Here is a 56,020-nt window from a genome sequence, read left to right as displayed (position 1 = left end):
GCCGTCGCCGCCGCCGCGATGGGCGCCACCGACTGGCGCTTCGCCGCGGCCCTGCACGGCCGCCCCGCGCCGGTGGCCGGCTGGCTGCCGGAACCCTCGGCGCCGCCCGGGATCCGGGTGTACGGGCCGTCCGACCTCGGCGGGCAGGCCCCGCCCGCCTACGGCACCGCGCTGCTGACCCGGCTGCCGGTGCTGCACTGGCGGGCCCGCCGGTTCGCCCCGGCGCCGTTCGGGCTCCCGCTGCGGGTGGCCGGACGGCGCGGGCTGACGCCCGTTCCGGACGAGCCGCGGGCGGCGCTGGCGGCGGTGCTGGAGGGCGGGCAGGGGCCGTTCACGGTGGTCGCGGCGCACCTGTCGTTCGTCCCGGGCTGGAACATGGCGCAGCTGGCGGCGATCCGCCGGTGGATCGCCGACCTGCCGCAGCCGTACCTGGTACTGGGGGACTTCAACCTGGTCGGCGCGGTGCCGCGCACGGTCCTGGGCGGGGCGAGCGCGCTGGAGCGGTCGGCGCCCCGGGCCCGGGTGCGGGAGCTGCGGGCGGCCCGGCGGGCCCGCCCGGCGCTGGTGGAGCCGCGCCGGCGGCGGGTGCGGGAACCGCGGGCGCGGCTCCAGGGCTGGTACGACCTGGCGCGGACGCCCACCTACCCCTCGCACCGGCCGACGGTGCAGTTCGACCACGTGCTGGCGGTGGGGGTGCCGCGGACGGCGGTGGGCCCGGCGACGGCGCCGCGCGCGGCGGTGTCGGACCACCGCCCGCTGGTGGTCCCGGTGACGCTGTAGGGAGGGGCCGGCCGGGCGGCCGGCTCACTGCCGGGTGAGGTGCGCGTTCTGCTGCGGGACGGACGGGGCGCGCGGAGCCGGCGGGGCGGGCTGCCCACCGGAGTCGGCCGGGACCGGCGCGGTCGCGGCGGCGGTGACGGTGGCCGGCCGGTCGGCGACCGGCGGCGGGTCGTACTGGAGCAGCAGCATGGCGGCGTCGTCGCCGAGCTGGCGCCCGACGTGGCGCACGACGTCCTCGTGCAGGCGGCGCAGCACCTCGACCGGTCCGCCGTCGGCGTGCCGGGGGAAGCGTTCGGCGAGCGGGTAGAAGACGCCGGCCCGGTCGCGGGCCTCGATGACGCCGTCCGTGAAGAGCAGGACCCGGTCGCCGGGGCGGAGCGGGACCCGGTGGACCGGGGGCCGGACGTCGACGGGGTCGAGGACACCGAGCGGGGGCACCGTCTCGGTGAGTTCGAGCGGGCGGACGGCCTCGCCGCCCCGCAGCAGCAGCGGGGCGGGGTGGCCGCAGTTGACGATCTCGGCGGTGCCGTCGGGGCCGACGCCGATCAGGACGAGGGTGACGAACTCCTCCTCGACGCCGGGGTGGTCGTTCTCGTGCAGGGCGCGGTCGAGGCTGTCGGCGAGCCAGCCGGCGACCTTGTCGAGGGCCGCCTCCTGGTGGGCGGCCTCGCGGAAGGCGCCGAGCACGGCGGCGGCGGTCTCGACCGCGCCGAGGCCCTTGCCGCGCACGTCGCCGACGACGGCGCGCACGCCGTGCCGGGTGTTGACGACTTCGTAGAGGTCGCCGCCGATCCGGGCGTGGGCGGCGGCGGCGGCGTAGTGGACGGCGGCGCGGACGGTGCCGACCCGGTCGGGGACCGGACGCAGCAGGACCCGCCGGGCGATGGAGGCGACGAGCTGGGCGTCGGCGAGGAGGCGCTCCTGGCGCAGCCTCAGGGTGGCGCTGACCCAGCTGATCACGGCGACGAGGACGATGGCGAAGACGGTGGCGCTGTGCACGGACTCGCCCAGGACGTCGTTGTGGACGGCCATGACGAAGGCGGCGACCTCGGTGCAGGCGCCGATGGCGAGGGGGTACCAGGTGCGCCGGCTGACCACGGCGGCCAGCGCGGGGACGGCGGTGAGCGCCGGTTCGACGGTCACCGCGGCGTCGGTGAAGTAGTCGAGGACGACGACCAGCGCCATGCCGATGAACGGCAGCGACAGTGCCGTCCTCGGCCAGGTGCCGGTCGCGCCGGGTGCGGTTCCCGGGGTCGGCCCGGCGAACCGTTCTCTGATCCATCCGGTCGCGCTCAACTTCGGTTCTCCAGCAGAAGACGCGGATGCCCGAGGACACCTGCGGTGATGACTGAGGGTTAGGGAATACGGGCCTCGCTGGCGGCCGGAGCACGGGGGTTGACCGGTTACCGACCCCACAATAGGCGCGAAACGTGCACTACGCACAGGTTTCGCCCGATGCCGTGATGACTTGAATGCTCTCTGTGACTCATTCTTCACTGTTCCCGATCAGGAGCCGTTCCAACTCTTTTCGGTCGGGAAGTCCTGCGGGTTGTTCGACCCGGCCGCTCCGGACGTACAGGAACGAGGCCGTGACCTGCTCCGGCGGAACGCCGGCCTGTTCGGCCCACGCCAGCCGGTACACCGCGAGTTGGAGCGGGTCGGCGGTCTCCTCGCGGTGCGTCTTCCAGTCCACCACTTCGTAGCGTGACGCGCCGCCCATTTCTGACCCGCCGTCACCGTCACGGTAGACCGCGTCGATCCGGCCGCGCACCACCCGGCCCGCCAGCACCAGCTGGAACGGCGCCTCCACCCGCAGCGGGGCGCGGTCGGCGTACGGGCTGCGCAGGAACGCCTCCTTGAGCCGCTCCAGGTCCTGCTCGTCCTCGATGCCGTCGTCGTCGGCGCCGGGCAGCGCTCCCGGGCCGATCAGCATCAGCGGCTCGATCCGCGACTGCACCCAGGCGTGGAAACGGGTGCCGCGCCGGGCGGCGGGCTGCGGCGGGCGGGGCATCGGCCGGGCGAGGTCGTGCGCGAAGCCGTCCGGGTCGGCGGCCAGCCGCAGCAGCTGGGTCGCGGAGAGCGAGGCCGGCAGCGGCACCTCCCGCACCCGGCCCCGGGAGCGCTCCAACTCGCCGACCAGCGCGGTGAGGTCGCGGTCCCAGGACTCGACCAGCCGGCGGTCCTCGGGGGCCATCGGCCCGGCCTCGGGGGCGGGCTGCCCGGCCAGGCGCCGGTGCACGACCTCGGCGACCCGGCGGCGGGCGTGCTGGGCCGCCGGGTCCAGCGGCAGCGGCCAGGGGCGTTCGACCGGCGCGGCGAGGGCCGGGTTCTCGGCGCCCTCCGCGGGCGGCTCGGCCCAGATCTCGATCTCGCCGTTGCCGGGGAGTTCGGCGTGCTCGCGCAGCTGCTCCAGGAAGTCGGAGGGGCCGCGCGGGGTCTTCTGGCTCGGCCCCCACCAGTGGCCGGAGGCGAGCAGCAGCGCCCGGGGGCGGGTGAAGGCGACGTAACCGAGGCGCAGTTCCTCGGTGGCGGAGTGCTCGGCCAGGGCCGCCCTGAACTCCTTCATGGCCTTCGCGTTCCAGCCGCCCCGCGGATCGGGCAGGGTGGCGGCGTCGCCGCGCAGGACGTGCGGCAGGACCCGCTTGGCGCTGGTCCAGCGCTCGCGCGGGGTCGAGGACGGGAAGGCTCCCTTGACCAGGCCGGGGACGGCGACGACGTCCCACTCCAGGCCCTTGGACTTGTGCGCGGTGAGGACCTTGACGGTGTCCTCGCCGCCGGGCAGACCGGCGTCCAGGCCCCGGTCGTGCTCCTGGGCGGCGCGCAGGAAGCCGAGGAAGGCGGCGAGGCCCGGGTCGCCGTCGAGGTCGGAGAAGGAGGCGGCGACGTCGAGGAAGGCGTGCAGGGTCTCCCGGCGGCGGGCCGCGAGCGCGTGCGGCGAGGCGGCGAGTTCGACCTCCAGACCGGTGACGGCGAGCACCCGGTGCAGCACGTCCATCAGCGGTTCGGCGAGCGAGCGGCGCAGCTCCCGCAGTTCGCGGGCGAGCCGGGCGAAGCGGATCCGGGCCTCGGCGGAGAACGCCGGGGCGTCCGGGTCCTCCGGTTCGTCGCCGTCGAGGAAGCTCTCCAGGGCGTCGGCGAGCGAGACCACCTCGGTGGGGTCGGTCTCGGCGACGGCGGCGGCGAGCGGCTCCACCCCCTCGGGGCGCGCGGTGCGGACGAGTTCGGCGGCGCGCCGGCCGAGCAGGGCGAGGTCGCGCGGGCCGATCCGCCAGCGCGGGCCGATCAGCAGCCGGACCAGCGCGGCGTTGGCGGTCGGGTCCTGGAGCACCTCGCACACCGCGACCAGGTCGGCGACCTCGGGCAGGTGCAGCAGCCCGCCGAGGCCGACCACCTCGACCGGCACCTCGCGGGCGACCAGCGCGGCGTGCACGTCGGGGAAGGCCGCGCCGCCCCGGCACAGCACGGCGATCCGGCCGGGCGCGGTGCCGGTGCGCACCAGGTGGGCGATCCCGTCGGCGAGCCAGTCGATCTCCTCGGCGTGGGTGGGCAGCAGCGCGGCCCGCACCCGGCCGTCGAGTTCGGCGCCGGGGGCGGGGCGGAGCGCCTCGACGCCCTCGTGCATGGCGCGCAGCGGCGCGGCGAGCCCGTTGGCGAGCGCGAGCAGCCGGCCGCCGCTGCGGCGGTTCTCGCTGAGCGCGTACCGGTCGGCCGGGGTGCCGTCGACGGCGGGGAAGTGGCGCGGGAAGTCGTCGAGGTTGGCGACGGAGGCGCCGCGCCAGCCGTAGATGGCCTGGCAGGGGTCGCCGACGGCGGTGACGGGGTGGCCGGGGGCGGGGCCGTCCGGGCCGGCGCCGAACAGACCGGCCAGCATCAGCCGCTGGGCGACGGAGGTGTCCTGGTACTCGTCCAGCAGGACCACCCGGTACTGGTCCCGCAGCAGGGCGCCGACCTCCGGACGCTGCTGGGCGAGCCGGGCGGCGGCGGCGATCTGGTCGCCGAAGTCCATCAGCCCGGCGGCGCTCTTGCGGCGCCGGTAGTCCTCGACCAGGCGCAGCAGTTCCAGCCGGGCCCGGGCGGTGGTGGGCACCGCCCGCAGGTCCTCGTTGCTGAGCCGGACGCCGGCCAGGGCGTCGAGCAGGTCCTCGTCGTGGGCGCGCAGCCGCTCGGGCGTGACGAGGTGCTCGGCGAGTTCGCCGTCGAGGGCGGTGAGGTCGGCGACCAGGCCGGTGAAGGTGCCGGTGAGGGCGGGGAACGGGCCCCGGGCGGTGCGCAGCACCTTGGCGGCGAGCTGGAAGCGGGTGGCGTCGGCGAGCAGCCGCACGTCGGGCTCGATGCCGATGCGCAGGCCGTGCTCCTTGAGGAGGCGGCCGGCGAAGGCGTGGTAGGTGGAGATCTCGGGTTCACCGAGGTCCTCGTCCTCGGGGCCGACGCCCCGGTCCCCGTCCGCCGGGGGCTGCCCGACCCCGGCCAGGCGCAGGGCGGCGCGGACGCGCTCGGCGAGCTCGCCGGCGGCCTTGTTGGTGAAGGTGAGGCCGAGGACCTGCTCGGGGCGGACGGCGCCGGAGCCGACCAGCCAGACCACCCGGGCGGCCATCACGGTGGTCTTGCCGGAACCGGCGCCGGCGACGATGACGGCGGGCCGCAGCGGGGCGCCGATGGCCGCGGTCTGCTCCCGGTTGAAGGGGATGCCCAGCAGCTCCTTGAGCTGGTCGGGATGGCTGAGCACGGCGGTCACCACGCAACGGTAACGGGGGCCGCCGACAGCCCGGGCCCCGCTGTGGCGACGGCCACGTGTTGCGCGGGACACCCCGCGCCGCCGCCGCCCGGGCCCGGGGCCTCCCGGCCGGGGCGGCGGGACGGTCCGGTCGGCCGGGCGCGGGGCTACTCGACCAGCTGGGCGCCGTCGCGCTGGGCGGAGCAGCTGCGCCGGAAGGTGCAGCGGTCGCAGCCGCCGCCGGTCTGCGGGACGAAGCGTTCGGCGAGGATCCGCCCGGCGGCGTCGGCGAGCAGGTTCTCGATCCACGGCTCGCCGTCGGGGGGGTCCTGCCGCTGCACCTTGGGCGCCTCGGGCACGGCCTTGTCGGGCTTGCGGAGCTGGACCAACTCGGCGCCACCGGACTCGGCGGCGGCCGCGTCGAAGCCGGGCAGCCCGTTGAGCGCGCCGGAGCGGACGGCGAGCTGGTAGACGGCGAGCTGCTTGTGGTCGGGCATGGACCTGTCGGTGGGCGTCTGCTTGCCGGTCTTGAAGTCGACCACGTAGGCGCGGCCGGCCTCGTCCTTCTCGACCCGGTCCATCGAGCCGCGGATCCGCACCTGGACACCGCCGGCGTCCAGGGTGACGTCGAAGCCGTGCTCGGTGGCGACGACGTCACGGCCGCGGGACATCACGTGCCAGGTGAGGAAGCGCTCCAGGGCGTCGCGGGCCTCGGACTTCTCCTGCTGGGACTTCCACGGCGCGTCGAAGGCGAGCGCGTCCCACACCGTGTCCAGGCGTTCCATCAGGACGGCGAGGTCGGCGGGGGTGCGGCCGGAGCCGACCTCGTCGGCGAGCGCGTGCACGACGTTGCCGAAGCCCTGCGCGGCGGATGAGGTGCCGTGGGCCTTGACCTCCTTGTCGAGGAACCACTGCAGCGAGCAGCTCTCCAACTGCTCCAGGCCGCTGCCGGACAGCCGCACCGGCAGCGCGGCGTCGCGCAGCGGGCCGGGAGCGGCGGTGGGGTCGTCCAGGCCCCACCAGCTCTCGGGGCGGGCGGCGGGGACGAGCGGGCGGCCCTCCTCGTCGGTGGCGAGGGCGAGGGTGGCGAGCCGCTCGGCGGCTGCGCGGCGCAGCTCGGGCGAGCGGGCGGGGTCGACGGTGACCGCGCGCAGCTCGGCGACCAGGGCGGGCACGGCGAGCGGGCGGCGCGGGCGGTGGGTGACGTCCTCGACGGTGACGGCCGGGGTGCGGCGCAGCACCCGGCCGGTCCGGGGGTCGACCTCCTCGCGGTAGAGCTCGCGCAGGAAACGGGACGGCTGGTCGCCGTCGTCGGCGGGGGCCTTGACGGCGGTGACGACCAGCCGGTCCTTGGCCCGGGTGGCGGCGACGTAGAAGAGGCGGCGTTCCTCGGCGAGCAGAGCGGCCGGGGTGAGGGGTTCGGCGAGGCCGTCGCGGCCGATCCGGTCGGCCTCCAGGAGGGAGCCGCGGCGGCGCAGGTCGGGCCAGAGGCCGTCCTGGACACCGGCCACGACGACGAGCCGCCACTCCAGGCCCTTGGCGCGGTGGGCGGTCATCAGCCGGACCGCCTCCGGGCGCACGGCCCGCACGGTGAGGGTGTCCGCCGCGATGTCCTGGGCCTCCAGCTCGGCGAGCAGGTCGAGCGCGCCGCGGTGGCCGGTGACCTGCTCCTCGGCGCGGGCGGCGGTCTCGAAGAGGGCGCAGACGGCGTCGAGGTCCCGGTCGGCGTTGCGGCCGCCGGCGCCGCCGCGCAGGGCGGCGCGTTCCAGGCGTTCGCGCCAGCGGCGGGAGCCCTCCCACAGCTGCCAGAGGGCGTCCTCGGCGGTGCAGCCGCCGGCGAGGGCCTCCCGGACCTTGCGCAGCAGGGTGCCGAGGGCGTGGGCGCGGCGGGCGTAGGGGGTGTCCAGGACGACGAGGCGCTCGGGTTCGGCGAGGGCCTCGCGGACCAGCTCGTCGGCCGGGCGGGGGACGGCGGCGGGCGGCACGGCGGCGTCCCCGGCGTCCGGGGCATCGCTCCCGGCGGCGGCGCGGGCCCGCTCGGCGTCCCGGGCCCGCCGTGCGGCCTCGGCGCGCAACGCGGCGCGCTCCTCCTCGCGCAGGGTGCGGCCGAGGCGGCGCAGGTCGGCGCCGTCCAGGCCACCGAGCGGCCCGGTGAGCAGGGCGTGCGCGAGCTCGGTGGTGAGCGGGTCGGGCGTACCGGGGCCGGCCGCGTCGTCCTCGGCGCCGTCCCGCCGGTCGCGGACGGCCTGCTCGGCGCAGACCCGCAGCGCCAGCAGCAGCTGGGCGACGGCCGGCTCCTCGCGCAGCGGCAGGTCGTCACCGTCGATCTCCAGCGGCACCCCGGCCGCGCCGAGCGCCCGCCGCACCCCGGGGATGGACCGGGCACCGGCCCGGACCAGCACCGCCATCTCGCCCCACGGCACGCCGTCCTCCAGATGGGCCCGGCGCAGCAGGTCGGCGACCGAGTCCAGTTCGGCGCCGGGGGTCGGATAGGTGCGGACCTCGACCCGGCCGCCCTCCCGCGCGGGCAGCGGGGCGCGGTGCTGGGCCAGCTTGTCGCTGGGCAGCCGGCCCATCGGCATCCGCCGGGCGAGCTCGCGGGCGGCGGCGAGCAGCACCGCGCCGGAACGGCGGGACACCCGCAGCACCTTGACCTCGGCCGGGCGGCCGTCGGCGTGCCGGAAGGTCTGCGGGAACTCCAGGATGCCGTTGATGTCGGCGCCGCGGAACGCGTAGATGGACTGGTCCGGGTCCCCGACGGCGATCAGCTCGCGCCCGCCGCCGGCCAGCCGCCGCAGCAGCCGGACCTGGGCCGGGTCGGTGTCCTGGTACTCGTCGACGAAGACCGCGTCGTAGCGCTCGCGCAGGCTCCGCTCGACCTCGGGGCGCTCGGCGAGCAGCACGGCGCGGTGCACCAGCTCGGCGTAGTCGAGCACACCGCGCAGGTCGAGCACGTCGAGGTAGTCGGCGAGGAAGTGCGCGGCGGCGGCCCAGTCGGGGCGCCGCACGCCCTCGGCGAAACGGGCCAGCTCGGCCTCGCCCAGCCCGAGCTCGCGGCTGCGGGCGAGGACGGCGCGGACCTCGTCGGCGAAGCCGCGGGTGGTGAGGCAGGCCCGCAGGTCGAGCGGCCAGGCGATCCGGGACCGGCCGCGCCGGGCGTCCTCGGCACCTCCCGCGAGCAGCTCGCGGACCATGACGTCCTGCTCGGGGCCGGAGAGCAGCCGCAGCGGCTCGGCGTAGTCGGCCGGGTCCTGGTGGGCGCGGAGCAGGGCGTAGCAGAAGGAGTGGAAGGTGGTGGCCTGCGGGGCGGCGGCCCGGGCGCCGGCGACGGTGGCGGAGAGCCGGCCGGCCATCCGGTCGCGGAGCTCCACGGCGGCCTTGCGGCTGAAGGTGAGGACGAGGATCCGCTCGGGGTCGGTGCCGCTCTCGATCCGCCGGGCGACGGCCTCGACCAGCGTCGTGGTCTTGCCCGTGCCCGGTCCCGCGAGCACCAGCAGCGGACCGCCGGTGTGCTCGACCACGGCGCGCTGGTAGGCGTCGAGTTCGGGCGGGACGGGCGGTACGAGGGGGCTGCGCACCAGACGGTAGGGGGAGCTCACGGACGTCCTGGGGGTCGTGCTCGGGCAAGTGCGGGCGGGTCCCGCCGAGGGGCCCGCCGTACATCGAGCCTACGATCCTGCCCCGTCATTCCCGTCCGCGCACGTGATTCCGCCCGATCCGGGACCGCCCCCGCCGCACCGGAGCGCCTACGCCCCGCCGTCCCAGCGGGCCCGCCGCAGGTCGACCCGGGGCGGGTCGGCGAGCTCCCGCAGCGGGGTGCCCTCGTCGCCGTAGTGGCCCAGGGCGCGGTGCTCGTGGCCGGGCAGCAGCCGGCCGTCGGCGCGGACCACCCGCCACCAGGGCACGGCGCCGCCGTACAGGGCCATCACCCGGCCGACCTGCCGGGGCCCGCCCTGGCCGAGGTACTCGGCGATGTCCCCGTAGGTCATCACCCGGCCGGGTGGAATCCGCTCGGTCAGGTCGAGCACGAGTTCGGCGAAGGGAGGCAGCTCGCCGTGGCCGGCCTCGTCGGGGGCGTCCGTCACCTGCGGCATTCTTCCGCATCCGGCCGGACGGCGGGGCCCGTGCGAACGATCCGCCGCGCCCGATCCGGCCCCTGTCCAGCGCGGGGCGCCGAGGCATGCCACCATCTTCGGGGCGGTGAGTGGTGATACGAGGACAAGACCAGATGACCGGGACGGCTGACGTGGGTGTGGACGAGGGCTCCGACGAGTCCTCCGACAGCATGCCCGCAGGTCGCGGCGGACAGCCCGCCGCCGCGCCGTCGCCGGACGTCTCCCTGACCAAGGACCGGACGATCAAGAGCCCCCAGTCGGCCGGCCCCGCGACCGGGGCGCCCGCCGCCGTACCCAGCCGGCAGCCCGCGACCGACCCCGGACCGGACGCCGTGACCGACGGCACACCGGCCCCGGAACCCGGGCCCGACCAGCTGGACGACACCCCGCACCTGGACGTCGACGAACCGCTGCTCGCCGCCCGCGCGCACCGCCCCTCGGACCTCATCCGCTTCCTGGCCGGCGTCTTCGGCATCGTCGCGCTGTTCGTGCTCGCCGGCGTGGCGACCTCGACCACCACCGGCATCGAGATCGACATCGCCGAGAACGCGCCCCGCTTCTCCCCGGTGCTGTCCACCATCACCGGCCTGGTCTCCAACGTCGCGGTGCTGGCCGTGCCGCTCGCCTTCGCGGTCGAGCGGCTGATCAAGCGCGACGGGCTGCGGGTCGCCGACGGCGTGCTCGCCTCGGTCCTGGCCTACGGGGTCTCGCTGGGCATCGACTGGTGGGTCGCCGAGGGCGCCTCCGACCACATCCGGGACGCCCTCACCCGCTTCCCGCTGGACTCCGTCGGCACCCTCACCGATCCGGTGCACGGCTACCTCGCCCCGGTGATCGCCTACATGACGGCGGTCGGCATGTCGAGCAGACCGCGCTGGCGGGTCGCCCTGTGGGTGGTGGTCGTCTTCAGCGGCATCACCGAGCTGCTCGGCGGCTACACCACCCCGCTGTCCCTGCTGCTCACCGTGCTGATCGGCTGGTCCGTCGCCTACGGCACCCTCTACGCGATCGGCTCGCCGAACATCCGGCCGACCGGGCAGCACCTGATGATCGGCCTGCGCAAGGTCGGCTTCACCCCGGCCAGCGCCCACCGCGCCCCCGACGCCCCCGGCGGCACCCGCCGCTACCTGGTCGCCCAGCAGAGCGGCCCGCCGCTGGACGTCCACATCGTCGACCGCGAGCAGCAGGCTTCCGGCTTCTTCTACCGGGCCTGGCGCCGGCTGCGGCTGCGTTCGGTGGCCGTGCGGCGCAGCCCGCAGTCGCTGCGCCAGGCGCTGGAGCAGGAGGCACTGATCGCCTACGCGGCCGCCGCCTCCGGTGCCCGCGCCCCGCAACTGGTCGCCACCTCCGAGCTCGGCCCGGACGCCGCGATCCTGGTCTACGAGAACGTCGAGGGCCGCACCCTGGACGACCTCACCGACGAGGAGGTGACCGACCGGGTGATGGCCTCGCTGTGGGAGTCGGTCGCGGCCCTGCACGAGCGCCGGATCGCCCACCGCCGACTGACCGGCGAGTCGCTGCTGGTCGTCGACGGGAAGACGGCCTGCCTGGTCAACCTCTCCGGCGGCGACATCGCGGCCACCGACCTCACCCTGCGCATCGACGTCGCCCAACTGCTCACCACCTTCGCGCTGCGGATCGGCCCGGAACGCACGGTCGCCACCGCCAACGCGGTGCTCGGCGCCGAGCGGGTGGCCCAGGCGCTGCCGCTGCTCCAGCCGGTCGGGATGAGCCGCTCGACCCGGGTCGACCTGAAGAAGCTCAGCAAGGAGCGCAAGACCGCGGCCCAGGCCAAGGCGCTGGAGCAGGTCGCCGCCGGCGAGCGCACCCAGGAACAGGCCGAGGAGGACATCGCGGTCGCCGGGGAGGACCTGCTCAGCCGGATCCGCGGTCAGATCCTGCAGATCGCGCCCGAGGCCCCGATGGAGCCGGCCAGGCTGGAGCGGCTCAAGCCGAAGAGCCTGATCATGGTGATCGCGCTCACCTTCGCCGCCTACCTGACGCTGACCACCGTCAAGCCGGCCCAGCTCAAGCTCTCCCAGATGGACTGGGCCTGGGCGACGGTGGCGCTCGCCGCGGCGAGCTTCTCCTACGTGGCCGCGGCGATGAGCCTGACCGGCTTCGTCCCGGAGAAGCTGCCGTTCCGGCGGACCGTGGCCGCCCAGATCGCCGGCTCCTTCGTGAAGCTGGTCGCCCCGGCCGCGATCGGCGGCATCGCGCTGAACACCCGTTACCTGCAGAAGGCGGGCATCCGTCCCGGCCAGGCGGTCGCCTCGGTCGGCGCCTCCCAGCTGGCCGGCCTGACCGGGCACCTGCTGCTGCTGTTCAGCTTCGGTCTGATCACCGGCAGCCAGACCAACGGCGACCTCTCCGCCTCCCGCGCGGTGATCATCGGCGTGCTGGGCGCGGCCGTGCTGGCGCTGGTGGTGGCGGCGGTCGCCCCGCTGCGGCGGTTCGTGCTGAACCGGCTGCGCTCGCTGTTCTTCGGCGTGGTGCCGCGGATGCTCGACCTGATGCAGACACCCAGCAAGCTGGTCACCGGCTTCGGCGGCATCCTGCTGCTGACCCTGTCGTTCACCGCCTGCCTGGACGCCTCGGTGCAGGCTTTCGGCGGCTCGATCTCCTTCTCGGCGGTCGCCGTGGTCTTCCTGACCGCCAACGCGGCCGGCTCCGCCATCCCCACCCCGGGCGGCATCGGCCCGGTCGAGGTCGCCCTGATCGGCGCGCTCACCTTCGCCGACGTACCGGCCACCGTCGCCACCCCGGCGGTCTTCCTCTACCGGGCACTCACCTTCTGGCTGCCGGTGATGCCGGGCTGGATCTCGTACAACGTGCTCCAGCGCCGGGGCGCGCTCTAGCCCTTCCGGAACAGAGCCCCGGAAAGGGGCTCCGGAAGGAACTCCGAACGCGCGGAAGGGCCCGCCGGAGCGGGCCCTTCGCGGTGCTCGGTGGTGCGCGGTGCGGTCAGTACACCGGCTTGTGCGGCTCGATCTGGTTCACCCAGCCGAGCACGCCGCCGCCCAGGTGGACGGCGTTGGAGAAGCCCGCAGACTTCACCACGGCCAGCACCTCGGCCGAGCGGACGCCCGACTTGCAGTGCAGCACGATCTTCCGGTCCTGCGGAAGCTGCTCCAGCGCGTTGCCCATCAGGAACTCGTTCTTCGGGATCAGCACCGCGCCGGGGATGCTGACGATCTCGTACTCGCCGGGCTCGCGGACGTCGATCAGGAAGATGTCCTCCTCGTCGTCCTGCCACTGCTTGAGCTGCTTCGAGGTGATCGTCGAACCGGCGGCCGCGGCCTGCGCCTCCTCGGACACGACGCCGCAGAACGCCTCGTAGTCGATGAGCTCGGTGACGGTCGGGTTCTCGCCGCAGAGCGCGCAGTTCGGGTCCTTGCGGACCTTCACCTGGCGGTAGTTCATCTCCAGGGCGTCGTAGATCATCAGTCGGCCGACCAGCGGGTCGCCGACCCCGGCCAGCAGCTTGATCGCCTCGGTGACCTGGATCGAGCCGATCGACGCGCACAGCACGCCCAGCACGCCGCCCTCGGCGCAGGACGGGACCATGCCCGGCGGCGGCGCCTCCGGGTAGAGGCAGCGGTAGCAGGGGCCGTGCTCGGCCCAGAACACGCTCGCCTGGCCGTCGAAGCGGTAGATCGAGCCCCACACGTACGGCTTGCCGAGCAGCACCGCGGCGTCGTTGACCAGGTAGCGGGTGGCGAAGTTGTCGGTGCCGTCCACGATCAGGTCGTAGCCGGAGAAGATCTCCATGACATTGGAGTTGTCGAGGCGCTCGTCGTGCAGGATCACCTCGACGTAGGGGTTGATCTCCTTGACCGAGTCACGCGCCGACTCGCCCTTCGAGCGGCCGATGTCCGACTGGCCGTGGATGATCTGCCGCTGCAGGTTCGACTCGTCGACGACGTCGAACTCGACGATCCCCAGCGTCCCGACGCCGGCCGCGGCCAGGTACATCAGCGCGGGCGAGCCCAGACCGCCGGCGCCGACACACAGCACCTTGGCGTTCTTCAGCCGCTTCTGCCCGGCCATGCCCACGTCCGGGATGATCAGGTGGCGGGAGTACCTGCGGACCTCGTCGACGGTGAGCTCGTCGGCCGGCTCGACCAGGGGTGGCAGCGACACGGGGTCTCCGTTGCTCGTCGGTTCGGGTGGCCGGGGCCAACCTCTAGGGGGCTCTGCTCCGCCACCGCGGTGGCTCTGCTAGGCCAACAGTGTCATGCCGCCCCGGTATTCCGAGACAGCCCGTCCGAAGGACGAGACGGCCCGCACCGGATGGTGGGACCACGCACGGGGCCCCGGAACGCTCCGCGAGGACCGTTCCGGGGCCCGGAAGCAGCGGATTCCCGGTGCCGGCGCGGCCCGACCGGGCCGGGGCGCGCCGGCACCGCCGACTCAGACCCGGCAGGCCGTCTCCAGCCAGACGTCCCCCAGCGACTCCTCCAGCGGCACCTGTGTCCGCCAGCCGAGACGGTCCCGGGCGGTCCGCACATCGGCCTGCCGCCACGGCACCGGCTCCCCCGCGGGCGCCCGCCCCTCGCCCGGCCGGGGCTCCGCCGGCCGGTGGCCCGGCAGATGGTGCGCGGGCACGTGCCCCGGTACGTGCTCGACCGGCCCGCCGGCCTGCGCGGGCAGCACGACCTGCCGGTTCTCCTCGACCACCGACCCCTCGAAGCCGGACGCCCGGACCAGCAGCTGGGCCGCCTCCCGGGCCCGGACGGCGTGCCCGCTGCCGATGTTGATCACCCCGGTCGCGGCCGAGACCGCGGCCGCCTGGATCGCCCGCGCGACATCCCTGACATCGACGAAATCCCGGTATCCGGACAGGTCCGGCATCCGCACCTGGGACTCCTCCCGCTCCAGCGCCCGCCGCAGCCCCTCCGCCAGCCGCCCGAACAGCGAGGCGGTCGGCGCGCCCGGCCCGACCACGTCGAACACCCGCAGCACGGCGGCGTCCAGCCCGGAGGCCAGCACCAGTTCCGTCCCGGCCAGCTTCGACACCCCGTACGGACCCACCGGCCGGGGCTCGGCGCTCTCCGACACCGGCACCCCGCCCGGGACCGGCCCGTACTCGGCCGCCGAACCGACGTGCACCAGCCGGGCCGGCTCCCGGCTGCGCCGGATCCCCTCGCAGACCGTCGCCACGGCGAGCGTGTTGGCCCGGATCAGCGTGCGCGAACTGCCGTAGGTGGCACCCGCGCAGTTGATCACCACCTGCGGCGCGACCGCGTCCAGGAACCGGGCCAGCGCCCCCGGACTGCCGGTGGTCAGGTCGAAACGGATGTCGGCGGAGTCACGCCGGCCGAGTACCGTCACCTGCAGTTCCGGATCCACGAGCAGGCGGTCGGTGACCCGACGGCCGATGAAGCCGTCGGCGCCCAGCAGCAGCACCCTCATCGGGGGCGTCCTTCCACGAAGCCAGACCGGGCACGGTCTGGCAGGTCCGAGTGAACAACGGGAAAGCGGGAGTTCGAGGGGCCGTCCGGCCCGGTCGGCGGTCAGCGGTGCGCATCGGGACGGCCCAGCACCGGCCACGCGCGGAGCAGCAGGGCCAGGGCCACCGCGCCGCCGCCGAGCAGTCCGGCGGCCGGCCCGGGCGCCGCCGCCGTGCCCGCCGCCCCGGCCAGCGCGCCCAGCGCGGCCACCGCGGGCCGACCGCAGTGGGCCAGCAGCAGCGGCAGCACCAGCAGCAGGCCGAGCACGCCCTGCGCCGCCCACTGCGCGGGCCCGGCGCGCTCCGCCGCCAGGTGCAGCAGCCCGCCGCCGTGCGCCGGGCCGGGGCGCGGCGCGAGCGCGGTCAGCACGGCCAGCGCCGCGAAACTCAGGACGGCCAGCACCGCCAGGTGCAGTGCCAGCGCCACCGGGAGCACCGGCCGCATCCGGGACCGGAACTCGGCCAGCGTCGCCGCCGCCCCCAGATGCCCCCGGCCGACCTGCCGGTACCACCGGGCCGCCCACTCCGCGGACCCGGTGGACAGCGCCGCCGCCAGCACCAGCGCGGCCGTCACCCGCCGCTCCTCCGGCCCGTCGGCCGCCATCGCCAGCGGCACCAGCAGCAGGGCGGCCAGCCCGGCCCCGCGCGCGGCCGGGTCCCACCACGGGCGGGCCCGCCCGCCGGGGCCCGCCCGTTCCCGCTCCGGTCCGGCCGGGCCCAGTTCCGCCTCCGGCCCGTCGCCGGGCCCCGGGCCGGCCCACGGCGCGGCCGCCGCACCGCCCGCTCCGGCGGTCCCGGCGGCGGCCGGGACCAGCGCCAGCGGAACGGCCGCCGCCAGCAGCACCGGACGGCCGCCGCCCAGCGCGGCCGCCGCCGCGCACGGGAGCACGGCCAGCCCCGCCGTCCGCAGCGCCGCCCCGCACCGTCGCTGCCAGCCCCCGGCGGGCGCGGACGGCTCCACCGAGGGCGGCCGGCGCGGCACCCGGGCGTACAGCTCGTCGGCGAGCGAGAACAGGTCGGCGTGCCGGCACCGGGCGGCGGCGGCCGGTCCCAGCCCGGCCTCCGCCAGCCCGGCGGCGATCTCCAGCGGGTCCACGGCCCGTTCGCAGAGCACCCGGTGCTCGGCCATCACCTCCCGGACCGGATCACCGGACCCGTCCGCGAGCCCGACCACCGCCGCTCCCCCGCCGCCGCCCGCCATCAGACCGCCTCCGCGAACGATCCGGCCCGGTCCGGCACCTCGCCGGCCGCCGGTCTCCGACCCCGCGGCAGCGCCACCACGGCGCCGTCCCCGGAGCCGCCGACCGGGGCGGCCGGGCCCTCGCGGTCGGCGCGGACGTCGGTACCGCTGTCGCCGGTGGGACCGGCGTCGCCAGCGTCGCCGGTGCCGCCGGTGCCGTCGGTGCCGCCACCGTCCGCCGTGACGGGCTCCCCAGGACCGGTGCGAAGGCCGTCGGTGATCCAGAACTCGGCGGGCCGGGCGAACGGCCGGGGCCGCGGCCCGGCGCCCGCGTCGGGGGCCGCGGCCGGGAAGGCCGGCCACTGCGAGACCAGCTCCAGGTAGATCTCCCGGAAGGCACCGGTCACCGGCTCGACGGCGAAGCGTTCCTGCGCCCGCAGGCGGCCGGCCAGCCCGAGCCGGGCCCGGCGCTCGTCGTCGCGCAGCAGGGCGAGGCAGGCCCCGGCCAGGGCCTGCGGATCGCGCGGCGGTACCAGCAGCCCGGTCGGGCCGACCACCTCGCGGGCCACCCCGACATCGGTGGTGACGACCGCGCGGCCGCTCAGCATCGCGTCGGCCAGCAGACGGGGCCGGCGCTGGGAGAGGGCGGAGAAGACCACGACGGTGCCGTCCGCCCAGGCGTCGGCGGCCGAGCGGGGCCGCCCGGCGAACTCGACCGCGTCGGCCACCCCGAGCCGTTCGGCGACGGCCGCGCAGTGCGCCCGGTAGCCGGGGACGGCCTCCGCCCCGTGCAGGACCAGTCGGGCGGCGGGCAGTTCGGCGCGGACCCGGGCGAAGGCGTGCAGCGCGAGTTCGGGGTCGCGGCCCGGCTCCAGGGCCCCGGCCCAGACCAGGGTGGGGACGGCCGGTTCGGCGCCGGCCGCGGGCCGCTCGACGGCCGGGGTGCCCTCGTACACGACCCGGGTGCGCGCCGGATCGGCCCCGCAGCGACGCTGCCACTGCTGGTCGTGGGCGCTGCCCGGGGTCAGTATCGCGGCCTGCCGGTAGGTCTCCTCGGTGAGCGCCCGGAAGAAGGCGAGCAGCAGGGCCCGGACCGGCCAGCGGTAGGGGGCCTCGCGGTAGCCGAGGTACTGCTCGCGCAGGTGCAGTCCGTGCTCGGTGACCACGAACGGCACGCCGTGCAGTTGCTTGGCGACCAGCGCGGGCAGCGCGGCCGGGCCGCCGCCGACGACGTGGCAGAGGTCGGCGGCGCCGAGGCCGCCGGGCCCGGTGCCGTACCAGGGGGCGGTGAGCGGCCGCAGGCACTGTTCGAGCAGGTCGGCGGCGACCAGGACGTCGCAGACCAGGGGCTGTCCGGCGGAGGTGTCGGCGCCGGGCGAGCGCCAGGCCCGCTCCAGGACGCGCCGGGCCCGGTCGGAGACCAGGAAGGCGGGGAGCCCGCCGTCGGCGCGGGTGAGCTCGGCGAGCCGGTAGAGACCGGGGCCGAAGCCGGACCGGTCACCGGGACGCAGCAGGGCCCGGACCAGCCGGTCGTAGGCGGCGGCGTACTGGCGGCCGCGCAGGGCGCCGGGCGCGCGGCCGGCCGGGCGGCGCCCCCAGAGGGCGAGTTCGTGGATCGCGGGGCGGGCCGGGCCCTCCGCGTCGGCGCCGTCCGCCGCCCCGGCCGTCCGCGACGTCCCGGCGGCCTCGGCCGTCCCGGCGAGGACGTACCACGCGAAGTCGTGCTCGCGCAGGCCGTCCACCAGCCGGTCGCACCAGCCGCCGGCGCCACGCGGGGCGCGTGGGCGCACACCCTCGGTGAGCAGTGCTACGCGCACGGGAGACCTCCAGGACAGAACGGGATCGACGGATGGCCGGGCCGAGCGGGCGGTGCCGGCCGCGCGGGCCGGTCGGCGCCCGGCCGCCCCACGACGACGCGTGCGGCGCGAACGACGTGGGGGCGGCCCGGGGCGGAGGAGGCGGCCCGCCGCAGACACGGCGGCCCGGACCGGTGGCCGCCCTCGGCCGCCACCGGCCGTCGGCGTTCCTCGCGCGGCCGCCCGCCGGGTTCTCCGGCGGCCGCGGCTCCCCCACACCTGTTCGGTCCGACAGCAGAAAGGTAGGACCGGCCCGGGGCAATCCATCGGTCACATGCCTGGTTGCCACCTGAACGAGTGAACCGGAGTGACCTCTTCCCGATCATGGCGTTAACGGCGGCCCCTTACGGGGTATCCCCCGCCGCACCGCGGCGGGGGCGGGGCTCAGGACCGGCCCAGCAGCTCCCGGACCGCCCTGGCGACGGCGTCGGGGTGCTCCATCATCGCGACGTGGCCCGAGTCGGGCAGCACCAGCAGCCGGGAGTCCGCGAACGCCGTGCAGGCCCGGCGGGCGGAGCGGTAGGAGACGAGCTTGTCCCGCAGCCCGTACACCAGCAGCACGGGTGCGCTCACCCGGGCGGCCTGCCGCCACAGCGCCTGGTCGCCGCGCTCGGTGTAGGCGGAGACGATCCCGCGCGCCGAACCCACCAGCGCTCCCGTCGACCAGGGCAGCTCGGTCCGGCGCCGGTACTGGGCCACCGCCGCGGCCCGGTCGGCCGGGCTCAGGCTGTCCGGATCGCCGTAGACGAGCCGGAGCAGTCCGTCGGCGGCCCGCTCGGGGTCGCGCCGACCGGCCGGCAGCCGGCGCAGCAGCGCGGGGACGCCGGGGACGGCGAGCAGCCCGGTCGGCCAGGCCGAGCGCTGCGGGGGCAGTTCGGGCAGGGCGGGCGAGACCAGGGTGAGGCTGCGGACCAGGTCGGGGCGGAGGGCCGCGAGCCGGACCGAGACCGCTCCGCCGAGCGAGTTGCCGAAGAGGTGGACGGGCCCCCGGCCCGCGGCCTCCAGATAGCCCACGACCGCCCGGACGTGCCCGGAGACGCCGAGGTCGCCGTCGGCGGGCGGGGCGGACTCACCGAAGCCGGGGAGGTCCACGGCCTCGCCGTCCAGCTCTCCGCCGAGCCGGGCCATCAGCGCGGTCCAGTTGGCGGCGGAGCCCCCGAGCCCGTGCACGAACAGTGCCGGGGCCCGTCCGCCGGCCGGGACGGGGGCGGTGGGAAGGGCACCGGATCCGGTCGCGGGCCGGTGCACGGCCAGGACCGCTCCGGGCACCTCGACGGTGCGGAATGGCCCCGGGGAGGCCGGTTCCGGGAGTATCCGCTGCTCAACACCGCTCATGGTGGACGATGGTAGTGAGCCGGTGCCGCCACGGCCCCTCGGCGGCCCGGGGCCGGAAGGTCTCCCCATTCACCGGTCCGCAGCACTGCCGACGGCCGTGGTGCGCGCCGTATTGTGGGCTCCTGACAAGGGGGACGGCCGTATTTCTCGCGCCTGGCATGCGCGAACGCGGTTACCCGAAAGTAGAATCGGTCGTCCCGCCGACCCCGTACGACCCGTGAAGTGAGGAGCGCCGTGACGGCCATCCAGGAGGCGCAGGAGCGCCCGCGCGGTGCCCGCCTGCCGCGAAGCGCCCGCCGTGAACAACTGCTCGGTGCCGCCCAGGAGGTGTTCGTCGCGCAGGGTTACCACGCGGCCGCCATGGACGACATCGCCGATCGTGCCGGGGTGAGCAAGCCGGTCCTCTACCAGCACTTCCCCGGGAAGCTGGAGCTGTACCTGGCGCTGCTGGACAAGCACTGCGACGCCCTGGTCGACTCCACCCGCGAGGCGCTGGAGACCACCACCGACAACAAGCTCCGGGTGGCGGCGACGATGGAGGCGTACTTCAACTACGTCTCCAGCGAGTCCGGCGCGTTCCGGCTGGTCTTCGAGTCGGACCTGACCAACGAGCCGGCCGTGCGCGAGCGCGTGGAGCGGGCCGCCGAGGCCAGCGCGACGCTGGTCAGCACGGTGATCCAGGAGGACACCGACCTGCCGGAGGCGGAGTCCAAGCTGCTCGCCGCGGGTGTCTGCGGCCTCGCCCAGATCACCGCCCGGTACTGGCTGTCGCAGGGTCTGGAGATCCCGCGCGACGAGGCGGTCCGGCTGGTCGCCAGCCTGGCCTGGCGCGGGCTCAAGGGCTTCCCGATGCACCCGCACGCCGAGGCGGCGGACGGGTCCGCCGACCGGTGATCCACTGACCTTCGTCTGGGCACCGATCCGGTGCTCTATGGTGAAGCCGTACGGCGCGGTAGACGTGAACGCTTGTCCCAGGCGGTCCGGTGCCGCGCGTGGATGGCTGCAACCCCGGAGGGACGGAAGCCGTGGAGGTCAAGATCGGCGTGCAGAACGCGCCGCGCGAGATCGTGATCGAGAGCTCGCAGACTGCCGAGGAGATCCAGGACGCGATCGCCAAGGCGCTGGAGGGCACCGAGAAGCTCTTCACCCTGGCCGACGAGCACGGACGTCGCGTCATCGTCCCGGCGGACCGCCTGGCGTACGTGGAGATCGGCGAGCCGGCCGTGCGCAAGGTCGGCTTCGGCACGCTCTGAGTCCCGAGGGCCTCGCCCGGTGCCCCGCCCCCTCCGTCGAGGGGGCGGGGCACCGTCGTTCCCGGGGCGTGTGCCCGGCAGTCGCGGAACGCGTTCCCGAACGCGTTCCCCGGGGCGGGCGGTGCGGACGGGGTGTACGGGCGGGACACCGGGGGTACGGCGACAGTGCGGCCGACAGCGCGCCGCGCACCAGTACCCCGGGGAGGCATCCTTGCTGGTCGAGACCGTCGCCTTCGCCCTCGTCGGCCTGATCGTCGGCGCCGCCGCGCTGCTGTCGCTGCCCGCGTACTTCCCGGCCGCCCGGGCACTGACCCTGGGCACCGCCCTGGGTTCGGCGCTGCTGACCGGGGTGATCGCGCACTTCGCCATGGACGGCCGGTACCCGGCGGGGAGCATCGCGGTCTCGGCGGCGGCCTCGGCCCTGCTCACCTCGGTGCTGGCCCGGCCGGACCTCGCCGCCGGGCGCGCCCCGGCGCACCGGCACCGCCAGCACCGGACGGGCGGCCACCGCGCGGGTGCGCACCGGCGCCACCGGCCCGCCTGAGCGCCCGGGAGCGCCCGGGAGCGCCCGGACCGGCCGGCGCGGCCGGCGCGGCCGGGGATCAGGAAGCCAGGCCCAGGGCGGCCATCCGCCGGGTGTGCGCCTCGGTGATCCGGTTGAACATCTTGCCGACCTCGACCAGGTCGAAGCCCTGCACCTGGACGCCGCCGACCAGCAGGTTGGACAGCGCGTCCCGCTCGGCGACCACCCGCTGGGCCTGGCTGAGCGCCTCGCCCATCAGCCGCCGGCCCCACAGGGCGAGCCGACCGCCGGACCGCGGATCGGCCTCGATCGCCTGGCGCACCTTGTCCACCGCGAACTGCGCGTGGCCGGTGTCGGACATCACGCCGAGGACGAGGTCACGGGTGTCGTCGTCCAGCCGGACGGCCACCTCGCGGTAGAAGTCGGTCGCGATGGCATCGCCGACGTACGCCTTGACCAGGCCCTCCAGCCAGTCCGAGGGCGCGGTCATCCGGTGGAACAGCTCCAGCGGCTCGACGAACGGCCGCATCGCCTCCTCCGGCTCGGCCCCGATCTCGGTGAGCCGGTCGTGCAGCCGCTGGTAGTGCTGGAACTCGGCGGAGGCCATCCGGGCCAGCTCCGCCTTGTCGGCGAGGCCGGGGGCGAGCTTGGCGTCCTCGGCGAGCCGCTCGAAGGCGCTCAGCTCGCCGTACGCGAGGGCGCCGAGCAGGTCCAGTACGGCGGCCCGGTACGCCGGTTCGGCCGAGCAGGCCGCCCAGTCGCCGATCGAGCCGGCCGCCACGTCGTCCTGCGTCTCACCACGGTTCTCCATGACTCGCACCTTAGGGGCTGTCTCCTCGGTGGGGCCAGGCGACCGCCCAGGGGCGGACCCGTGGTCCCGGTCCCTCCCCGGGCGCCTCATCCACCTCTCCCACCTGCGATGTCGCCCGCGTCACGTGTTCGAGTCGTCGGGTGACTGTATGGTGGTACGGAGGCCCGTCGTGCTCGCACGGTGTCACCGCCGTCTCGGTGTGCCGGGCAAGCCCGCTCCGAAACGCCGCCGTCCCTCCGGACGAGTCGTACGGAAGCCGGGTACTCAACGTACGCGGATGCCCGGTCGGAGAGCCGATCGGCTCCGACCAGGGCTTGGACTTCAAGCCTTGGCACCGCATCAGTGGCCGAGCGAGGGCCGCCGAGACCGCGCCAGCCGGCGCAGGTCCCGCGCAGGTCCCTCACGGGAATCCTCCCCGACGCCGCCGGCGACGCGCCCCTTGACCGGGCCGCGCGCACCGGCCGGCCGCAGGGACCGGCGCGGTTGTGCGTCCGCGCAGCTGTTTTCGGGGCCTTCCAGGCCCGCACACAGCCGCGTGGGCTGCCCGCCCGCCGCTCGCTCTCGGCCCCTCCCACACGGAAGAGGCAGCACCCTGTCCACCACCGCTGAACCCATGAAGACGACGTTCCGGGACCTGGGGATCCTCCCGGAGACCGCCGAGGCCCTTGAGTCCGTCGGCATCGTCCACCCCTTCCCCATCCAGGAGATGACCCTCCCGGTCGCGCTGACCGGCCACGACGTCATCGGCCAGGCCAAGACCGGCACCGGCAAGACGCTCGGCTTCGGCCTGCCGCTGATCGAGCGGGTCGTCGTGCGCGCCGACGTCGACGCCGGCCGCGCCACCGAGGAGCAGCTCACCGAGGCGCCGCAGGCGCTGATCGTGGTCCCGACCCGCGAGCTGTGCACCCAGGTCACCAACGACCTGCAGACCGCCGGCAAGGTCCGTGACGTCCGCGTCCTCGCCGTCTACGGCGGCCGTGCCTACGAGCCGCAGGTCGAGGCGCTGCGCAAGGGCGTCGACATCGTCGTCGGCACCCCGGGCCGTCTGCTCGACCTGGCCGGCCAGAAGAAGCTGGACCTCTCCAAGGTCCGCTCGCTGGTCCTGGACGAGGCCGACGAGATGCTCGACCTCGGCTTCCTGCCGGACGTCGAGAAGATCATCACCATGCTGCCGGCGAAGCGGCAGACCCTGCTGTTCTCGGCGACCATGCCGGGCCAGGTCATCAGCCTCGCCCGCCGCTACATGAGCCAGCCGACGCACATCCGGGCCGCCGCGCCGGACGACACCGGCACCACCGTCGCCAACACCGAGCAGCACATCTTCCGTGCGCACTCGCTGGACAAGGTGGAGATGGTCTCGCGCATCCTGCAGGCCGACGGCCGCGGGCTGGCGATGATCTTCTGCCGGACCAAGCGGACCGCCGCCGATGTCGCCGACCAGCTCACCCAGCGCGGCTTCGCGGCCGGCGCCGTGCACGGCGACCTCGGGCAGGGCGCCCGCGAGCAGGCGCTGCGGGCGTTCCGCAACGGCAAGGTCGACGTGCTGGTCTGCACCGATGTCGCGGCCCGCGGCATCGACGTCGAGGGCGTCACCCACGTGGTGAACTACCAGTGCCCGGAGGACGAGAAGACCTACCTGCACCGGATCGGCCGCACCGGCCGGGCCGGCGCCTCGGGCACCGCCGTCACCCTGGTCGACTGGGACGACATCCCGCGCTGGCAGCTGATCAACAAGGCGCTGGAGCTGTCGTTCAACGAGCCGGAGGAGACCTACTCCACCTCGCCGCACCTGTACGAGCTGCTGAAGATCGCGCCGGGCACCAAGGGCATCCTGCCCCGCTCGGAGCGGACCCGGGCCGGGCTCGGCGCGGAGGAGGTCGAGGACCTCGGCGAGACCGGCGGACGCGGCTCCCGCTCCGGCGCTCGGGCTCCGCGCTCCGGCGGGCGGGGCGGCTCCGGCCGTCCCGAGGCCGTCGAGACCCCGGCCGAGGCCGAGGAGAAGGCTTCCCGCAAGACCCGTGAGCGCCGGCGGACCCGCCGGGGCAGCTCGGTCGAGGGCGCCCTCGCCGACGAGGCGGCGGACGCCGCGGTGTCGCCCGCCGCGCCGCAGGGCCCGGCCGCCGAGGGCGCGGAGGACGGCGCCGCCCCGCGCCGCCGTCGCCGCCGCTCGCGCGGTCCGGCGTCCGGCGAGGGCACGGCCGTCGAGGCCGCCGCCGTCGTCGCGGAGGCCGCCGCCGCTCCCGTCCTCGCCGGGACCGCCGAGGCCCCGGCCGCGGAGGAGAAGCCGAAGCGCGCCCGGACCCGCTCGCGGGCCAAGGCCGCGGCTCCGGCCGGGACCGCCGAGGCGGTCGCCGCCGAGGCTCCCGTCGACGGTGCCGCCGACGGCGAGGCCCCGGCCCCGCGCCGCCGCTCCCGGGCCCGCCGCCCGGCCGCCGCCGAGGCGACCCCGGCGAGCTGACCCGCGTTCCCCGAAGGGGCGGTCCGGACCTCCGGACCGCCCCTTCGGCGTTCCGCGCGCGGCCCGGAAGCCGTCCGGGAGCCGTCCGGGAGCCGTCCGGGACGGCACGACCGGCCCGGGAACGGCCGACCGGGCGGCCCCTATGCTCGTGGCCCACGAGTTCGCACCGGTCGCCGGAGGTCCCGTCCATGAGCACGCCGCCGTTCCTCACCCTCCCGCCCTCGGCCCGCGCGCTGCGGGTGGTGACGGCGCGGGGGCGGTTCGCGGCGCTGCGGGCCGAGCCCACCGGAAAGGTGCGGGGCTCGGCCCTGCTGGTGCCCGGCTTCACCGGCAGCAAGGAGGACTTCATCGCGCTGCTGGAACCGCTCGCCTCGGCCGGCTACCGGGTGACCGCGGTCGACCAGCGCGGCCAGTACGAGACCGGCGGGCCGCACGACGACCCGGCCGCCTACGCGGTGGCCGCCCTGGGCGCGGACGTCCGGGCCCTGACCGAGGCCCTCGCGGCCGAGGACGGCTCCGGCCCGCCGCACCTGCTGGGCCACTCCCTCGGCGGCCAGGTGGTCCGCGAGGCCGTCCTGGCGGCGGCCGGGGCGGCGGCCAACGGCGGCCCGGCGCTGCCGTGGGCCTCGCTGACGCTGATGTCCACCGGCCCCGGCCCGATCGACCCGGCCGAGGCGGAGCGGACCAGGCTGCTGGTCGGGGTGCTGCCCACGATGGGCCTGGAGGAGATCTGGCAGGTGATGCAGCAGATGGAGGCCGACGGGGCGCGGGCACGACGTAGGCCGTCCCCCGAGGTGGCCGCGTTCCTGCACCGCCGCTGGCTGGCGAACGTGCCGCAGGCGCTGATCACGACGGGCGGCCATCTGGTCGCCGCTCCGGACCGGGTGGCCGAGCTGGCCGCGGTCACCGCCGGACTGCCCGCCCTCGTGCTCTCCGGCGTCCAGGACTACGCCTGGCCCGTCCCCGAGCAGACCGCGATGGCGGAGCGGCTGGGCGCCCGCCGGGTGATCGTCGCGGACGCCGGGCACTCGCCCAACGCCGAGCAGCCGGCCGCCACAGCCGAGGCCCTGCTGGCCCACTGGGGCTGACCCGCCCCAGCGCCCCCCACCACCCGCGCACCGCCTCTCCCACCGCTCCCCGACGCCCCTCACCGGCTCCCAGTGCCCCTCAGCGCACCGGAGCGGGACCCCGACCCACCGGCCACGGCGGCCCCCTGGTACAAGGGGGCGACAAAATTCGTTAGTTGCGGTAATATTTGATTCGGTCCTGGAAACATCGTCGGCAGCGACGTCGGCGTGCCGTCGACGCGGTTCATCCGAAACCAGGACGTCACGGACGGGCAATGGCCCGGTAGCAGCGCCACCGCAGTGTGGTTCACGAGGGCATCGGCGCCCTTGGCAATCAGGGGGGAGCCCTCTTTGCCGCGACAGCAGCCGGTCGACGAATCGACCCGACAGACCCCGAAAGGGCTGATACCGACTCAGCCACGACCGCCCCGCACCGCGGGGCCAGGAAAGGAGACGCCCATGCGCTTCGAGATCCTCCGACTGGACGACGCCCACGGTGCCGCCACCGACCGCCTGATCGCCGACGCCGAGACCGTCCGCGAGCTCGTCCAGGCCGCCGCCCGCACCGGCGAACGCCTGCTCATCCGCCCGTGCCCGGCCGTCTGACCGGGTCGGCCGCACCGGAGTCCCCGCACTCCCCCGCCGCCGAACCCGACACGTCCGATCCGGACGTTCCGATACCCGACTGACGCCCCGTCATCGCCACAGCGAGCACGGGGCGTCAGCGCGTCGGGCCCCTCGACGGGACCGTGGATCGAACACGGATCGAACGCCGTCGGACGGCGCACACCGGCGCACACCCCCGACGTTTGCCGCCGCCCCCCACTGGACATTTCCCAACGGGAGCCGCCCGCACCACGCCCACCCCGCGCCGGACGGGCGCCCGCCACCGACAGGTGTCGCCGCGCCGCCCTCCGTACGGGTGATCGTCCTTGACGCGGCGGTCCGGAGGGAGGAGCGTTGTCGCCTATGAGGGGCGAGCCAAGCTGCCCGAGGTGCGCCGGTCGGGTCCGCGCCCCCGGTCTGTTCTCAGACACCTGGCAGTGCGACCGGCACGGCGACGTGCACCCGATGCAGCCGGTGCTGCCCCCGAGCATCGAGGCGCTCGGCGTGGCCGTCGCCCGGTCCCAGGTCCCCGTCTGGCTGCCCTGGCCGCTCCCCGTGGGCTGGCTCTACACCGGCATCGCGCACGTCGGCGACGACGTCTCCGGCGCCCGGGCCACCGCGGTGGCCTGCTCCGGGCCGGCCCCGCTGGGCGGCTTCGGCGAACTCGTGCTGGTGGCCGAGGAACTGGGCGTCGGCCTCGGCGCCCGCTACGCCGGACTGGCCGGCCCCGATCCGGGCGAGTCGGTGGCCCTCTACAAGCCCGCCGACGCCAAGCTGATGGCGGCCGGCCGACCGACCCCGATGTTCCACGTGCCGGACGCCCCGCCGGACCGCGCGGTGTTCGTCGGCGAGGCCCGCGGGCTGTGGCTCTGGGCGGTCGCCTGGCCCGAGCAGTCGGCACTGGTGATGTACGACGAACTCGTCCTGACGGACCTGCGGGAGGCCGGCGCGGAGCTGGACCTGCTGCCCTGCGGCGCCCTCTCCCCGCACCTGCTCGGCTGACGCCCCGTCCGCCGCCGGGCGGGCGGCCGCCACCGCCGCACTATCCTGGGCGGCAGCCCGCCGGCTCGCCGTGCCGGCCACCAGCGCCGCCCCGCGCCGCGCCGACCCCCGAGGAGCACCACCCGTGCGCATCGACCTCCACGCCCACAGCAACGCTTCCGACGGCACGGACAGCCCGGCCGAACTGGTCGCGGCGGCCGTCGGGGCCGGGCTGGACGTGGTGGCGCTGACCGACCACGACACGGTGGCCGGCCACACCGAGGCGGCCGACGCGGTGCACGCCCTGCCCTCCGGCACCCGGCTGACGCTCGTTCCGGGCGCGGAACTCTCCTGCGTGGCCGGCGACATCTCGATGCACCTGCTGGCCTATCTCTTCGACCCGGCCGAGCCCGCCTTCGCGGCGGAGCGCGAGCTGGTGCGCACCGACCGGTTCCGCCGGGGCCGGGCCATCGTCGAGCGCTGCCGCGAACTGGGCGCGGACATCAGCTGGGAGCAGGTGCGGCGGATCGCGGGAGAAGGTTCGGTGGGCCGTCCGCACATCGCCAGCGCGCTGGTCGAGGCGGGCGTGGTGGCCTCGGTGTCGGACGCGTTCACCCCGGACTGGCTGGCCAACGGCGGGCGGGCGGACGTCCGCAAGCACGAGACCGACCCGGTGACGGCGGTCCGGCTGGTCCGGGCCGCGGGCGGGGTGCCGGTGTTCGCGCACCCGGGGGCGGTGAAGCGCGGACGGACCGTCTCCGACCAGGTCGTCGCCGACCTCGCGGCGGCCGGACTGGCCGCGCTGGAGGTCGACCACGTCGACCACGACGAGCCGACCCGGGCCCGCCTGCGCGGCCTCGCCGCCGAGCTGGGGCTGCTCACCACCGGCTCCAGCGACTACCACGGCGGCCGCAAGACGGTCCGGCTGGGCGAGCACACCACCGATCCCGAGGTGTACGCGGCGCTGGTGGAGCAGGCGACCGGCGCCAAGCCGATCGGCGGCTGAGCCCCCCGACCCGGGCCGCGACCGCCCGTCGGTCCCGGCCCCCGTCGGTCCCGGCCCGCGTCAGTCCAGGGCGACGCCCCGCCGATCCGGGTCGCGCAGATCGGTCCCGTGCCGGAGCCAGCGCTCCTGGAGGGCCGCCGCGCCGTGCACCCGCTTCCAGCCCGCCTCGTTGGGGGTCATCGGCAGCAGCGGCAGGAAGCGGACCGGGTCGGCCGGCCCGTCCAGTTCCAGGTCCTCCACCAGCCCGCCGGGCTCGGCCGCCAGGACGGAGGTGAACGGCGCGCCCTCCCACAGCGGGGCGCCGAGGTCCAGCGAGCCGCCGGGGGCCAGCACCAGGCCCTCCACCTGCGGCGTCGCGGCGAAGGTGGCCAGCGGGCGGAGCACGCCGTCGCGCCCGCCCCGGATCGTCAGGACGAGTTCCGCGCGCGGGCCGCGGACCTGGTCGACGACCGCGGCGCCCGGATCGGCCATCGGCGCGGCCGACATGCCGAGTGTGGCGTAGCGGACCAGGCCCTCGGCGTCGGGGCCGAAGCGCAGCACCTCGATCCGGTCGGCGCCGAGGAAGGTCACGGCGGCGCGGCCGCCCGGTTCGCCGAAGGTGGTGAGCAGCCGGGCCTCGACGGCGGCCAGGACCACCGCCCGGGAGGGGCCGTGCGCGCTGTCGTCGGAAGGGTCGCCGAAGAGCGGGAAGTCGTGGGCCATGCCGGTGAGCGTAACCCGCTCATCCCGGGCCGTTGGCACGGGCTTTACGTGAACGCGGGCGCGACCGGGACCGATCGGATGTTAGTGTGAGCGACTGGCCACCGGGGAGTCTCCCCTCCTCCGGGGCAGCGGCGCGAAGGAGGTGGTTGCGGTGGATACCAGCCGACCATGCAGTACCGGCAGCTCTACCCGGCCCGGACGCCTTCCCCGTACCCCTCGCCACGCGGACTGAAACAGCGGGCCCCGGAAGCCTCGGCGACAGCCGACCGGCTTCCCCACCGGCACCCTGGACCCGTCCGCCCCGCGCGAACGGCACGGCGGTCCTCAGGTCCGGCCGGGAGAGCACCCCACCGACGTCCGGTCGTTCCGTTCCGTGTGCCCCAGCAAGGCCCGGGAGCGACCGCAGGCGCCGGATTCCATCGGTGTTCCTCCGCCGTCGCACCGCGGCCGCTTCCCGCCACGCCGTCGTGCTGCGGTTCCTGCCCCAGGGAGCCTGCCATGTCGATGATCAACAGCCTGCGCGCAGCCGTCCGCACCAACCGCCGCCGCTCCGCGGCGGGCCTGTTCGACTCCATCCACCCGGGTGAGACCCCGTCGGCCGTGGTCGACTGCGCGGTCTACCAGCACGGCCGCCGGCACGGCGAGACCTGCAGCCCGCGCGACGCGGCGCGGATGGTCAAGGCTTCCAAGCAACTGCCGGAGGGCGAGGGCTCGTTCAGCTGGATCGGGCTGCACGAGCCGACCGAGGCGGAGTTCGAGGGCATCGCCCAGCGCTTCGGGCTGCACCCGCTGGCGGTCGAGGACGCGGTGCACGCGCACCAGCGGCCGAAGGTCGAGCGGTACGACGACGTGCTGTTCGCCGTCTTCAAGACGATCCGCTACGTCGACCACGACCAGCTGACCCCGACCAGCGAGGTGGTCGAGACCGGCGAGCTGATGGTGTTCGCCGGACGGGACTTCGTGATCACCGTGCGGCACGGCGGGCACAGCTCGCTCAAGGAGCTGCGGCACCGGCTGGAGGCCGACGCGGACGGCACCGGACTGCTGAGCAAGGGCCCGTCGGCGGTGCTGCACGCGATCGCCGACCACGTCGTGGACAACTACATGCTGGTCGCGGACCAGTTGCAGACCGACGTCGACGAGATCGAGTTCGAGGTGTTCTCCAACCGGGGCGGCCGGGGCGCGGACGTCGGGCGGGTGTACCAGCTCAAGCGCGAGGTACTGGAGTTCAAGCGGGCGGTGGCGCCGCTGCTGCGGCCGATGCAGCAGCTGTCGGAGCCGCTGCAGCGGCTGGTCGACCCGGAGATCCAGAAGTACTTCCGGGACGTCGCGGACCACCTGGCCCGGGTCACCGAGCAGGTGCACGGCTTCGACGAACTGCTGAACTCGCTGCTCCAGGCCAATCTGGCGCAGGTCTCGGTGGCGCAGAACGAGGACATGCGCAAGATCACCGCCTGGGCGGCGATCTTCGCGGTGCCCACCATGATCACCGGTGTGTACGGGATGAACTTCGACTACATGCCCGAGCTGCACCACCGCTACGGCTACCCGATGGTGCTCGGCAGCGTGGTGCTGATCTGCGTCGGCATGTATCGGGGTTTCCGCCGCAACGGCTGGCTGTAGCCGGAGCGGCCCGGCCTCCGGTCACGGCCGTCCCCGGTCGGCGCGGGTCACCTCCGACCCCGGCCGTCCCCGGCTACGGCTTCCTCCGGTCGGCGCGGGCGACCACGACCAGGCCGAGCAGGATCAGCACCACCGCCGGGTAGGCGGCGGCCGGCGGCCACTGGCCCAGCCAGAGCGCGGCGAGCAGCGCGGCCCCCGGGGTCTCCAGCAGGATCGCGGTGGAGGTCAGCGAGGGTCCGAGGGTGCGCAGCACCCGGTTGCTGAGCGAGTGGCCGAGCAGCTGGGCGGTGGCCATCAGCAGCACGATCTGCCACCACGCGCCGGCGGACCAGCCGGACAGCGGGGTCCCGGCGACCAGGCAGACCGCGAGCAGCACGACCGCCGTGGTGGCGTAGCAGACCAGGGTGTAGGCGGTGGTGCTGACGGTCCGCCGGACCTCGGCCCCCAGCAGCATGTAGCCGGCCGCGGCGAGACCCGCGGCGAGCGCCAGCGCGTCCCCGGCCAGGGCCCGCGGCGAGAGCGAGAGGTCGACGCCGGTGAGCACCAGGACGCCGGCGAAGGCGGTCGCCGTGCCGAGCCACACCATCCGGGGCGCCCGCACCCCGAACAGCCGCATCAGCACGATCGTCCACAGCGGGGTGGTGGTGACCAGCGCGGTCGCGGAGGCCACCGAGGTCATCCGCAGGCTGGGCATCCACAGACCGAAGTGGACCGCGAGCAGCACCCCGGCCGCGACGGCCAGCAGCAGCGCGCGCCGGGGGACGGCGCGCAGTTCGGCCCGGTGGCGCAGCAGCGCGTAGGGGCCGAGCACGCCGACCGACATGACGTTGCGCCAGAAGGCGATCGCCAGGGCGGGCGCGGCGGTGGCGCTGATCAGCGGGGCGGAGAGCGAGATGGCGCTCACGGAGACGGCCAGCAGCAGCAGGTCGGTCCTGGGGAGCGGGCGCGCGGGGACGGCTGCGGAGGCGGCGACGGCGGTGGAAGCGGCGGTGGAAGGAGTGACGGCGGCGGGGACGGCGGCGTCGCTCTCGGGCCGGGCGGCGGCGGGCACGGCGCTCCTCTGGATCCGGTCGGGGTACGGGCGGCTCCTACCGTAAGGCCCGTGCGGCCTCCATGGAACTGTCGCCCGAACGGCGAGACATCACCCCCTCGGCGCAGGCCGTACGCTGTCGGCCATGGACCGTACGCCTGCCGCAGCCGCGACCGCCGACGACTTCCTCGACCGGGCCCTGCTGGAGGAGGCCGCGAAGAAGTCCGGCCTGCTCTGGGTCCGGGCGGACGGCCAGGAGCACGGGCGGGCGCTCTGGCACGCCTGGCACGACGGCGCGGTGGTGGTGGTCGGCGACGGCGCCGAGCAGCCGCTGCACGGGCTCACCGGCGGGGCGGGCGCGACCGTCACCGTCCGCAGCAAGGACAAGGGCGGCCGGCTGACCGGCTGGCCGGCCCGGGTGGTCGAGCTGGCCCCGGGGAGCGAGCCCTGGCAGGGCGCCGTCGAGGAGTTGAAGGGCAAGCGGCTGAACGCGCCGGACACCGACGCCATCACCGACCGCTGGGCCCGCGAGTGCCGGGTGCTGCGGCTGGAGCCGGCCGGGACCGCGGGCGCCGAGCTCACCGAACGGCCTGGGGCGATGCCGGCGGAGCCGCACACGGCGGCGCCGATGCCCACCCCGGCCACCACCCGTCGGCCGATCCCCGCCGGGCTGCCGAAGCTGCTGCTGAAGCGCCGCAAGGGCTGACGCGCCGCCACACCCGCCGCCACCGCGGCCCCCTCCCCGGCACCCCGCCCCCTCCGGCCGACTCCCCCGGTCGCCCGATTCGCCCGTTTTCACCGAGCCCGGGCCGAGATGCCCGAGTAGCCTTGGCCGCGGGGCGTGGCCGCGCCCGGCCGGGCGTCGAACGAGGCGCGCCGAGCGAGGCGAGGGGAGTCCGGAGTCCATGGCAGGGCCAGGCAACCGCGTCTTCATCTCCCACCTGTCCGGCATCGCCGTCTTCGACCCGAACGGCGACCAGGTCGGCCGGGTCCGCGACGTCGTGGTCGCGCTGCGGATCGGCGGCCGCCTCCCCCGGGTGCTCGGTCTGCTGATCGAGGTGGTCGCCCGGCGCCGGATCTTCCTGCCGATGACCCGGGTGACCAGCCTGGAGTCCGGCCAGGTCATCACCACCGGCGTGATCAACATGCGCCGCTTCGAGCAGCGCCCCGCCGAGACCCTCGTCCTCGCCGAGCTGCTCGACCGCACCGTCACCTGGACCAAGACCGGCCAGGAGGTCACCGTGCTGGACGTCGCGATGACCCAGACCCGGCTGCGCGAGTGGGAGATCGGCAAGGTCTTCGTCCAGGTCGGCCGGGTCGGCCGGCTGCGCAAGGCCCGCGGCGAGACCCTCACCCTGGACTGGCAGGACGTCACCGGCTTCACCCAGCCCGAGGAGGACCAGGGCGCCGCCAACCTGCTCGCCACCTTCGACCAGCTGCGCGCCGCCGACCTCGCCAGCGTCATGCACCACCTCTCCGCCAAGCGCCGCGCCGAGGTCGCCGCCGCGCTCGACGACGAACGGCTCGCCGACGTCCTGGAGGAGCTGCCCGAGGACGACCAGGTCGAGATCATCGGCAAGCTGAAGGACGAACGCGCCGCCGACGTCCTGGAGGCGATGGATCCGGACGACGCCGCCGACCTGCTCTCCGAACTGCCCGGCGACGAGGCCGAGCGCCTGCTCCAGCTGATGGAGCCGGACGAGGCCGAACCGGTCCGCCGCCTGCTGACCTACGAGGAGAACACCGCCGGCGGCCTGATGACCACCGAGCCGATCGTGCTGGAGCCGGACGCCACCGTGGCCGAGGCCCTGGCCCGGGTCCGGATCTCCGACCACAAGCCGGCGCTGGCCGCGCAGGTCTTCGTCTGCCGCCCGCCGAACGAGACCCCGACCGGCAAGTACCTGGGCACCGTGCACTTCCAGCGGCTGCTGCGCGAGCCCCCGTACACCCTGGTCGGCTCGCTGGTCGACGACGACCTCGACCCGCTGCCGCCCGACACCCCGCTGTCGCTGATCACCAGCTACCTGGCGACGTACAACATGGTCGCCGCGCCGGTCGTCGACGAGGCGGACCACCTGGTCGGCGCCGTCACCGTGGACGACGTGCTCGACCACCTGCTGCCGGAGGACTGGCGGGAGGCCGCGCTGCACGGCGGTCCGGGCGGGGACCACGCCGACGGACCGGACGAGAGGGAGGTGACCGGTGGACGCTGACCGCAAGGGCCGGCGCGAGGAGACCCCGCGCCAGCGGCTCCAGGGCGAGCTGCGGGAACTGCGCCAGCTGCGCGAACTGCGGGCCCGCGAGGGCGGGGCCAGGGACCGCCGGGCCGAGCCCGCCCCCGGCGGGTCGTCCGCCCGCAGCCGGCTGGACCAGCCGCGCACCGGCCGCCCCGGGCTGATCAGCCTGCCGTCCTACGACGCGGAGGCTTTCGGCAAGCTCTCCGAACGGACCGCCCGCTTCCTCGGCACCGGACGGTTCATCGTCTGGATGACCGTGGTGATCATCCTCTGGGTCGTCTGGAACACCCTGCTGCCCGACGTGGTCCGGTTCGACGACTACCCCTTCATCTTCCTCACCCTGATGCTCTCGCTCCAGGCTTCCTACGCGGCGCCGCTGATCCTGCTGGCGCAGAACCGGCAGGACAACCGGGACCGCGTCAACATGGAGCAGGACCGGGCCCGCAGCGACCGCAACATCGCCGACACCGAGTACCTCACCCGCGAGGTCGCGGCCCTGCGCCAGGGCCTCGGCGAGGTCGCCACCCGGGCCTTCATCGCCTCCGAGCTGGGCGGCGTCCGCTCCGAACTCCACCTGCTGCTCAAGGAACTCGACGACCGCCGGGAGACCCCCGGGACGCTGTGACCGGCGGCACGCCACCGACCGGACGAGGCCCCCGCGCGGCGCCGTACCATCAAGTCATGGCCAACGAGACAGAGGTCGCGGCCGGCGTCACGGAAGAGTCCGTACGCCAGGCGCTGTCGACCGTCAACGACCCGGAGATCAACCGCCCGATCACCGAGATCGGCATGGTGAAATCGGTCGGGATCGGCGAGGGCGGCGCCGTACGGGTCGCGGTCTACCTGACCGTCTCCGGCTGTCCGATGCGCGACACCATCACCGCCCGGGTCCGCGAGGCCGTCGGCCGGATCCCCGGTGTGACCGGGGTCGAGGTCGAGCTCGACGTGATGAGCGACGAGCAGCGCAAGGAGCTCTCCCAGCTGCTGCGCGGCGGCGCCCCCGAGCGCGAGATCCCGTTCGCCAAGCCCGGCACCCTGACCCGGGTCTACGCCGTCGCCTCCGGCAAGGGCGGCGTCGGCAAGTCCTCGGTGACCGTCAACCTCGCGGCCGCGATGGCCGCCGACGGCCTGAAGGTCGCCGTGGTGGACGCCGACATCTACGGCCACAGCGTGCCCCGGATGCTCGGCGTCGAGGGCCGGCCCACCCAGGTCCAGGACATGATCATGCCGCCGCAGGCGCACGGCGTGAAGGTCATCTCGATCGGCATGTTCACCCCGGGCAACGCCCCGGTGGTCTGGCGCGGCCCGATGCTGCACCGCGCGCTCCAGCAGTTCCTGGCCGACGTCTACTGGGGCGACCTCGACGTCCTGCTGCTGGACCTGCCGCCCGGCACAGGTGACATCGCCATCTCGGTGGCCCAGCTGGTCCCCAACGCGGAGATCCTGATCGTCACCACCCCGCAGATGGCCGCCGCCGAGGTCGCCGAGCGGGCCGGCACCATCGCGGTGCAGACCCACCAGAAGATCGTCGGCGTGATCGAGAACATGTCCGGCATGCCCTGCCCGCACTGCGACGAGATGATCGACGTCTTCGGCACCGGCGGCGGCCAGACCGTCGCGGACGCGCTGACCCGCACCGTCGGCGCCACCGTCCCCGTGCTCGGCTCGATCCCGATCGACGTCCGGCTGCGCGAGGGCGGCGACGACGGCCGCCCGGTCGTCCTGGCCGCCCCCGACTCCCCCGCCGGCACCGCCCTGCGCGCCGTCGCCGGCAAGCTCGGCGGCCGCCAGCGCGGCCTCTCCGGCCTCTCCCTCGGCCTCACCCCGAGGAACAAGTTCTGACGCCACGACAGGGGCCCGCCGGTGCGTACCGGCGGGCCCCTGTCGTGTGCGCGGACAGCGCCTACGGGCGGGTGTAGGCGGTCAGGTCGGGGACGGTGGCGAAGCCGGCGCCGTAGGCGCTGACGCCCCGGCCGTAGGCGCCCAGCAGGACGCCGGGGGCCTCGCCGGCCAGGACCCAGCCGTACTCGGACTCGCGGTAGCGGAAGGACTGCGGCAGGCCGTTCACCGGAAGGCTGAGGGTGGACCAGCCGGGGCCGTCCAGGTCGTCGGCGAGGTCCCAGGCGAGTGCCGACTGCTGGTCCAGCCAGTCCTGGCGCAGCGCCCGGTCCAGCTGGCCCGGCCAGGTCGCGGCCAGCAGACCGGAACCGGCCAGCCAGGCCGCCGAGGCGGCGGAGGTCGCCTCCAGGGTGCCGGTGTTGTCGGCGCTGCGCCGGCTGTCCCGGCGGGCGACGGTGACGGCGACCGCGAACTTGCGCATGTCGCGGGGCTCGTACTGGCGGGCCGGTTCCTCGCCGTGACCCAGGCTGCCGTAGTCGACGGAGCCGTGGGCGCCGGAGCGCGGGCCGCCGAAGCCGCTCGGCAGCAGGTAGCGGCGGCCGGACCAGCCGTCGTCCAGCCCGTACCAGGGGAAGTCCGCGGACAGGTAGGGCACCAGCGGGTCCGCCGGGCCGGCCTGTCCGCCGACCATGGGTCCGCCGGCCGTGGCCGTTCCCACCGCCTGACTCGTCGCGTCCATCCCCGGCGCCTCCTCAACGATGTTCGCCTACCGTGGTGCGCTCCCATCGTGGCGCACCTCGGCGCCCCCGCCGACCGACTCGGGACCGGACGGGACCGGAAGTGACGGACGGCACAGCGAGAACAATCAGCACAATAGCGGCGCACACGCCGGGGCCCGCTCAGCCGTGCGGTTCGGCGGGGCGCGAAGGACCCGGGAACCGGGCGGCGGACGGGCGCGTCAGGTCGCGTCGGGGTCGAACGGGGGGCGCTCGCCCGGAGTGAGGGGGGCGCCGGCGGTCGCGGCGGCCGGGGCGGCGGCGGGCTTGTCGAAGGAGACGCTGCCGCTGCGGCCCTGCCCGTTCACCGGGGCGGCCGGCTTGTCGTCCAGCACCGAGCGGATGTCCAGGGACTCCCGCATGTCCTTGAGGCCCAGCGGGTCCTCCTCGCCGCCCATCAGCTGCTTGCGGACGAAGGTCTTCGGGTTGAGGTCCTCGAACTCGAAGTCCTTGAAGTCGGGGCCCAGCTCGGTGCGGATGTCCTCCTTCGCGCTGTCGGCGAAGGACCGGATCTTCCGGATGAACCCCATGGTGTCCTGGATCAGCTTCGGCAGCTTGTCCGGACCGAAGATCACGATGGCCATGATGGCCAGGGTCAGGACCTCCAGTGTGCCCACGTCACTGAACACCAAAGCTCCCTACGGTCGCGGGCGGATCGGACAAACGCTCCTCACAGCGTAATGGCCATCGGCGGGTCCATGACCCCCGGTGTGATGAAGCCGTGGTGAAGACCCGCCGATGACCGCGGCCCCCGGGGGCCGGTGAGGTCTATTCGTTCTCGTGGTGCAGACCGGCCACGCCGGAACTCGGCGTGCGCTCGGGGAGTTCGTGCGGCGGCATCGCGCCCCGGGTGACCGCCACCGGGCGGATCGGCAGGTCCGCCGCCGGCACCTGGGCGTTCATCGGGACCATGCCGCCCCGGCCGCCGGCCGGGCTGACCACGGTGCCGTGCTGCTCCTCGCCCGGGCCGGCGATGCCGACCCCGCCGAGCGTCACCGCGGCCACCGAGAAGGCTCCGGCGGCGGCGAAGACGAAGCGCCGGCCGCGCGCCGGGACCGGCCGGACCACCGGGGTGATCGCGGCCGCGGCCGCGGCCAGCGGCTGGACCGCGGTGTCCGGGCGGACCGAGCGGCGGCCGATCAGCGGGCGCAGCACGGCGCCGCCCCGGCCGAAGGCCCGCGGGTCGACCCCGGGCACCGGGGTGTCGGCCCCGAGCGCGCCGCCGCCGAAGGAGGCGCCGGCGCCCCGGCCGAAGGATCCGCCGTTCAGTCGGCTGCCGCCGAGGGTCCCGGTGCCGGCGACGCCGCCGCCGGGGAAGTCGTCGTCGTCCCGGCGCGGCCGGTCGGCGCGCGGCTGCGGCTCGTCCTCCGGGAGCGCGCCGACGGCCATCAGCCGGGCCATCAGGCCGGAGGACGGGCCGGGCGTGCCGGTGCGGGTCAGCAGGTGCTTGACGGCGCGGCCCTCGTCGGCCTCGGCGAGGCACTGCGGACAGGTCGCCAGATGGGCCTGGACGCGGTCGCGCGAGTCGTGGCCGAGTTCGCCGTCGACGAAGGCGGACAGCCGCTCCCCGAGGTGGTGCTCCTCGACCGGCTCGACCGGCCGGACGGCGACGGCGCGCAGCTCCGGCTCGCCCGGCGGCAGGGGCCCGTCGGCCGCCGGACCGTCCTGGCCGCGCCGACCCAGCGCGGGCCAGCCGGCCCGGCGGGAGGCCGTACGACCGGGGGTGTCCGGGTGGCCCGGCCCGGACCGGCCGGTTCCGCTCACGATCGCCTCCGTCCGCGCCCGCCCGGCGCGGCCGGGGCCTCGCCGGCGGTGGCGCCGACCGGGACCGGCTGCTCCTCGGCGCCGCCGCCCCGGCGCTCACGGCCAGGGGCCGAGCCGGGGGCACGGTGCTTGAGCGCGGCGCGCAGGTGGGAGCGACCGCGGTGGATGCGGCTGCGGACGGTGCCGAGCTTGACGCCGAGCGTGGCGGCGATCTCCTCGTAGGAGAGGCCCTCGATGTCGCAGAGCACCACCGCGGCACGGAACTCCGGCGCCAGGGTGTCCAGCGCCTGCTGGACGTCGGCGTCGAAGTGGGTGTCGCTGAAGTGCTGGGCCGGGCTGGGCTCGCGGGAGGCGAGCCGCTCCGCCGCGTCGTCGCCGAGCGCGTCGAAGCGGATCCGCTGGCGGCGGCGGACCATGTCCAGGAAGAGGTTGGTGGTGATCCGGTGCAGCCAGCCCTCGAACGTGCCGGGGGTGTAGGTGGACAGCGAACGGAACACCCGGACGAAGACTTCCTGGGTGAGGTCCTCGGCGTCGTGCTGGTTACCGGTCAGCCGGTAGGCGAGGCGGTAGACGCGCGCACTGTGGGCCTCGACGATCTCCTCCCAGCTGGGGGGAGTCCAGGTCTGCGCGTCGGGGCCCTCGGCGAAGGTCGCGAGGGCGGGGGCCTCGGCAGTGCCGGCGGGCGCCTGGTGCGCGGCGGCCGGCTGGTCCAGGGTGGAGTGCGCAGGCTGGTTCATCACGGGCTTCGGCGTACGGACCGACGCGGTGCCGCGGGAGTGCCGCCGCACGGAGACGTCGCCCTCGGCCACACCTCCTCGGTCGGCTCTTCTGCCCAGCAGGGCCACCACCATATCCACCTCGCCCGTCAAGCCCGGATAAGAAGTCTCCGGGACCGCGTCCGGAACCGGGTCCGGTGTCCGCGGCACCGCCCGGCCCGGAGAAGGGGGCTCCCGAGGGGTGTCCGGGACGCCCTGTTCACCCGGTCCCTGCTCCAGCAACGGCCCGCCGCCGTACGCGGTTCCCGCCCGGCCAGTAATCTGTGGCAGGAAATATCGACATCCGCTCGGCGCCGGGCCGCCACCCGGGGCTCCGAAAGAGGCAGCCATCAGCGACTTCGGGCCCGCGCGCGCGGCGCTCGCCGACACCTTCGTCGGCGAGGACGCGGTGCTGACCTACGCCCGGGCGCAGTCCGCGCGCACCGGGATCAGGGCGATCGGCCCGAGCGGCGGTGCCTGTCTGCGACTGCTGGCCGCCGCGCTGGGAGCCAAGGCGGTGGCCGAGATCGGCACCGGGACGGGCGTGTCCGGGGTGTACCTGCTGCGCGGGATGCGGTCGGACGGCGTGCTCACCACCGTCGACTCGGAGCCGGTGCGCCAGCAGCTGGCGAAGGAGGCGTACCAGGCCGCCGGATTCGCGGCCAACCGGTCGCGGTTCATACCGGGCCGGGCCCTGGAGGTGCTGCCGAGGCTCGCGGACGGCCAGTACGACCTGGTGTTCTGCGACGGGGACCCGGCGGAGTCCGGGGAGTACCTGGCGGAGTCGCTGCGGCTGCTGCGGCCGGGCGGGATGGTCTGCTTCGAGGGTGTGTTCCAGGAGGGCCGACTGGCCGAACCGGAGGTCCAGGACCCGCGGACCAGATCGGTGCGCGACCTCGTCCGGGACGTCCGGGAGAGCGACGCCCTGCTGCCCGCCCTGCTGCCGGTCTCGGACGGGCTGCTCTGCGCCGTGAAGCGCTAGGCACCGGGCTGCCGCGGCAGCCCGGGCCGAGGGGCGGAACGCGCCGGGCCCGGGCCGACGCGATCGTCGTACCCGGGCCCGGCGGCACATCTCCAGGAGATGGCGAGCACCTGCTGCGGTCAGCCGCAGGCCTTCTTCAGGGCCTCGCCGAGGGCGTGGGCCTCGTCGGGCGTGAGCTCCACCACGAGGCGTCCGCCGCCTTCGAGCGGAACGCGCATGATGATGCCCCGCCCCTCTTTGGTGACTTCGAGCGGGCCGTCACCCGTCCGCGGCTTCATGGCCGCCATGCTCGTTCCCCTTCCTGCAACCGCTCAGCTACGCACCGGCAGTCCGTCCACCGCCGGTATCGAACGCATTGATCGGAAGCCATTATCCCGCATGCCACGGCCTGATGACCAACATCACTCTCGGTGCAACCTCGTCCGGACCGCCGCATTCCCTCCCAATAACCGGCATAAGCGACGGCGCGGCGCCGCTCCGCGCGCCGCCGGAAGGTGCGATACCTCACACTCCCCAGGCGGCCCGGGGCTCCGGCATCCTGGCAGCCCACGTTCACGAGCAAGGGAGCTCCCGCCCATGTCCGATTCGGTGCTGTACGAGCTGGACGGCGGCCTGGCCGTCATCACGATCAACCGCCCCGGGGCGATGAACGCGCTGGACGTCCCGACCAAGGTGGCGCTGCGTGACACCGTGACCGCCGCCGCCGAGGACCCGGCCGTGCGCGCGGTGCTGCTGACCGGCGCGGGCGACCGGGCGTTCTGCGTCGGCCAGGACCTCAAGGAGCACCTGGGCCTGCTGAAGCGGGCCGAGGAGACCGGCGAGGGCGCGCTGCGGACCGTGGCCGAGCACTACAACCCGCTGCTGCGGACGCTGGCCGGGATGCGCAAGCCGACGGTGGCCGCGGTCGGCGGGGTGGCGGCCGGTGCGGGCGCCTCGCTGGCCTTCGCCTGCGACTTCCGGATCGTGGCGGACACCGCGGGCTTCAACACCGCGTTCGCCGGGATCGCGCTGACCGCCGACTCCGGGGCCTCCTGGACCCTGCCGCGACTGGTCGGCCACGCCCGGGCGACCGAGCTGCTGATGCTGCCGCGCACCGTGAAGGCGGCCGAGGCGATGGAGCTGGGCCTGGCCACCAGGGTCGTACCGGCCGCCGAACTGGCCGCCACCGCGCGGGCGTTCGCCAAGGAACTGGCCGAGGGCCCGACGGTGGCCTACGGCGCGATCAAGGAGTCCCTGGCCTACGGCGCCTCGCACTCGCTGAGCGAACTGCTCGACAAGGAGGACGAGCTGCAGACCATGGCCGGCGAGAGCGAGGACCACCGGATCGCGGTCCGCGCCTTCATCGCCAAGGAGAAGCCGGCCTACCTGGGCCGGTGACCCCCCGTACGGGCCCGGCCGGGGCCCTCGCGCCCCGGCCCCGGCTCCGGTCCCGTTCGGCCGCTCCGGTCCCCTTCGGGCTCCGTCAGGCCCGGCCCGGGCCCGCGGCGGGCGCGGTGCGGACGTGGCAGTCCGCGAGGTGGTCGTCCACCAGCCCGCACGCCTGCATCAGCGCGTAGGCGGTGGTCGGGCCGACGAAGCGGAAGCCGGTCCGCTTCAGGGCCTTGGCCAGCGCCGTCGACTCGGGCGTGACGGCCGGCACCTCGTCCGTGGTGCGGGGCGCCGGCCGGTCCGGGTCCCCGGCGAACCCCCAGATCAGCGCGTCCAGTCCGCCGTCGAGCTCGCGGGCGACCCGGGCGTTGGCGATCGAAGCCTCGATCTTGGCCCGGTTGCGGATGATGCCGGTGTCCGCGAGCAGCCGCTCCACGTCGGCGGGGCCGAACTCGGCGACCTCGGCGATCGAGAAACCGGCGAAGGCGGCCCGGAAGCCCTCGCGGCGCCGCAGGATGGTGATCCAGGACAGGCCGGACTGGAACGCCTCCAGGCAGACCCGCTCGAACAGGGCGTCGTCGCCGCGCACCGGGCGGCCCCACTCGGTGTCGTGGTAGAGCCGGTAGTCGTCCGCCGAATCGCCCCAGGCGCAGCGGCGCAGCCCGTCCGCCCCCAGGACGGCACCGGTGCCGGCGCTCACCGCTCCCCGCCCGGCGCGGCGTCCTCGGGGCCGCCGGCCGCGGGGGCCGCGGCGGCCTTGGTGAGGGCGACGGCGGGCTCGGCGACCAGGGCGAACTCCTCCAGGCCGGGCAGCGGTTCGGCGCCGGGCTCCGGGCGGTCGGTCGCCTCGACCGCGCCGCGCACCGCGGCCAGTGCCTCCAGCTCGGCGATCCGCGCGTCCCGGTGGGCGAGTTCGGCGCCCAGCCGGTCGAGGACGTCGTCCACCTCGTCCATCCGGTAGCCGCGCAGGGCCATCGGCAGGCGCACCGCCTCCACGTCGGCCCGGTCCAGCGGGCGGTCCTGCGGCAGCCGGGCGGAGATCCGGTCCTGCACGGCCTCGGGCAGCGAACCGCCGCCGCCCAGCGCCACCAGGGCGGCGCCGCCGACCACTACGGCCATGGCCACCACGATCACCCAGAACACGAGCGGTCCTCCCGATTCTCCGGCCGGCCCCGACAGGAGTGGGATCATGGTCCCGATGGGCCGGGGGGCCATCATCGCACTCGCGGCAGCTGTGGAGGAGACATCGGTGGCACTGCGCCTGGGACCACGGGAATTCGGCGACGACGAGCTTGTGATCATGGCGATCGTCAACCGCACACCGGACTCGTTCTTCGACAAGGGCTCGACCTTCGCCGACGAGGCCGCGTTCGCGGCCGCCGACCGCGCGATGGCGGAGGGCGCGGCGATCCTCGACATCGGCGGGGTGAAGGCCGGGCCGGGTGACGAGGTGACGGTCGAGGAGGAGCTGCGGCGCACGGTGCCGTTCGTGGCGGAGCTGCGCGAGCGCCACCCCGGGGCCGTGATCAGTGTGGACACCTGGCGGCACGAGGTCGGCGAGGCGGTCTGCGAGGTCGGCGCCGACCTGCTGAACGACGCCTGGGGCGGGGTGGACCCGCGGCTGGCCGAGGTGGCCGCCCGCCACGACGTGGGACTGGTCTGCACCCACGCGGGCGGCGCGGAGCCGCGCACCCGGCCGCACCGGGCCGGCTACCAGGACGTGATGGCGGACATCCTGCGGGTCACCGTCGGGCTGGCCGAGCGGGCGGTGGAGCTGGGTGTGCGGCGGGACGCGGTGCTGATCGACCCGGGGCACGACTTCGGGAAGAACACCCGGCACTCGCTGGAGGCGACCCGGCGGCTGCCGGAGATGACGGCGACCGGGTTCCCGGTGCTGGTGTCGCTGTCGAACAAGGACTTCGTCGGCGAGACGCTGGACCGGCCGGTGGACGAGCGGCTGCTCGGCACCCTGGCGACCACGGCGGTCTCCGCCTGGCTGGGCGCCCAGGTGTACCGGGTGCACCAGGTGGCGGAGACCCGGCAGGTGCTCGACATGGTCGCCTCGATCCGCGGCACCCGCCCGCCGGCCGTGGCCCGCCGGGGGCTGGCGTAGCGGCCTCCGGGGGACCCTCGCGGGTCCTCGGGGCGGCTGGGGCTAGATCTCGTTCGCGGGCCGGCGGGCGTCGGCGAGGATCTTCATGACCTCGTCGATCTCGTCGGTCACGTGGAACAGCTCCAGGTCGTGCGGGGCGGCCTTGCCCTGGGCGACCAGGGTGTTCCGCAGCCAGTCGACCAGTCCGCCCCAGTACGCGGTGCCGAAGAGGATCACCGGGAAGCGGGTGACCTTCTTCGTCTGCACCAGGGTGAGCGCCTCGAACAGCTCGTCCAGGGTGCCGAGGCCGCCGGGCAGGACGACGAAGCCCTGCGAGTACTTCACGAACATCGTCTTGCGGACGAAGAAGTAGCGGAAGTTCAGCCCGAGGTCGACGAACTCGTTGAGTCCCTGCTCGAACGGCAGCTCGATGCCGAGTCCGACGCTGAGCCCGCCGGCGTCCGAGGCGCCCCGGTTGGCCGCCTCCATCGCGCCCGGGCCGCCACCGGTGATCACCGCGTAGCCGGCCTCCACCAGGGCCCGGCCGATCGCCACGCCCGCGGCGTACTCGGGTGAGTCGACCGGGGTCCGCGCGGAGCCGAAGACACTGATCGCGGCGGGGAGTTCGGCGAGCGCGCCGAAGCCCTCGACGAATTCCGAGGTGATCCGCAGGACCCGCCAGGGGTCGGTGTGCAGCCAGTCGGTCGGGCCGGTGGTGTCCAGCAGCCGCTGGTCCGTGGTGCTCTCGCCGACCTGGTCCCGGCGCACCAGCACCGGGCCCTTCTGCTTCTCGGGCCACGCCTTCTTCGGGCGCGGCTCGCCCACCTGCTCAGGACCGTGGCCGTAGTGCTTTTCGTCTCCAGTGCCTGTCATGACGAAACCCTACGCCCGTGCCTCGCCTTTTTCAGGCAACGGTGGAAGGTCGGTTGGGCAACCGGAAGATGGCGTTCGACCGATGGTCGGACGGTCGGACCGACCGCGGGGCCGGTCCGGCCGTCCACCGGGTTCAGGCCGTCAGCCAGGCGCGCAGCCGGTCCTCGGTCTCGGCGATCGCGCTCAACGAGCAGTGCTCGTCGCGCTTGTGCGCCATGTTCGGGTCGCCCGGGCCGTAGTTGACCGCCGGGACGCCGAGCGCGCTGAACCGGGCCACGTCGGTCCAGCCGAACTTGGCCCGGGCGGTGCCGCCGGTGGCGGCCAGGAACGCCCGGGCGGACGGCTGGTCCAGGCCGGGCAGCGCGCCCGGGGCGAAGTCGGTGACGGTGACCTCGAAGCCGTCGAAGACCTCGCGCACGTGCTTCTCGGCCTCGGCCTCGTCGCGGTCGGGCGCGAACCGGAAGTTGACCGTCACCACGCACTCGTCGGGGATCACGTTGCCGGCCACGCCGCCGTCGATCCGGACCGCGTTGAGGCCCTCGTGGTACTCCAGGCCGTCGATGTCGACCTTGCGCGGGCTGTACTCCGATAGCCGGCGCAGTACCTCGGCGGCGTGGTGGATGGCGTTGTCGCCGAGCCAGCTGCGGGCCGAGTGGGCCCGGACGCCGGTGAGGCGGACCTGGGCGCGCAGGGTGCCCTGGCAGCCGCCCTCGACGACCGCGCCGCTGGGCTCCATGAGCACCGCGAACTCGGCGGCCAGCCAGTCCGGGTGGGCCTGGGCGAGGTGGCCGAGGCCGTTGCGGTGGGCCTCCACCTCCTCGCAGTCGTAGAAGACGAAGGTGAGGTCCCGGTTGGGCTCGGGCAGGGTGGCCGCGAGCCGGAGCTGGACGGCGACGCCGGACTTCATGTCCGAGGTGCCGCAGCCGAAGAGCAGGTCGCCCTCGACCCAGGACGGCAGGTTGTCGGCGATCGGCACGGTGTCGATGTGACCGGCGAGCAGGACGCGCTCGGAGCGGCCGAGGTCCGTGCGGGCGACGACGTTGTTGCCGTAGCGGTCGACGGTCAGGTGCGGGAGGGCCCGCAGGGCGTCCTCCACCGCGTCGGCGAGGGCCTGCTCGTCGCCGCTGACGGAGGGGAAGTCGACCAGCTGGGCGGTCAGCGCGCCGCCGTCGAGGGTGAGGTCAAGGGGCGTCTTCGGGCTGCTCATGGTTGCCCAGCGTAGTCCCGTCCGAAGCCCCGTCCGACGTCCCGTCCCACGTCCCGGGCAGCTCCCGGGCAGCTCCCGGACGGCGCCAGGACAGCTCCCGCGGGGACCCCGGGCGGATCACGGGCGTCGACGGCCCGTTACGGCTTCGGGGCGATCCGGGGGCAACCGTCCGCCGCCGCACACCCGTCCGAGTGGGTACGGTGTCGGTTCGGAGTGCTCGGTGGAGAGGGGCGGCGGTGGCCAGGCGGAAGAGCGGCGGCGGGGACGGGGACGCGGCGCCGCCGCGGCGCCGCAGGCCGGTGCGCGCGGTGCTGATCGTCCTGCTGGTCCTGACCGTGGTCGCGGTGGGGCTGTACTGGCTGCGCGACCAGAAGCTGCTGACGCCCGAGGGCTGCTCGGTGAAGACCCCGGCCGGCGAGGGCACGCTGGAGGTCCCGCAGGCCGCCAACGCCGCGACCATCGCCGCCGTCGCGCACGCCCGCGGCCTGCCGGACCGGGCGGTGACCATCTCGCTCGCCACCGCGATGCAGGAGTCCAAGATCCGCAACCTGGCCGGCGGCGACCGGGACTCGGTGGGCCTGTTCCAGCAGCGGCCCTCGCAGGGCTGGGGCACCGTGCAGCAGATCATGGACCCGGTCTACGCGACCAACAAGTTCCTGGACGGCCTGGTGAAGGTGCCCGGCTACACCCGGCTGCCGCTGACCGACGCGGCCCAGCAGGTCCAGAAGAGCGGCTACCCGCAGGCGTACGCCAAGCACGAGACCAAGGCGACCCTGCTGGCCTCCGCGCTGACCGGCCAGGAGGCGGCGGCGCTGAACTGCGTGGTGCGCGACTTCGCCGCGACGGACACCGACACGGAGGAGTTCCCGCCGGCCCCCGCCGGGGCCGCGCCGACCCCCGACGCGACCGCGGCCGCCCGCCCGGACCGGACGCAGGTGCTGAGCGACCGGGTGCGCCGCGAGTTCGGCCGGACGGTGACCCCGGCGGCCGGCTACACGTCCACGGTCAAGGGCGCGGAGAACGCCGTCTCGCTGACCCCGGACCCGACCGCGTCGACCGACTCCGGGCCGGAGGCCGAGCGGCAGAACGGCTGGGCGGTGGCGCACTGGGCGGTGGCGCAGGCGCAGCGGCTGGGGATCGAGACCGTCGCCTACGACGGCCGGATCTGGCGGAAGGCCAAGTCCGAGGACGGCTGGAAGCCGCAGCCGACCGGGACGTCGACCAAGCTGGTGCTGGTCTCGCTGGCGGCTCCCGCGAAGGGCTGAGGCCGGGGGCTCCGGGCCGCTGACGCACTGGTGTCCGGGTTGCCGCCGTACGAGTGATTCGCGTCAACGCGGGTGGACGGGCGGCCGGCCGGACCGGGCGGGGCGCAGAACCGTCACTCCCCTTGGCCCGTGGCGCGTCCGACCCTCCGGTCCGGCCCCGGGAGCGGCTCCCCGCGCGGTCGTACCGTCATACGGTCAGTACGACGTTTTCCTTGCACGGGCCGAAACCTTCTGGCTTCTCAAGCGGTAACACCGTCGTCCGCCCGGCGGACGGAACGGACCCAGACCCCTTCGAGGAGCCCCATGTCTCACCCCCTCACGCGCCGGATCGCCCAGGCCGCGCTGCTCGTGGCGGCCGGCGCGACCCCGCTGGTCGCGGCCGGCTCCGCGTCCGCCGCGGACGCCCTGCTGCCGAAGAGCGACCTGGCCGCCCCGCTGGGCCAGCTGACCAACACCGACACGGGTTCCACCCTGCAGCACACCACCCACGAGCTGGGCCAGGCCGCCGGGACCACCGGTGCCGCCACCGTCGCCGCGGGCGTTCCCGCCACCGCCGACGCCACCGGCAACATCGTCGCCCAGCAGCTCCCCGAGGCGAACGAGAAGGCCAGCTCGCTGACCGCCCCGGTCGACCAGACCGCCGCCACCACCGGCCAGCTCTCCGGTGTCACCCCGAAGGTCGCCAAGACCCTGGCCGGCAAGCTCGGCGAGGCCGTGACCGGCCGCTCCGCCGCGCCGCAGCGGAGCGCGCAGAGCGGGGCGAACCCGGTCGGCGGGCTCTCCCAGGCCGGTGCCGTCACCAACGCCGTCCCGGGCGCCGGCGGGCTGACCCAGGCCGTTCCCAGCACCAACGCCGTCACCGACGCGCTGCCGCTCGGCGCCGTCGGCCGTGCCGTCCCCGGCGGCCTGACCTCCGGCCTGCCCGGCGCCGACGTGCTCGGCCTGGCCGAGCACGGTTCGGCCAACCGTCTGGGCGGCGCCGACCTCGGCCCGAACAGCCCGCTGAACGGCCTCAGCGGTCTCACCGGCGCGCTCGGCCCGATCGGCGGCCTGCTGGGCGGCCTCAACGGCGGCGGCGTCGGCCTCTAGTCGGCTTCCGGTCCCGACTCGCGGTCGGCGGCCGGTCGGCATCCGGTCCCGACCCCGGTCCGCCTCCGGTCCGACCCCGTGGTGTCGCCGTCCCGGCTCCCGTGCCCCGGCCCGACCGCGCCCCGTCCGACGGGATCCCGGTCCGGCGACGGCGAAGGGGCCGGTGTTCCTCCTCGGAACACCGGCCCCTTCGGGCTCCCGGACGCGGTCAGCGCGCCGCGTTCAGCCGCTCCACCGCCGCCGCGACCCGCTCGTCGGTCGCGGTGAACGCGACCCGGACGAACCGGTCGCCGGCCGGACCGTAGAAGTCGCCGGGCGCCACCAGGATGCCCAGCCCAGCGAGTTCGGCGACGGTTTCCCAGCACGGCCGGTCCTGGGTCGCCCACAGGTAGAGGCTCGCCTCCGAGTGCTCGATCCGGAAGCCGTACGCCTCCAGCGCCGCCCGCAGCGCAGCCCGCCGGGCCGCGTAGCGCTCCCGCTGCTCGACCACGTGCGCGTCGTCCCCGAGCGCGGCCACCGTCGCGGCCTGCACCGGGGCCGGCACGATCATGCCGCCGTGCTTGCGCACCTCCAGCAGCTCCTTGACCACCACCGGGTCGCCCGCCACGAAGGAGGCACGGTAGCCGGCCAGGTTGGAGCGCTTGGACAGCGAGTGCACCGCGAGCAGGCCCTCGTGGCCGTCCCCGCAGACGTCCGGGCGCAGCACCGAGACCGGCTCGGCCTCCCAGCCCAGTTCGAAGTAGCACTCGTCGCTGACCAGCAGGGCCCGGTGCTCGCGCGCCCACGCCACCGTGCGGCGCAGCTCCTCGGCGCCGAGCACCCGCCCGGTCGGGTTGGACGGCGAGTTGACCCACAGCAGCCGCACCCGGGAGCCGTCCAGCTCGTCCACCGAGTCGTACTCGACCGGCTCGGCGCCGCACAGCCGGGCGCCCACCTCGTACGTCGGGTAGGCCAGGCGCGGGTAGGCGACCTGGTCGCCGGGGCCGAGGCCGAGCTGGGTCGGCAGCCAGGCCACCAGCTCCTTGGAGCCGACGGTCGGCAGGACGGCCCGCGGGCCGATCTCCGCGCCGAGCCGGCGTCGCAGCCAGTCGGCGACGGCCTCGCGCAACTCCTGCGGGCCCCAGACGGTCGGGTAGCCGGGGGTGTCCGTGGCGGCGGCGAGCGCCTTCTGGATCACCTCGGGGACCGGGTCCACCGGGGTGCCCACGGAGAAGTCGCAGAGTCCGCCCGGGTGGGCGAGCGCGGTGGCCTTGTAGGGCTCCAGCTTGTCCCAGGGGAACACCGGCAGGAGGTCGGAAACGCGGCGCGCCGCCCCCGGGTGGCCCGGGAACGGCGCGTGCGTGCTGTTCTTGGTAGTCACAGCTGAATTGCCACCGATCAGTGGTCGGCGTTCTGCGGCGGCAGAGCGGCGATGAACGGGTGGTCGCGCTCGATCAGACCGAGCTTCGAGGCACCGCCGGGCGAACCGAGGTCGTCGAAGAACTCGACGTTCGCCTTGTAGTAGTCCTTCCACTCCTCCGGAGTGTCGTCCTCGTAGAAGATCGCCTCGACCGGGCAGACCGGCTCGCACGCACCACAGTCGACACACTCATCCGGGTGGATGTAGAGCGATCGCTCGCCCTCGTAGATGCAGTCAACCGGGCACTCTTCGATGCATGCCTTGTCCTTGACGTCGACACAAGGCTGCGCGATGACGTAGGTCACGCTGTCGTTCCTCCTCGGAAGGGCTCGGCGGCCCATTCTGTTTTCTCGCGTGCGCGGGTGAGCGCGGTGTCGTCGATGCCCGCCCCTAGTATCGCGGGTCGGAGACCGCAAATGCACAGGAGGTGCCCAGATGGCCGTCGAAGGGCCGGTTCAGGACCGTCCGGAGGTCCGGCTGGACCGCTCCGACGTGGGCCGGAGAGTCTCCGTACGAAGGCTCGCCGGCTTCACCGACAACAACCGGCCAGTGTTCCGGGACGTGATCGGTGTGCTCCTCTCCTGGGGCGACGAGGGCCTGACCGTGGAGCCGCGGAGCGGCGGACCGGTGACCTTCGACGAGCGGCTGCTGGTCGCGGGAAAGCCGGTGCCGCTCTTCCCCGCCCGGCGCGCGCCGCTGCCGCCGGCCGGCCCCGAGGAGCTCCGGCGGATCGCCGACCGGGGCCGGCCCGACGCCGAACGGGAGCCGCTGGGCGAGTGGACCCTGCGCGCCCCGGCCGGCTCCGCCGGGTGCCCGGGCTCGGTCCTGGCGCTCGGCGATCCCGGCCGGCCACCGGCCGCGGCGCTCGCGGCGGTCCGCGCCTGGTACGCGGCGCGGGGGCTGCCGGCCCGGCTGGAACTCGGCCTCCCGGTCGCGCCGGAGGAACTGCGGGCCGAGCTGGACCGCCTGGGCGCCACGTGCACGCCGGTCCTGTTCCAGGTCGCGCCGCTGGCCGGGATCGCCCGGGCCGGGGCGCCCGCCGCCCTCCGCGAGGTCCGGCTCTCCCGGACGGCCGGAGCGGCCCGGCCGACACCGGACCGGCGGGCCGACGACGGGACCGCGGTCGAGCGGGCCGCTCCGCCGGCCGTCCCCGAGGGGCCGTCGGTGTGGTTCGCCACCGTGCCCGGCGACGCTCCCGGCCGGCCCCCGCTCGCGACCGGACGCTGCGTCATCGACGGCCCGTGGGCGGGCTTCGGCGCGGTCGAGGTCGCACCGGCCGCGCGCCGGACCGGGCTCGGCACCGCGGTCCTGGCGGTACTCGCGGCCCGGGCCGCCGAGGAGGGCGCGAGCGGCGGCTATCTGCGGGTGGAACCCGGGAACACCGGGGCGGTCGCGCTCCATGACGGTCTGGGCTTCACGACCAGTCACACTTACCAGTACGCACTCCTGCCGCAGGGGTAGGAGTCCCGGCCGCTCCCCCGCGCTTCCCCTTCCCGCCCGTCCGTACGAAAGCCGCCGCCACCGCCGTGACCGAGCAGAGCAGAGCACGCTTCCGGACCGAGGCCCGGGCCGAGCACCCCGATCCGGTGCTGCTCTGCCTGCTCGCGGCCGCCGAACACACCCCGGCCCCCGACCCGTCGGACCCGGACGGCCTCGACGGCCCGCCCGCGCTCGACGCCCTGCTGGCCGCCTGCGAGGCCGCGCTGGAGCGGCACGCGGCCGCCGTGCGGCGCGCCGTCGCCGAACGCGCCCCGGCCGGGCCGGAGGAGACCGCGGCGCTGCTGGCCGCCGTCCTCGGCGGGCGCGAGCGGTTCCACGGACGGAAGTCCGACTACCGGCGGCTGGAGTCCTCGCTGCTGCCGGAGGTGCTGCGGCGGCGGCGCGGACTGCCGATCATGCTGGCGCTGGTCTGGTGGGCGGTCGCCCGCAGGGCCGGGCTCACCGTGCACGGGATCGCCCTGCCCGGCCACTTCGTGGTCGCGGTCGGCGGGCCCGCCGGCGGCGAGGACTACGTGCTGGCCGACCCCTTCCACGGCGGCCGGCTGCTCGACCTCGACGGTGCGGCCGAGCTGGTGCGCGCCGCCGGGCACGAGTTCACGCCCGAACTGCTCACCCCCGCCCAGCCGCTGGACACCGTGCTGCGGGTGCTCGGCAACATCCGGGTCTGGGCCGCCGACCGCCCCGAGCACGCCCGCACCCAGCTCTGGGCCACCGAACTCGCCCTGCTGCTCCCCCGCCACCCCGCCCAGCTCCGGCTGGAACGCGCCGAACTGCTGGTGCGCACCGGCGACTTCCTGGGCGGGGCCGGGGAGATGGACGAGTACGCCGCGATCCTGGACGCCTTCGACCCTGACTCCGCCGCCAAGGTCCGCCAGGAGGCCCGCGCCGCCCGCCACCGGCTCAACTGAGCCGGAGCGGACTACAACCAGCCCTTCTCCCGGGCGATCCGGACCGCCTCGGCGCGGTTGCGGGCCTCGGTCTTCTGGATCGCCATCGAGAGGTAGTTGCGCACCGTGCCCTCGGACAGGTGCAGCCGCCCGGCGATGTCCGCGTTCACCGCGCCGTCCGCCGCGGCCGCCAGCACGTCCCGCTCCCGGGCGGTCAGCGGGTTCGCCCCCTCGGCGAGCGCCGCCGCGGCCAGGACCGGGTCGATCACCCGCTCGCCGCGCAGCACCCGGCGGATCGCCTCGGCCAGCTCGGCGGCGGGCGCGTCCTTCACCAGGAAGGCGTCCGCGCCGGCCTCCATCGCCCGCCGCAGGTAGCCGGGGCGACCGAAGGTCGTCGCGATCACCACCTTGGTCTGCGGCCGCTGCCGGCGCAGCAGTGCCGCCGCCTCGATCCCGGTCATCCCCGGCATCTCGATGTCCAGCACCGCGACCTGCACGTCGTGCGCCACGGCCGCGTCCACCACCTCGTCCCCGCGACCGACCTGGGCGACGACGTCGATGTCCCCCTCCAGCCCGAGCAGCGCGGCCAGCGCCTCCCGGACCATCCCCTGGTCCTCCGCCAACAGCACCCGCACCGAGGGCCGGTCGTCCTGATTGTCACTCATGCCGCCCGACCCTACGGCGTCCCCGCCCCGGCGGGGGAGGGAGGTCAGCGGGGGTGGCCGGGAGGCGCGGTCCGGAGGCCGGCCGGCGCCGGCCCCGGGGCCGGGGCGGCCGCCCCGGTGAACGCGGCGCAGAGCAGCAGGGAGAGGAACAGGACGGCGAGGACCGCCAGGACCGGCTTGGGCATGCCTGTCATGCTGCCCGCCGGCACCGGCGGGCGCCCGCGCGCCGACACACCCGGGGGACGCGGTTCGGCCGCCCGGACCAGTCGGCTAGGGGGCCGGGACGGAGGCCGTCCGCAACGGCACCAGGGCGCGCAGCCGGAAGCCCCGGCCCCGCTCGCCCGGCCCGGTCTCCAGCCGGCCGCCGACCAGGGCGAGCCGCTCGTCCAGCCCCGACAGGCCGTTGCCGGGCTGGGCCTTGCCCGGGCCGCGCCCGTCGTCGGTGATCTCCAGCACGGCGTAGCGCTCGCCGCCTCCCTCCCACACCTCGTCGGAGCGCACGGTGCAGACGGTGGCGCCCTCGCCGTGCCGGACGATGTTGGTGACCGCCTCGCGCAGTGCCCAGGCGAGCGCCCCGGCCTCCTCCGCGGCCAGCCCGGGCCAGGCGTCGAGCAGCTCCGGCGCCGCCTCCAGACCGACCTGGGCGGCGGCCAGCGCGGTGCGGGCGGCGGCCAGCTCGACCGGCAGGGTGGGCCGGCGGAAGCCGGTGACCGCCTCCCGGACGTCGATCAGCGACTGCCGGGCGACGTTCTCGATGTCGGCGACCTGCGCCCGCGCCGCCTCGTCCTTGCCCGCGTCCATGAACCGCCCGGCCAGCTCGCTCTTCAGGGTGATCAGCGACAGCGAGTGCCCGAGCAGGTCGTGCAGATCGCGGGCGAGCCGCAGCCGCTCCTCCGAGGCGGCCAGGTGCGCGACCGCGGCCCGGGCCTCGCGCAGCTCCTTCATGGTGGCGACGAGCCGCTGCAGACCGGTCATCGCGACGCCGGAGAGGAAGGCGGTCAGGGCGATGGTCGGGATGTCGCCGCTCTCGGCGTGCGCGGCCAGCCCGACCAGGACGGCGAGCCCGGCCATTCCCGCCACCGAGGCCAGCGCGAACCGGACCGGGGCGATGATCGCGACGGCCACCGAGGCGTAGGTGAACAGCGTCAGGAAGGCGGTGCCGAGGCCGAAGGTGCAGACGATCGCGAGCAGCACCATCCCCGCCACGACGGCCCGGCACAGCCGGGGCCGCATGCCCGCCATCGAGCGGAGGACGACCAGAGCGACGTAGCCGCAGACGAACGCCGCCAGCGAGAGCCAGCCGAGCAGGGCCGCGGCGGGCGAGTGGCCGCCGTGCAGCAGGTCCCGCACCGGGTAGACCAGGTAGAACATCCAGAGCAGCATCCAGCTGATCTTGACCATCAGCTGCCGCCGGGTCTCCGCCGGGCCGCCGGGGATGTTCATGAACGACGGCCGCGCCGGACCCTCCTCCCCCGGCTGCTCGTCGGTGCGGTGGGTCCGGCGCGTCTCGCTCATGCCGATCATCATGCCTGTCGGGTGTCGCGGCGGTACAGGGTCGCCGCGGCCGCGACGAACACCGCGAGGAACGCGGCCAGTCCGGCGACGGCGGCGGTGTCCAGGGACTGCCCGGGCTGGACGAAGGTCGCCAGCCGGTTGTACAGGTAGACCGGGTCGAACCGGGCGAAGGACTCCAGCGAGCCGTCGACCGGGAACCACGTCCCGCCGAACAGGGCCATCGCCATGTAGGCGATCATCACGATGCTCTGCACCGAGTCCGGCCCCGCCGCGTACCCGAGGGCCACTCCGAGCGCCGCGAAGACGAAGCTGCCCAGCCACAGCGCGGCCACCAGGCCGGTCCACTGCCCGGCCGTCAGGGAGACGCCCTGGCTCGCGCCGACCGCGAAGACCACCAGGATCGCGGGCAGGGTGGTGACCGCCGCGGCGGCGATCTTGCCGACGGTGTACGCCCGGCCGGGCAGCGCGGTCAGCCGCAGCTGGCGCACCCAGCCGCTCCTGCGCTCCAGCGAGATCCGCTGCGCGCTGCCGGTCAGCACCGCGCCGACCGCGCCGAAGGTGGCCATCGAGACCATGAAGTAGGTCTTCACCGGGAGGCCGGCGGCCAGCTTGTCCGCGCTGTAGGCGTGGATGAAGAAGAAGTACATCAGCGCCGGGTAGGCGATCGTGAAGAGCAGGTAGCGCCGGTTGCGGAGGGTCCGCAGGATCTCCAGCCGGATCAGGGTGGTCATCGCACACGCTCCGGCACGGTCCCGGTCGACCCGGCGAACTCGGTGGACTCGGCGGCGTCCTGCTCGCCGGTGATGGTCAGGAACGCCTGCTCCAGGCCCAGCCCGGTGACTTCGAGACCGCGCGGGTAGAGCCCCGCCCGGTAGACCGCGGCGACGGCGGCGTCCGCGTCGGAGGTGCGGATCCGCACCGTCCGCGTGCCCGGGACCCGCGCCGTGACCTCCAGGCCCTGCACACCGGGCAGCCGGCGCAGCGGCGCCTCGTCGAACGGGCCGTCCGCCTCGTGCAGCTCGAAGGTGATCCGGCGGGCGCCGGCCCGGGCCTTGATCTCGGCCGAGCTGCCGTCGGCGATCAGCCGGCCCCGGTGCAGGACGAGGACGCGGTCGGCGATCGAGTCGGCCTCCTCCAGGTAGTGGGTGGCGAACAGCACCGTGCGGCCGGCGTCGGCCTGGGCCCGCATGCTCGCCCAGAAGGACTGCCGGACCGAGACGTCCATGCCGGTGGTGGGCTCGTCCAGGACGATCAGGTCGTTGGCCCCGGCGATGGCGAGGGCGAACCGGACCCGCTGCTCCTGGCCGCCGGAGAGCTTGTCGACGCGGCGTTCGGCGAGTTCGGTGACACCCGCGTCGTCGAGCACCTCGGCGACGGACCGGCCGCGCGGGTGGACCTCGCAGGCGAGCCGCACCAGTTCGCGGACCTTGACGTCCGTCATCAGGCCGCCGCTCTGCAGCATCGCGCCGACCCGACCGGCCGCGATCGCGGCCCGCGGGGGGCCGCCGAACAGCGTGACGCTGCCCCGGTCGGGCTCGCGCAGGCCGAGCAGCAGATCGAGACTGCTGGACTTGCCGGCCCCGTTCGGGCCGAGCAGGGCGACGGTCTCGCCCGGCCGCAGCACCAGGTCGAGGCCGTCCACCGCCCGTACCCGTCCGTAACTCTTGCCGACGCCCCTGAAGGCGGCGACCTCTCCCGTGTCCATCGTCCGGGTCCTCTCCCCTGCCGGTGGTGTCCTTCGCACCACCTCAGAGTCCCGCGCGGCCGGGGTCCGGCGGCAGTAACCGCCGTCGTGGGGGGGGGGGGGGGGGGGGGGGGGGGGGGGGGCGCCCCGCCGGGGGGGGGGGGGGGGGGGGGGGGGGGGGGGGGGGGGGGGGGGGGGGGGGGGGGGGGGGGGGGGGGGGGGGGGGGGGGCGGGGGGGGGGGGGGGCGGGGGGGGGGGGGGGGGGGGGGGGGGGGGGGGGGGCGGCCCCCCCCCCCCCACCGCCGTGTAGTGTCCCGCTGAAGGAAGTCGGGAGGTGCCGTGACGCAGTACGCCGGGGGTGGATCCGTCCCCCCACGTCCCGTCGCTCCGCCGGTGCCGGGGTATCCGGTGGCGGCCGGGACGGTGCCTGTGCCGATGCCGTTGCCGTTGCCGTTGGTGGTGCCGGTGCCTGTGCCGGTGAGTGTTCCGGTGGCCGCTTCGACGGACTCCTCGGGGCCGCCGACCGTTCCGCTGCCGGTTCTGCCGTCCCCTCCGCCCGCCCCGGCGCCCGCCCCGGCGCCCGCGCCCGCCCCGGCTCCGGCCGCGCCGCCCGCGCCGGCCCCGGTGCCCG

General features: G+C 75.3%; 51 protein-coding genes (2 of these 51 only partly in view). 23 read left to right on the top strand and 28 right to left on the bottom strand.

Annotated elements, in window-relative coordinates; genetic code table 11:
* Window positions 1-780, top strand: partial view of an endonuclease/exonuclease/phosphatase family protein gene (locus ACIQ9P_RS13415; protein ID WP_402354453.1) — the 3' portion only. It extends 192 nt beyond the left edge of the window; the window shows 780 of its 972 coding nt (coding positions 193-972); its start codon lies off the left edge, out of view; it ends in the stop codon at window positions 778-780.
* A 24-nt stretch (window positions 781-804) separates the two neighbouring features.
* Here the strand turns inward: ACIQ9P_RS13415 and ACIQ9P_RS13410 are convergent, their stop codons facing one another.
* The 4 genes from ACIQ9P_RS13410 to ACIQ9P_RS13395 form a co-directional block, all read right to left on the bottom strand.
* Window positions 805-2,076, bottom strand: coding sequence for a PP2C family protein-serine/threonine phosphatase (locus tag ACIQ9P_RS13410; RefSeq protein ID WP_402354450.1), 1,272 nt, complete (start codon window positions 2,074-2,076; stop codon window positions 805-807).
* Window positions 2,077-2,266: 190 nt separating this feature from the next.
* Entirely contained in the window at window positions 2,267-5,515 is a 3,249-nt protein-coding gene (locus ACIQ9P_RS13405) for a UvrD-helicase domain-containing protein (RefSeq protein ID WP_402354447.1), read from the bottom strand.
* Between the two features lie 146 nt (window positions 5,516-5,661).
* Window positions 5,662-9,093 (bottom strand): ATP-dependent helicase, encoded by a 3,432-nt coding sequence (locus ACIQ9P_RS13400; protein WP_402354445.1) that lies wholly within the window; start codon window positions 9,091-9,093, stop codon window positions 5,662-5,664.
* Window positions 9,094-9,240: 147 nt separating this feature from the next.
* Window positions 9,241-9,588 carry an MGMT family protein gene (locus tag ACIQ9P_RS13395; RefSeq protein WP_402354442.1) on the bottom strand — a complete coding sequence of 116 codons (348 nt, stop codon included), beginning with the start codon at window positions 9,586-9,588 and terminating at the stop codon, window positions 9,241-9,243.
* 134 nt (window positions 9,589-9,722) lie between these two features.
* On the opposite strand from ACIQ9P_RS13395, the gene ACIQ9P_RS13390 reads away from it, so the two are divergent.
* Window positions 9,723-12,467 carry a flippase-like domain-containing protein gene (locus ACIQ9P_RS13390; protein ID WP_402354439.1) on the top strand — a complete coding sequence of 915 codons (2,745 nt, stop codon included), beginning with the start codon at window positions 9,723-9,725 and terminating at the stop codon, window positions 12,465-12,467.
* A gap of 106 nt (window positions 12,468-12,573) precedes the next feature.
* On the opposite strand, the gene moeZ is transcribed toward ACIQ9P_RS13390, so the two are convergent.
* The 5 genes from moeZ to ACIQ9P_RS13365 all read right to left on the bottom strand — a co-directional run bounded on the left by moeZ (window position 12,574) and on the right by ACIQ9P_RS13365 (window position 19,432).
* Complete coding sequence (gene moeZ / locus ACIQ9P_RS13385; RefSeq protein ID WP_402354436.1) at window positions 12,574-13,752, bottom strand: adenylyltransferase/sulfurtransferase MoeZ; 1,179 nt, start codon at window positions 13,750-13,752, stop codon at window positions 12,574-12,576.
* Between the two features lie 270 nt (window positions 13,753-14,022).
* Window positions 14,023-15,024 carry an NAD(P)-dependent oxidoreductase gene (locus ACIQ9P_RS13380; protein ID WP_030392935.1) on the bottom strand — a complete coding sequence of 334 codons (1,002 nt, stop codon included), beginning with the start codon at window positions 15,022-15,024 and terminating at the stop codon, window positions 14,023-14,025.
* 101 nt (window positions 15,025-15,125) lie between these two features.
* Window positions 15,126-16,262 (bottom strand): hypothetical protein, encoded by a 1,137-nt coding sequence (locus ACIQ9P_RS13375; protein WP_402354433.1) that lies wholly within the window; start codon window positions 16,260-16,262, stop codon window positions 15,126-15,128.
* The gene (locus ACIQ9P_RS13370; RefSeq protein WP_402354430.1) at window positions 16,262-18,058 is read right to left on the bottom strand and encodes a DUF3492 domain-containing protein; all 1,797 of its coding nucleotides are present in this window, start codon (window positions 18,056-18,058) and stop codon (window positions 16,262-16,264) included. The genes ACIQ9P_RS13375 and ACIQ9P_RS13370 overlap by 1 nt, the downstream gene beginning before the upstream one ends.
* Before the next feature lie 423 nt (window positions 18,059-18,481).
* Window positions 18,482-19,432 (bottom strand): alpha/beta fold hydrolase, encoded by a 951-nt coding sequence (locus ACIQ9P_RS13365; RefSeq protein WP_402354427.1) that lies wholly within the window; start codon window positions 19,430-19,432, stop codon window positions 18,482-18,484.
* 234 nt (window positions 19,433-19,666) lie between these two features.
* Between ACIQ9P_RS13365 and ACIQ9P_RS13360 the strand changes: the two genes are divergently transcribed.
* The 3 genes from ACIQ9P_RS13360 (at window position 19,667) to ACIQ9P_RS13350 (ending at window position 21,229) form a co-directional block, all read left to right on the top strand.
* The gene (locus ACIQ9P_RS13360; protein WP_402354424.1) at window positions 19,667-20,326 is read left to right on the top strand and encodes a TetR/AcrR family transcriptional regulator; all 660 of its coding nucleotides are present in this window, start codon (window positions 19,667-19,669) and stop codon (window positions 20,324-20,326) included.
* A gap of 131 nt (window positions 20,327-20,457) precedes the next feature.
* Window positions 20,458-20,685: a DUF3107 domain-containing protein gene (locus tag ACIQ9P_RS13355; RefSeq protein ID WP_402354421.1), complete on the top strand. Its 228-nt coding sequence runs from the start codon at window positions 20,458-20,460 to the stop codon at window positions 20,683-20,685.
* A 211-nt stretch (window positions 20,686-20,896) separates the two neighbouring features.
* Window positions 20,897-21,229 carry a hypothetical protein gene (locus ACIQ9P_RS13350; protein ID WP_402354418.1) on the top strand — a complete coding sequence of 111 codons (333 nt, stop codon included), beginning with the start codon at window positions 20,897-20,899 and terminating at the stop codon, window positions 21,227-21,229.
* Between the two features lie 58 nt (window positions 21,230-21,287).
* On the opposite strand, the gene ACIQ9P_RS13345 is transcribed toward ACIQ9P_RS13350, so the two are convergent.
* Window positions 21,288-22,019: a ferritin-like fold-containing protein gene (locus tag ACIQ9P_RS13345; RefSeq protein ID WP_402354415.1), complete on the bottom strand. Its 732-nt coding sequence runs from the start codon at window positions 22,017-22,019 to the stop codon at window positions 21,288-21,290.
* Window positions 22,020-22,632: 613 nt separating this feature from the next.
* Between ACIQ9P_RS13345 and ACIQ9P_RS13340 the strand changes: the two genes are divergently transcribed.
* From ACIQ9P_RS13340 to ACIQ9P_RS13320, 5 genes are all read left to right on the top strand, one after another.
* Complete coding sequence (locus ACIQ9P_RS13340) at window positions 22,633-24,477, top strand: DEAD/DEAH box helicase (protein ID WP_402354412.1); 1,845 nt, start codon at window positions 22,633-22,635, stop codon at window positions 24,475-24,477.
* A 188-nt stretch (window positions 24,478-24,665) separates the two neighbouring features.
* Entirely contained in the window at window positions 24,666-25,565 is a 900-nt protein-coding gene (locus ACIQ9P_RS13335; protein ID WP_402354409.1) for an alpha/beta fold hydrolase, read from the top strand.
* 438 nt (window positions 25,566-26,003) lie between these two features.
* On the top strand, window positions 26,004-26,150 hold the full coding sequence (locus ACIQ9P_RS13330; RefSeq protein ID WP_266271346.1) for a hypothetical protein: 147 nt from the start codon (window positions 26,004-26,006) through the stop codon (window positions 26,148-26,150).
* 363 nt (window positions 26,151-26,513) lie between these two features.
* Window positions 26,514-27,152, top strand: coding sequence for a DUF6758 family protein (locus ACIQ9P_RS13325; RefSeq protein ID WP_402354404.1), 639 nt, complete (start codon window positions 26,514-26,516; stop codon window positions 27,150-27,152).
* Window positions 27,153-27,276: 124 nt separating this feature from the next.
* The gene (locus ACIQ9P_RS13320) at window positions 27,277-28,137 is read left to right on the top strand and encodes a PHP domain-containing protein (protein WP_402354401.1); all 861 of its coding nucleotides are present in this window, start codon (window positions 27,277-27,279) and stop codon (window positions 28,135-28,137) included.
* Window positions 28,138-28,197: 60 nt separating this feature from the next.
* Here ACIQ9P_RS13320 and ACIQ9P_RS13315 read toward each other — a convergent pair whose 3' ends face one another.
* Window positions 28,198-28,839, bottom strand: coding sequence for a suppressor of fused domain protein (locus ACIQ9P_RS13315; protein WP_402354398.1), 642 nt, complete (start codon window positions 28,837-28,839; stop codon window positions 28,198-28,200).
* 498 nt (window positions 28,840-29,337) lie between these two features.
* On the opposite strand from ACIQ9P_RS13315, the gene corA reads away from it, so the two are divergent.
* Window positions 29,338-30,462, top strand: coding sequence for a magnesium/cobalt transporter CorA (corA, locus tag ACIQ9P_RS13310; protein WP_402354394.1), 1,125 nt, complete (start codon window positions 29,338-29,340; stop codon window positions 30,460-30,462).
* A 73-nt stretch (window positions 30,463-30,535) separates the two neighbouring features.
* Here the strand turns inward: corA and ACIQ9P_RS13305 are convergent, their stop codons facing one another.
* A complete protein-coding gene (locus ACIQ9P_RS13305) occupies window positions 30,536-31,513 on the bottom strand; it encodes a DMT family transporter (RefSeq protein ID WP_402354391.1) in 978 nt (325 codons plus the stop codon).
* 124 nt (window positions 31,514-31,637) lie between these two features.
* On the opposite strand from ACIQ9P_RS13305, the gene ACIQ9P_RS13300 reads away from it, so the two are divergent.
* The 4 genes from ACIQ9P_RS13300 to ACIQ9P_RS13285 all read left to right on the top strand — a co-directional run bounded on the left by ACIQ9P_RS13300 (window position 31,638) and on the right by ACIQ9P_RS13285 (window position 35,571).
* Window positions 31,638-32,198 (top strand): hypothetical protein, encoded by a 561-nt coding sequence (locus ACIQ9P_RS13300; protein WP_402354388.1) that lies wholly within the window; start codon window positions 31,638-31,640, stop codon window positions 32,196-32,198.
* A gap of 199 nt (window positions 32,199-32,397) precedes the next feature.
* Window positions 32,398-33,705 carry a magnesium transporter MgtE N-terminal domain-containing protein gene (locus ACIQ9P_RS13295; protein ID WP_402354385.1) on the top strand — a complete coding sequence of 436 codons (1,308 nt, stop codon included), beginning with the start codon at window positions 32,398-32,400 and terminating at the stop codon, window positions 33,703-33,705.
* 76 nt (window positions 33,706-33,781) lie between these two features.
* Window positions 33,782-34,354 carry a DUF1003 domain-containing protein gene (locus tag ACIQ9P_RS13290; protein ID WP_402354952.1) on the top strand — a complete coding sequence of 191 codons (573 nt, stop codon included), beginning with the start codon at window positions 33,782-33,784 and terminating at the stop codon, window positions 34,352-34,354.
* Window positions 34,355-34,410: 56 nt separating this feature from the next.
* Window positions 34,411-35,571 carry an Mrp/NBP35 family ATP-binding protein gene (locus tag ACIQ9P_RS13285; RefSeq protein WP_402354382.1) on the top strand — a complete coding sequence of 387 codons (1,161 nt, stop codon included), beginning with the start codon at window positions 34,411-34,413 and terminating at the stop codon, window positions 35,569-35,571.
* 61 nt (window positions 35,572-35,632) lie between these two features.
* Here the strand turns inward: ACIQ9P_RS13285 and ACIQ9P_RS13280 are convergent, their stop codons facing one another.
* From ACIQ9P_RS13280 to sigE, 4 genes are all read right to left on the bottom strand, one after another.
* Window positions 35,633-36,307 carry a hypothetical protein gene (locus tag ACIQ9P_RS13280; RefSeq protein WP_402354379.1) on the bottom strand — a complete coding sequence of 225 codons (675 nt, stop codon included), beginning with the start codon at window positions 36,305-36,307 and terminating at the stop codon, window positions 35,633-35,635.
* A gap of 219 nt (window positions 36,308-36,526) precedes the next feature.
* Complete coding sequence (locus ACIQ9P_RS13275) at window positions 36,527-36,973, bottom strand: sec-independent translocase (protein WP_402354376.1); 447 nt, start codon at window positions 36,971-36,973, stop codon at window positions 36,527-36,529.
* A 139-nt stretch (window positions 36,974-37,112) separates the two neighbouring features.
* Entirely contained in the window at window positions 37,113-38,108 is a 996-nt protein-coding gene (locus ACIQ9P_RS13270; protein WP_402354373.1) for a zf-HC2 domain-containing protein, read from the bottom strand.
* Window positions 38,105-38,845 carry an RNA polymerase sigma factor SigE gene (gene sigE, locus ACIQ9P_RS13265; protein ID WP_402354950.1) on the bottom strand — a complete coding sequence of 247 codons (741 nt, stop codon included), beginning with the start codon at window positions 38,843-38,845 and terminating at the stop codon, window positions 38,105-38,107. The genes ACIQ9P_RS13270 and sigE overlap by 4 nt, the downstream gene beginning before the upstream one ends.
* 367 nt (window positions 38,846-39,212) lie before the next feature.
* Here sigE and ACIQ9P_RS13260 point away from each other — a divergent pair, with 367 nt between their 5' ends.
* Entirely contained in the window at window positions 39,213-39,845 is a 633-nt protein-coding gene (locus tag ACIQ9P_RS13260; protein WP_402354948.1) for an O-methyltransferase, read from the top strand.
* Window positions 39,846-39,964: 119 nt separating this feature from the next.
* Here the strand turns inward: ACIQ9P_RS13260 and ACIQ9P_RS13255 are convergent, their stop codons facing one another.
* A complete protein-coding gene (locus ACIQ9P_RS13255) occupies window positions 39,965-40,132 on the bottom strand; it encodes a DUF3117 domain-containing protein (protein ID WP_078880497.1) in 168 nt (55 codons plus the stop codon).
* Window positions 40,133-40,421: 289 nt separating this feature from the next.
* On the opposite strand from ACIQ9P_RS13255, the gene ACIQ9P_RS13250 reads away from it, so the two are divergent.
* Window positions 40,422-41,222 carry an enoyl-CoA hydratase-related protein gene (locus tag ACIQ9P_RS13250; RefSeq protein ID WP_402354370.1) on the top strand — a complete coding sequence of 267 codons (801 nt, stop codon included), beginning with the start codon at window positions 40,422-40,424 and terminating at the stop codon, window positions 41,220-41,222.
* A gap of 85 nt (window positions 41,223-41,307) precedes the next feature.
* Here ACIQ9P_RS13250 and ACIQ9P_RS13245 read toward each other — a convergent pair whose 3' ends face one another.
* A complete protein-coding gene (locus tag ACIQ9P_RS13245; protein WP_402354365.1) occupies window positions 41,308-41,913 on the bottom strand; it encodes a DNA-3-methyladenine glycosylase I in 606 nt (201 codons plus the stop codon).
* Window positions 41,910-42,356: a DivIVA domain-containing protein gene (locus ACIQ9P_RS13240; protein WP_402354362.1), complete on the bottom strand. Its 447-nt coding sequence runs from the start codon at window positions 42,354-42,356 to the stop codon at window positions 41,910-41,912. The genes ACIQ9P_RS13245 and ACIQ9P_RS13240 overlap by 4 nt, the downstream gene beginning before the upstream one ends.
* 55 nt (window positions 42,357-42,411) lie before the next feature.
* Between ACIQ9P_RS13240 and folP the strand changes: the two genes are divergently transcribed.
* Window positions 42,412-43,326, top strand: a complete 915-nt coding sequence (gene folP, locus ACIQ9P_RS13235; RefSeq protein WP_402354946.1) for a dihydropteroate synthase — start codon at window positions 42,412-42,414, stop codon at window positions 43,324-43,326.
* Window positions 43,327-43,368: 42 nt separating this feature from the next.
* Here folP and ACIQ9P_RS13230 read toward each other — a convergent pair whose 3' ends face one another.
* Both ACIQ9P_RS13230 and dapE read right to left on the bottom strand, forming a co-directional pair.
* The gene (locus ACIQ9P_RS13230) at window positions 43,369-44,178 is read right to left on the bottom strand and encodes a TIGR00730 family Rossman fold protein (RefSeq protein ID WP_402354359.1); all 810 of its coding nucleotides are present in this window, start codon (window positions 44,176-44,178) and stop codon (window positions 43,369-43,371) included.
* 133 nt (window positions 44,179-44,311) lie between these two features.
* A complete protein-coding gene (gene dapE / locus ACIQ9P_RS13225; protein ID WP_402354356.1) occupies window positions 44,312-45,385 on the bottom strand; it encodes a succinyl-diaminopimelate desuccinylase in 1,074 nt (357 codons plus the stop codon).
* A gap of 236 nt (window positions 45,386-45,621) precedes the next feature.
* Here dapE and ACIQ9P_RS13220 point away from each other — a divergent pair, with 236 nt between their 5' ends.
* Both ACIQ9P_RS13220 and ACIQ9P_RS13215 read left to right on the top strand, forming a co-directional pair.
* Window positions 45,622-46,650 carry a hypothetical protein gene (locus tag ACIQ9P_RS13220; protein ID WP_402354353.1) on the top strand — a complete coding sequence of 343 codons (1,029 nt, stop codon included), beginning with the start codon at window positions 45,622-45,624 and terminating at the stop codon, window positions 46,648-46,650.
* A gap of 303 nt (window positions 46,651-46,953) precedes the next feature.
* Window positions 46,954-47,739 (top strand): hypothetical protein, encoded by a 786-nt coding sequence (locus tag ACIQ9P_RS13215; RefSeq protein ID WP_402354350.1) that lies wholly within the window; start codon window positions 46,954-46,956, stop codon window positions 47,737-47,739.
* A 208-nt stretch (window positions 47,740-47,947) separates the two neighbouring features.
* On the opposite strand, the gene dapC is transcribed toward ACIQ9P_RS13215, so the two are convergent.
* Complete coding sequence (gene dapC, locus ACIQ9P_RS13210; protein ID WP_402354347.1) at window positions 47,948-49,099, bottom strand: succinyldiaminopimelate transaminase; 1,152 nt, start codon at window positions 49,097-49,099, stop codon at window positions 47,948-47,950.
* 17 nt (window positions 49,100-49,116) lie between these two features.
* Window positions 49,117-49,443 carry a ferredoxin gene (gene fdxA / locus ACIQ9P_RS13205; protein ID WP_030061559.1) on the bottom strand — a complete coding sequence of 109 codons (327 nt, stop codon included), beginning with the start codon at window positions 49,441-49,443 and terminating at the stop codon, window positions 49,117-49,119.
* Between the two features lie 130 nt (window positions 49,444-49,573).
* Between fdxA and ACIQ9P_RS13200 the strand changes: the two genes are divergently transcribed.
* Both ACIQ9P_RS13200 and ACIQ9P_RS13195 read left to right on the top strand, forming a co-directional pair.
* Window positions 49,574-50,599 (top strand): GNAT family N-acetyltransferase, encoded by a 1,026-nt coding sequence (locus ACIQ9P_RS13200; RefSeq protein WP_402354344.1) that lies wholly within the window; start codon window positions 49,574-49,576, stop codon window positions 50,597-50,599.
* A gap of 65 nt (window positions 50,600-50,664) precedes the next feature.
* On the top strand, window positions 50,665-51,546 hold the full coding sequence (locus ACIQ9P_RS13195) for a transglutaminase family protein (RefSeq protein WP_402354341.1): 882 nt from the start codon (window positions 50,665-50,667) through the stop codon (window positions 51,544-51,546).
* Between the two features lie 11 nt (window positions 51,547-51,557).
* On the opposite strand, the gene ACIQ9P_RS13190 is transcribed toward ACIQ9P_RS13195, so the two are convergent.
* The 5 genes from ACIQ9P_RS13190 to ACIQ9P_RS13170 form a co-directional block, all read right to left on the bottom strand.
* Entirely contained in the window at window positions 51,558-52,190 is a 633-nt protein-coding gene (locus ACIQ9P_RS13190; RefSeq protein ID WP_402354338.1) for a response regulator, read from the bottom strand.
* 44 nt (window positions 52,191-52,234) lie between these two features.
* Window positions 52,235-52,375: a hypothetical protein gene (locus ACIQ9P_RS13185; protein ID WP_402354335.1), complete on the bottom strand. Its 141-nt coding sequence runs from the start codon at window positions 52,373-52,375 to the stop codon at window positions 52,235-52,237.
* Between the two features lie 85 nt (window positions 52,376-52,460).
* Window positions 52,461-53,705 (bottom strand): sensor histidine kinase, encoded by a 1,245-nt coding sequence (locus tag ACIQ9P_RS13180; protein ID WP_402354332.1) that lies wholly within the window; start codon window positions 53,703-53,705, stop codon window positions 52,461-52,463.
* 8 nt (window positions 53,706-53,713) lie between these two features.
* Complete coding sequence (locus ACIQ9P_RS13175) at window positions 53,714-54,436, bottom strand: ABC transporter permease (protein ID WP_402354329.1); 723 nt, start codon at window positions 54,434-54,436, stop codon at window positions 53,714-53,716.
* Entirely contained in the window at window positions 54,433-55,410 is a 978-nt protein-coding gene (locus tag ACIQ9P_RS13170) for an ABC transporter ATP-binding protein (protein ID WP_402354326.1), read from the bottom strand. Before ACIQ9P_RS13170 ends, ACIQ9P_RS13175 begins: the two co-directional genes overlap by 4 nt.
* A 468-nt stretch (window positions 55,411-55,878) precedes the next feature.
* Between ACIQ9P_RS13170 and ACIQ9P_RS13165 the strand changes: the two genes are divergently transcribed.
* Window positions 55,879-56,020, top strand: partial view of an AAA family ATPase gene (locus tag ACIQ9P_RS13165; protein WP_402354323.1) — the start only. The gene runs 638 nt beyond the window's last position; only the first 142 of its 780 coding nucleotides appear in the window; its start codon is at window positions 55,879-55,881; its stop codon lies off the right edge, out of view.

It is taken from the genome of Kitasatospora sp. NPDC094019 (assembly GCF_044764505.1).
GTDB lineage: Bacteria > Actinomycetota > Actinomycetes > Streptomycetales > Streptomycetaceae > Kitasatospora.
The sequence above is the reverse complement of the archived record's forward strand: the minus strand, read 5'-3'. Positions and strand labels throughout refer to the sequence as shown.

Excerpts from the sequence above, each read along its gene's own strand:
- ACIQ9P_RS13180 (WP_402354332.1), bottom strand. The coding sequence starts at position 53,705 with ATGAGCGAGACGCGCCGGACCCACCGCACCGACGAGCAGCCGGGGGAG.
- ACIQ9P_RS13365 (WP_402354427.1), bottom strand. The coding sequence starts at position 19,432 with ATGAGCGGTGTTGAGCAGCGGATACTCCCGGAACCGGCCTCCCCGGGG.
- folP (WP_402354946.1), top strand. The coding sequence starts at position 42,412 with ATGGGCCGGGGGGCCATCATCGCACTCGCGGCAGCTGTGGAGGAGACA.
- ACIQ9P_RS13175 (WP_402354329.1), bottom strand. The coding sequence starts at position 54,436 with ATGACCACCCTGATCCGGCTGGAGATCCTGCGGACCCTCCGCAACCGG.
- ACIQ9P_RS13325 (WP_402354404.1), top strand. The coding sequence starts at position 26,514 with ATGAGGGGCGAGCCAAGCTGCCCGAGGTGCGCCGGTCGGGTCCGCGCC.
- ACIQ9P_RS13255 (WP_078880497.1), bottom strand. The coding sequence starts at position 40,132 with ATGGCGGCCATGAAGCCGCGGACGGGTGACGGCCCGCTCGAAGTCACC.
- ACIQ9P_RS13280 (WP_402354379.1), bottom strand. The coding sequence starts at position 36,307 with ATGGACGCGACGAGTCAGGCGGTGGGAACGGCCACGGCCGGCGGACCC.
- ACIQ9P_RS13185 (WP_402354335.1), bottom strand. The coding sequence starts at position 52,375 with ATGCCCAAGCCGGTCCTGGCGGTCCTCGCCGTCCTGTTCCTCTCCCTG.
- ACIQ9P_RS13230 (WP_402354359.1), bottom strand. The coding sequence starts at position 44,178 with ATGACAGGCACTGGAGACGAAAAGCACTACGGCCACGGTCCTGAGCAG.
- ACIQ9P_RS13190 (WP_402354338.1), bottom strand. The coding sequence starts at position 52,190 with ATGAGTGACAATCAGGACGACCGGCCCTCGGTGCGGGTGCTGTTGGCG.
- sigE (WP_402354950.1), bottom strand. The coding sequence starts at position 38,845 with ATGAACCAGCCTGCGCACTCCACCCTGGACCAGCCGGCCGCCGCGCAC.
- ACIQ9P_RS13330 (WP_266271346.1), top strand. The coding sequence starts at position 26,004 with ATGCGCTTCGAGATCCTCCGACTGGACGACGCCCACGGTGCCGCCACC.
- dapE (WP_402354356.1), bottom strand. The coding sequence starts at position 45,385 with ATGAGCAGCCCGAAGACGCCCCTTGACCTCACCCTCGACGGCGGCGCG.
- ACIQ9P_RS13395 (WP_402354442.1), bottom strand. The coding sequence starts at position 9,588 with ATGCCGCAGGTGACGGACGCCCCCGACGAGGCCGGCCACGGCGAGCTG.
- ACIQ9P_RS13375 (WP_402354433.1), bottom strand. The coding sequence starts at position 16,262 with ATGGCGGGCGGCGGCGGGGGAGCGGCGGTGGTCGGGCTCGCGGACGGG.
- ACIQ9P_RS13335 (WP_402354409.1), top strand. The coding sequence starts at position 24,666 with ATGAGCACGCCGCCGTTCCTCACCCTCCCGCCCTCGGCCCGCGCGCTG.
- ACIQ9P_RS13170 (WP_402354326.1), bottom strand. The coding sequence starts at position 55,410 with ATGGACACGGGAGAGGTCGCCGCCTTCAGGGGCGTCGGCAAGAGTTAC.
- ACIQ9P_RS13315 (WP_402354398.1), bottom strand. The coding sequence starts at position 28,839 with ATGGCCCACGACTTCCCGCTCTTCGGCGACCCTTCCGACGACAGCGCG.
- ACIQ9P_RS13295 (WP_402354385.1), top strand. The coding sequence starts at position 32,398 with ATGGCAGGGCCAGGCAACCGCGTCTTCATCTCCCACCTGTCCGGCATC.
- corA (WP_402354394.1), top strand. The coding sequence starts at position 29,338 with ATGTCGATGATCAACAGCCTGCGCGCAGCCGTCCGCACCAACCGCCGC.
- ACIQ9P_RS13300 (WP_402354388.1), top strand. The coding sequence starts at position 31,638 with ATGGACCGTACGCCTGCCGCAGCCGCGACCGCCGACGACTTCCTCGAC.
- ACIQ9P_RS13285 (WP_402354382.1), top strand. The coding sequence starts at position 34,411 with ATGGCCAACGAGACAGAGGTCGCGGCCGGCGTCACGGAAGAGTCCGTA.
- ACIQ9P_RS13345 (WP_402354415.1), bottom strand. The coding sequence starts at position 22,019 with ATGGAGAACCGTGGTGAGACGCAGGACGACGTGGCGGCCGGCTCGATC.
- ACIQ9P_RS13340 (WP_402354412.1), top strand. The coding sequence starts at position 22,633 with ATGAAGACGACGTTCCGGGACCTGGGGATCCTCCCGGAGACCGCCGAG.
- ACIQ9P_RS13380 (WP_030392935.1), bottom strand. The coding sequence starts at position 15,024 with ATGAGGGTGCTGCTGCTGGGCGCCGACGGCTTCATCGGCCGTCGGGTC.
- ACIQ9P_RS13390 (WP_402354439.1), top strand. The coding sequence starts at position 9,723 with ATGACCGGGACGGCTGACGTGGGTGTGGACGAGGGCTCCGACGAGTCC.
- ACIQ9P_RS13215 (WP_402354350.1), top strand. The coding sequence starts at position 46,954 with ATGTCTCACCCCCTCACGCGCCGGATCGCCCAGGCCGCGCTGCTCGTG.
- ACIQ9P_RS13200 (WP_402354344.1), top strand. The coding sequence starts at position 49,574 with ATGGCCGTCGAAGGGCCGGTTCAGGACCGTCCGGAGGTCCGGCTGGAC.
- ACIQ9P_RS13250 (WP_402354370.1), top strand. The coding sequence starts at position 40,422 with ATGTCCGATTCGGTGCTGTACGAGCTGGACGGCGGCCTGGCCGTCATC.